The organism is Frischella japonica (genome assembly GCF_014489845.1).
GTDB lineage: Bacteria > Pseudomonadota > Gammaproteobacteria > Enterobacterales > Orbaceae > Frischella > Frischella japonica.
Genome location: NZ_JABURY010000006.1, coordinates 115,344 through 173,014 on the forward strand (window position 1 = coordinate 115,344; position 57,671 = coordinate 173,014).

The 57,671-nt window shown below is 34.4% G+C and carries 51 protein-coding genes (1 of these 51 only partly in view); 24 read left to right on the forward strand and 27 right to left on the reverse strand.

The genetic code is table 11. From position 1 onward, the window contains the following. Positions 1-326: 326 nt before the first annotated feature. The 4 genes from FcAc13_RS01960 to FcAc13_RS01975 all read left to right on the forward strand — a co-directional run bounded on the left by FcAc13_RS01960 (position 327) and on the right by FcAc13_RS01975 (position 4,589). Positions 327-746, forward strand: coding sequence for an OsmC family protein (locus FcAc13_RS01960; RefSeq protein ID WP_187754516.1), 420 nt, complete (start codon positions 327-329; stop codon positions 744-746). A 115-nt stretch (positions 747-861) separates the two neighbouring features. Then, positions 862-2,211: an APC family permease gene (locus FcAc13_RS01965; protein ID WP_187754517.1), complete on the forward strand. Its 1,350-nt coding sequence runs from the start codon at positions 862-864 to the stop codon at positions 2,209-2,211. 319 nt (positions 2,212-2,530) lie between these two features. Next, positions 2,531-3,790, forward strand: coding sequence for a putative DNA modification/repair radical SAM protein (locus tag FcAc13_RS01970; protein ID WP_187754518.1), 1,260 nt, complete (start codon positions 2,531-2,533; stop codon positions 3,788-3,790). Positions 3,791-3,797: 7 nt separating this feature from the next. After that, positions 3,798-4,589: a TIGR03915 family putative DNA repair protein gene (locus FcAc13_RS01975; RefSeq protein ID WP_187754519.1), complete on the forward strand. Its 792-nt coding sequence runs from the start codon at positions 3,798-3,800 to the stop codon at positions 4,587-4,589. A 42-nt stretch (positions 4,590-4,631) separates the two neighbouring features. On the opposite strand, the gene recG is transcribed toward FcAc13_RS01975, so the two are convergent. From recG to gmk, 4 genes are all read right to left on the reverse strand, one after another. Then, on the reverse strand, positions 4,632-6,722 hold the full coding sequence (recG, locus tag FcAc13_RS01980) for an ATP-dependent DNA helicase RecG (RefSeq protein WP_187754520.1): 2,091 nt from the start codon (positions 6,720-6,722) through the stop codon (positions 4,632-4,634). A gap of 2 nt (positions 6,723-6,724) precedes the next feature. Then, the gene (spoT, locus tag FcAc13_RS01985) at positions 6,725-8,833 is read right to left on the reverse strand and encodes a bifunctional GTP diphosphokinase/guanosine-3',5'-bis pyrophosphate 3'-pyrophosphohydrolase (protein ID WP_187754830.1); all 2,109 of its coding nucleotides are present in this window, start codon (positions 8,831-8,833) and stop codon (positions 6,725-6,727) included. A gap of 34 nt (positions 8,834-8,867) precedes the next feature. After that, positions 8,868-9,158 carry a DNA-directed RNA polymerase subunit omega gene (rpoZ, locus tag FcAc13_RS01990; protein ID WP_187754521.1) on the reverse strand — a complete coding sequence of 97 codons (291 nt, stop codon included), beginning with the start codon at positions 9,156-9,158 and terminating at the stop codon, positions 8,868-8,870. 142 nt (positions 9,159-9,300) lie between these two features. After that, on the reverse strand, positions 9,301-9,921 hold the full coding sequence (gmk, locus tag FcAc13_RS01995) for a guanylate kinase (RefSeq protein WP_187754522.1): 621 nt from the start codon (positions 9,919-9,921) through the stop codon (positions 9,301-9,303). A gap of 269 nt (positions 9,922-10,190) precedes the next feature. Between gmk and FcAc13_RS02000 the strand changes: the two genes are divergently transcribed. Further along, positions 10,191-12,377, forward strand: a complete 2,187-nt coding sequence (locus tag FcAc13_RS02000) for an extracellular solute-binding protein (protein ID WP_187754523.1) — start codon at positions 10,191-10,193, stop codon at positions 12,375-12,377. 230 nt (positions 12,378-12,607) lie between these two features. On the opposite strand, the gene FcAc13_RS02005 is transcribed toward FcAc13_RS02000, so the two are convergent. The 4 genes from FcAc13_RS02005 to yeiP form a co-directional block, all read right to left on the reverse strand. Continuing rightward, on the reverse strand, positions 12,608-13,828 hold the full coding sequence (locus tag FcAc13_RS02005) for an MFS transporter (protein ID WP_187754524.1): 1,221 nt from the start codon (positions 13,826-13,828) through the stop codon (positions 12,608-12,610). Positions 13,829-13,844: 16 nt separating this feature from the next. Then, positions 13,845-14,672, reverse strand: coding sequence for an MBL fold metallo-hydrolase (locus FcAc13_RS02010; protein ID WP_187754525.1), 828 nt, complete (start codon positions 14,670-14,672; stop codon positions 13,845-13,847). 309 nt (positions 14,673-14,981) lie between these two features. Continuing rightward, a complete protein-coding gene (gene ttcA, locus FcAc13_RS02015; protein WP_187754526.1) occupies positions 14,982-15,872 on the reverse strand; it encodes a tRNA 2-thiocytidine(32) synthetase TtcA in 891 nt (296 codons plus the stop codon). A gap of 284 nt (positions 15,873-16,156) precedes the next feature. After that, a complete protein-coding gene (gene yeiP, locus FcAc13_RS02020; RefSeq protein WP_187754527.1) occupies positions 16,157-16,729 on the reverse strand; it encodes an elongation factor P-like protein YeiP in 573 nt (190 codons plus the stop codon). 789 nt (positions 16,730-17,518) lie between these two features. On the opposite strand from yeiP, the gene FcAc13_RS02025 reads away from it, so the two are divergent. Beyond that, the gene (locus FcAc13_RS02025; RefSeq protein WP_187754528.1) at positions 17,519-18,973 is read left to right on the forward strand and encodes an amino acid permease; all 1,455 of its coding nucleotides are present in this window, start codon (positions 17,519-17,521) and stop codon (positions 18,971-18,973) included. A gap of 348 nt (positions 18,974-19,321) precedes the next feature. Here FcAc13_RS02025 and infA read toward each other — a convergent pair whose 3' ends face one another. The 7 genes from infA to FcAc13_RS02060 all read right to left on the reverse strand — a co-directional run bounded on the left by infA (position 19,322) and on the right by FcAc13_RS02060 (position 27,228). Next, positions 19,322-19,540 (reverse strand): translation initiation factor IF-1, encoded by a 219-nt coding sequence (gene infA / locus FcAc13_RS02030; RefSeq protein WP_024495300.1) that lies wholly within the window; start codon positions 19,538-19,540, stop codon positions 19,322-19,324. Between the two features lie 151 nt (positions 19,541-19,691). Next, entirely contained in the window at positions 19,692-20,348 is a 657-nt protein-coding gene (gene nadD / locus FcAc13_RS02035) for a nicotinate-nucleotide adenylyltransferase (protein WP_187754529.1), read from the reverse strand. 1 nt (position 20,349) lies between these two features. Continuing rightward, positions 20,350-21,357, reverse strand: a complete 1,008-nt coding sequence (gene holA / locus FcAc13_RS02040) for a DNA polymerase III subunit delta (RefSeq protein WP_187754530.1) — start codon at positions 21,355-21,357, stop codon at positions 20,350-20,352. Further along, positions 21,354-21,866, reverse strand: a complete 513-nt coding sequence (lptE, locus tag FcAc13_RS02045) for an LPS assembly lipoprotein LptE (protein WP_187754531.1) — start codon at positions 21,864-21,866, stop codon at positions 21,354-21,356. Before lptE ends, holA begins: the two co-directional genes overlap by 4 nt. An 80-nt stretch (positions 21,867-21,946) precedes the next feature. Beyond that, the gene (leuS, locus tag FcAc13_RS02050; RefSeq protein WP_187754831.1) at positions 21,947-24,544 is read right to left on the reverse strand and encodes a leucine--tRNA ligase; all 2,598 of its coding nucleotides are present in this window, start codon (positions 24,542-24,544) and stop codon (positions 21,947-21,949) included. A 274-nt stretch (positions 24,545-24,818) separates the two neighbouring features. Then, positions 24,819-25,538: a two-component system response regulator BtsR gene (btsR, locus tag FcAc13_RS02055; protein WP_187754532.1), complete on the reverse strand. Its 720-nt coding sequence runs from the start codon at positions 25,536-25,538 to the stop codon at positions 24,819-24,821. Beyond that, complete coding sequence (locus FcAc13_RS02060; RefSeq protein WP_187754533.1) at positions 25,516-27,228, reverse strand: sensor histidine kinase; 1,713 nt, start codon at positions 27,226-27,228, stop codon at positions 25,516-25,518. The genes btsR and FcAc13_RS02060 overlap by 23 nt, the downstream gene beginning before the upstream one ends. A gap of 92 nt (positions 27,229-27,320) precedes the next feature. Between FcAc13_RS02060 and trmB the strand changes: the two genes are divergently transcribed. From trmB to galU, 17 genes are all read left to right on the forward strand, one after another. After that, entirely contained in the window at positions 27,321-28,067 is a 747-nt protein-coding gene (trmB, locus tag FcAc13_RS02065; RefSeq protein WP_187754534.1) for a tRNA (guanosine(46)-N7)-methyltransferase TrmB, read from the forward strand. A 163-nt stretch (positions 28,068-28,230) separates the two neighbouring features. Then, entirely contained in the window at positions 28,231-29,103 is an 873-nt protein-coding gene (locus FcAc13_RS02070; protein WP_187754535.1) for an MBL fold metallo-hydrolase, read from the forward strand. Between the two features lie 162 nt (positions 29,104-29,265). Then, complete coding sequence (locus FcAc13_RS02075) at positions 29,266-30,447, forward strand: histidine-type phosphatase (protein ID WP_187754536.1); 1,182 nt, start codon at positions 29,266-29,268, stop codon at positions 30,445-30,447. A 94-nt stretch (positions 30,448-30,541) separates the two neighbouring features. Next, positions 30,542-31,453: an SPFH domain-containing protein gene (locus FcAc13_RS02080; protein WP_187754537.1), complete on the forward strand. Its 912-nt coding sequence runs from the start codon at positions 30,542-30,544 to the stop codon at positions 31,451-31,453. A gap of 28 nt (positions 31,454-31,481) precedes the next feature. Continuing rightward, complete coding sequence (locus FcAc13_RS02085; protein ID WP_187754538.1) at positions 31,482-31,799, forward strand: NfeD family protein; 318 nt, start codon at positions 31,482-31,484, stop codon at positions 31,797-31,799. A gap of 48 nt (positions 31,800-31,847) precedes the next feature. Continuing rightward, positions 31,848-32,309 carry an NfeD family protein gene (locus FcAc13_RS02090; protein WP_187754539.1) on the forward strand — a complete coding sequence of 154 codons (462 nt, stop codon included), beginning with the start codon at positions 31,848-31,850 and terminating at the stop codon, positions 32,307-32,309. 87 nt (positions 32,310-32,396) lie between these two features. Beyond that, the gene (locus tag FcAc13_RS02095; protein ID WP_187754540.1) at positions 32,397-34,010 is read left to right on the forward strand and encodes an ABC transporter substrate-binding protein; all 1,614 of its coding nucleotides are present in this window, start codon (positions 32,397-32,399) and stop codon (positions 34,008-34,010) included. 478 nt (positions 34,011-34,488) lie between these two features. Continuing rightward, positions 34,489-35,508: a dipeptide ABC transporter permease DppB gene (gene dppB / locus FcAc13_RS02100; protein ID WP_187754541.1), complete on the forward strand. Its 1,020-nt coding sequence runs from the start codon at positions 34,489-34,491 to the stop codon at positions 35,506-35,508. A gap of 55 nt (positions 35,509-35,563) precedes the next feature. Beyond that, complete coding sequence (dppC, locus tag FcAc13_RS02105) at positions 35,564-36,445, forward strand: dipeptide ABC transporter permease DppC (protein ID WP_187754832.1); 882 nt, start codon at positions 35,564-35,566, stop codon at positions 36,443-36,445. An 11-nt stretch (positions 36,446-36,456) separates the two neighbouring features. Then, entirely contained in the window at positions 36,457-37,431 is a 975-nt protein-coding gene (gene dppD / locus FcAc13_RS02110; protein WP_187754542.1) for a dipeptide ABC transporter ATP-binding protein, read from the forward strand. Then, positions 37,424-38,422: a peptide ABC transporter ATP-binding protein gene (locus FcAc13_RS02115; RefSeq protein WP_187754543.1), complete on the forward strand. Its 999-nt coding sequence runs from the start codon at positions 37,424-37,426 to the stop codon at positions 38,420-38,422. The genes dppD and FcAc13_RS02115 overlap by 8 nt, the downstream gene beginning before the upstream one ends. Before the next feature lie 430 nt (positions 38,423-38,852). Further along, positions 38,853-39,242, forward strand: a complete 390-nt coding sequence (locus tag FcAc13_RS02120; protein ID WP_187754544.1) for a RidA family protein — start codon at positions 38,853-38,855, stop codon at positions 39,240-39,242. 104 nt (positions 39,243-39,346) lie between these two features. Further along, positions 39,347-39,988: a thiol:disulfide interchange protein DsbA/DsbL gene (locus tag FcAc13_RS02125; protein ID WP_187754545.1), complete on the forward strand. Its 642-nt coding sequence runs from the start codon at positions 39,347-39,349 to the stop codon at positions 39,986-39,988. 156 nt (positions 39,989-40,144) lie between these two features. Then, entirely contained in the window at positions 40,145-41,338 is a 1,194-nt protein-coding gene (locus FcAc13_RS02130; RefSeq protein ID WP_187754546.1) for an amino acid aminotransferase, read from the forward strand. A 16-nt stretch (positions 41,339-41,354) separates the two neighbouring features. Then, entirely contained in the window at positions 41,355-41,486 is a 132-nt protein-coding gene (locus FcAc13_RS02135) for an entericidin A/B family lipoprotein (protein WP_187754547.1), read from the forward strand. 70 nt (positions 41,487-41,556) lie between these two features. After that, positions 41,557-42,072: a hypothetical protein gene (locus FcAc13_RS02140; RefSeq protein WP_187754548.1), complete on the forward strand. Its 516-nt coding sequence runs from the start codon at positions 41,557-41,559 to the stop codon at positions 42,070-42,072. Positions 42,073-42,542: 470 nt separating this feature from the next. Further along, a complete protein-coding gene (gene galU, locus FcAc13_RS02145) occupies positions 42,543-43,463 on the forward strand; it encodes a UTP--glucose-1-phosphate uridylyltransferase GalU (RefSeq protein WP_187754549.1) in 921 nt (306 codons plus the stop codon). A gap of 380 nt (positions 43,464-43,843) precedes the next feature. Here galU and suhB read toward each other — a convergent pair whose 3' ends face one another. Continuing rightward, a complete protein-coding gene (gene suhB, locus FcAc13_RS02150) occupies positions 43,844-44,650 on the reverse strand; it encodes an inositol-1-monophosphatase (protein WP_187754550.1) in 807 nt (268 codons plus the stop codon). A gap of 150 nt (positions 44,651-44,800) precedes the next feature. On the opposite strand from suhB, the gene trmJ reads away from it, so the two are divergent. Further along, complete coding sequence (gene trmJ / locus FcAc13_RS02155; protein ID WP_187754551.1) at positions 44,801-45,535, forward strand: tRNA (cytosine(32)/uridine(32)-2'-O)-methyltransferase TrmJ; 735 nt, start codon at positions 44,801-44,803, stop codon at positions 45,533-45,535. A gap of 956 nt (positions 45,536-46,491) precedes the next feature. Here trmJ and cysS read toward each other — a convergent pair. The 11 genes from cysS to FcAc13_RS02210 form a co-directional block, all read right to left on the reverse strand. Next, positions 46,492-47,886 (reverse strand): cysteine--tRNA ligase, encoded by a 1,395-nt coding sequence (gene cysS, locus FcAc13_RS02160; protein ID WP_187754552.1) that lies wholly within the window; start codon positions 47,884-47,886, stop codon positions 46,492-46,494. Between the two features lie 157 nt (positions 47,887-48,043). After that, complete coding sequence (locus tag FcAc13_RS02165; protein ID WP_187754553.1) at positions 48,044-48,289, reverse strand: GlsB/YeaQ/YmgE family stress response membrane protein; 246 nt, start codon at positions 48,287-48,289, stop codon at positions 48,044-48,046. A 345-nt stretch (positions 48,290-48,634) separates the two neighbouring features. Further along, the gene (lysC, locus tag FcAc13_RS02170; RefSeq protein WP_187754554.1) at positions 48,635-50,005 is read right to left on the reverse strand and encodes a lysine-sensitive aspartokinase 3; all 1,371 of its coding nucleotides are present in this window, start codon (positions 50,003-50,005) and stop codon (positions 48,635-48,637) included. A gap of 267 nt (positions 50,006-50,272) precedes the next feature. Beyond that, the gene (gene ycaO, locus FcAc13_RS02175; protein ID WP_187754555.1) at positions 50,273-52,018 is read right to left on the reverse strand and encodes a 30S ribosomal protein S12 methylthiotransferase accessory factor YcaO; all 1,746 of its coding nucleotides are present in this window, start codon (positions 52,016-52,018) and stop codon (positions 50,273-50,275) included. 593 nt (positions 52,019-52,611) lie between these two features. Then, entirely contained in the window at positions 52,612-53,628 is a 1,017-nt protein-coding gene (tsaD, locus tag FcAc13_RS02180; protein ID WP_187754556.1) for a tRNA (adenosine(37)-N6)-threonylcarbamoyltransferase complex transferase subunit TsaD, read from the reverse strand. Between the two features lie 154 nt (positions 53,629-53,782). Beyond that, a complete protein-coding gene (yacG, locus tag FcAc13_RS02185; RefSeq protein WP_187754557.1) occupies positions 53,783-54,007 on the reverse strand; it encodes a DNA gyrase inhibitor YacG in 225 nt (74 codons plus the stop codon). Between the two features lie 60 nt (positions 54,008-54,067). Next, complete coding sequence (zapD, locus tag FcAc13_RS02190) at positions 54,068-54,823, reverse strand: cell division protein ZapD (RefSeq protein ID WP_187754558.1); 756 nt, start codon at positions 54,821-54,823, stop codon at positions 54,068-54,070. Positions 54,824-54,842: 19 nt separating this feature from the next. Continuing rightward, positions 54,843-55,448 (reverse strand): dephospho-CoA kinase, encoded by a 606-nt coding sequence (coaE, locus tag FcAc13_RS02195; protein ID WP_187754559.1) that lies wholly within the window; start codon positions 55,446-55,448, stop codon positions 54,843-54,845. A 192-nt stretch (positions 55,449-55,640) separates the two neighbouring features. Further along, a complete protein-coding gene (locus FcAc13_RS02200; RefSeq protein ID WP_187754560.1) occupies positions 55,641-56,417 on the reverse strand; it encodes a prepilin peptidase in 777 nt (258 codons plus the stop codon). After that, a complete protein-coding gene (hofC, locus tag FcAc13_RS02205) occupies positions 56,417-57,592 on the reverse strand; it encodes a protein transport protein HofC (protein WP_187754561.1) in 1,176 nt (391 codons plus the stop codon). Before hofC ends, FcAc13_RS02200 begins: the two co-directional genes overlap by 1 nt. Positions 57,593-57,607: 15 nt before the next feature. Then, positions 57,608-57,671, reverse strand: partial view of a GspE/PulE family protein gene (locus tag FcAc13_RS02210; RefSeq protein ID WP_187754562.1) — the final stretch only. The gene runs 1,103 nt beyond the window's last position; 64 of the gene's 1,167 nt are visible here — the last part of the coding sequence; its start codon lies off the right edge, out of view — the gene reads right to left on this strand; its stop codon occupies positions 57,608-57,610.

The following is a 57,671-nucleotide window of genomic DNA, read 5'->3' on the forward strand; positions in this document are numbered from 1 at the left end:
TCCTGTGATTAAATATTCATTTTATTCTTTAAAGATTGATTGTTATTTGTTTTGCTATCATTATTAGACATATATAAATTCTTATCGATTAAAAACGCTAAATCAGTTGGTTTGTAATCATGTAATTTTCGAATTATCAGACTTGTTTATGAATTTTATATTATCATCGATTGGATTTTTGGTATCCATTTGTTTATAAAGAAATTATTATCAATAGGCATTGAATTGGATATAGATAACTGGTTCGATAGTTACAGCAAGTGATTTTATAAGTTAAACATAATAGAATAAAATGATTTAATTCACAGTTAATTTAGGAGTCGAGTATGAAAGATCGTTTAAAATGGATTGATGAATTTGGTTTTATGGGTGAAACCGCAAGCGGTCACGCTTTAGTCATGGATGGTGGCTTAGAACATGGTGGCCGTAATCGTGGTGCACGTCCTATGGAACTTTTACTGCATGGTGCTGCAGGTTGTATGGCATATGATATCATTGCTATTTTAAAAAATGCTAAAGAAGATGTGCGAGATTTATGGATTGATATTGATAAAACTCAAGCTGAATCTTCACCCAAGGTATATACCGCGATTAATTTTCATATAGTTGTAACAGGCGAAAATGTTAAAAACGAATCAGTAGAACGTGCGATCAAACTTGCGTCTGAAAAATATTGCAGTGCTTCTATTATGCTAGGTAAAACAGCTAAAATGAGTTATACCTACGAAATCAGAGAACAAGAATAAATTAATCATGTTAGATTAAATTGTTATATATAAATGATAAATTGATCTTAGATGGTTTATCATTTTTTTTCTAGAATACTCTCTTACTTGTTTATACTCGTTAAGTGAGAATAATATGCAACAATTAACGAAAAGTATGCAGTTGCGGGATTTAGTAATTCTTGGACTATTGTTTATCGGTCCTACCGCACCAGTTGGTTTATTTGGTGTTCTTGATGCGATCAGTGATGGAGCAATTGCTTCAGTCTATATTGTATCGACAATGGTCATGGCTTTTACTGCTTTATCGTATGCCAGAATGGCTAACCAGTTACCACATTCAGGATCTGTGTATGCATACTGCTCAGCGGGTATTCATCCTCATGCTGGTTTTTTAGTCGGATGGTTATTGTTGCTCGATTACCTTTTTATTCCAGCTGTTGCTTATTTGTTTAGTGGAATTTCACTTAATGCATTGCTTCCAGATATACCCGTTTGGATCTGGACTTGTTTCGCTGTAATTATTACAACGCTATTAAATTTAATCGGCTTTAAAAAATCAGCAATTATCACTCTGATCATATTAGTGATTGAAATTATAGTGTTAGCTGCTGTAATTATGACCGGAATAGCGATTATTTTCATACATGGAATACAACGTGATTGGTTGCATCCATTTATGGGAGGAGAACTATTTAATTGGAATAATTTATTTAGTGCTGTTTCAATCGCGGTACTGTCCTATTTAGGATTTGATGCGATAGCTACCTTCGCAGAAGAAAATGCAGGGCAGCGTAATTTGGTTAGTAAAGCTATTATTAGTTGTTTAATTTTAGCCGGTATTTTATTTGTGGTTCAAACGTATATAGGAGCATTATTAAGTCCTTATTCACCGGAATATTTACGCGCTAATCCAAATGTACAGGGAAAAATATATTATACTATTGTCAATGAGCAGTTAGGATTATGGTTAGGCTGGTCATTGGGTTTAATGAAAGCTATTGGCGCTGCGTTTGCGGCTATGGTAGGACAAGCAGCAGCAAGTCGTTTATTATTTAGTATGGGACGTGATAAACGATTACCAGCTTTATTAGCAAAAGTTGGCAAACAAAGTGGTGTTCCAACGATTGCCATTTTGATCGCAGCGGGTTTTAATTTATGTCTTGCTGCTTTGGCCGCTAACCATGCTAAAGGTTTACCAACATTGGTATCATTTGTTGATATTGGTGCAATTTGTGCATTTATTATGTTACACGTGTCAGTAATTGGCTATTTCAAAATTAAGCAAAAAACCACCGGACTGCGAGCATTATTATTTGATATTGCACTACCGACAATCGGCATTTTAGTGTTGTTGCCAGTATTATTACACATTGATAATGATGCTAAAATTGTCGGCATTGTCTGGCTGGTGTTAGGTAGCTTGGTATTATTTTTTAATCGTCGTCAGGCTAATCTATCTTGGCTTGAATCAACTAACAATTAGCAATAATTTTTTTGCAGCTTTTCTAAGTAATTAAGTGGTCAATTTGTCATATCAAAGCGCCACTTAAATTCTCGTCAAAATATAGTCTAATTGTTTTCTCTTACAAGCAATCAGCCGTTTAGAATCCTAAATGAGTTATATTCAGCTGAGGTTGTTATAATGATTCACTAAAAAATAGCGATCCTATAATAATCGGTTTATTAATTTAGAAAAAATAATTTTTCAATTTAAGATGTTAATCAGTAATTTTTGATGACATATGTTACTTATTAAATTATACTGTTTAAATATACAGTTTATTTTTAATTGAAAAATATTCATGAAAGATTCGACGATAAAAAAACTTGAAATCCTGGCGGAATCAGCAAAATATGATGTATCTTGTGCATCGAGTGGTACTTCACGTAGCAATATCAAGGGTGGTATTGGAAGTGCACATGGTTGGGGAATTTGTCATAGTTTCACTGGTGATGGGCGCTGTGTTGCATTGTTAAAAATTATGCTGACAAATTTTTGTTTATTTGATTGTGCTTATTGTATTAACCGTAAGAGTAATGATATTCCACGCGCAGCTTTTTCACCCAAAGAATTAACGGAATTAACGATTGAATTTTATCGGCGTAACTATATTGAAGGGTTATTTTTGAGTTCTGGGATTATAAAAAATCCTGATCATACTATGGAAAGAATGTTACGGGTGATTAAGGATTTACGAACTGTTCACCATTTTAATGGTTATATTCATATGAAAACGATACCTGGTGCCAGTCGTGAATTAGTTTATCAAGCCGGATTATATGCTGACCGTTTAAGTGTCAATTTAGAAATCCCGACCGAAGCTAATCTTAAACGTTTAGCACCAGATAAAGATCATCAAAGTATTTATTCACCAATGAGACATATTCAACAACATTTATTGGAAAATAAAGAAGAGCGTAAAAAATATCGTCATGCGCCAAAATTTGCTGCCGCTGGACAAAGCACGCAAATTATAGTTGGTGCTACGGATGAGTCTGATAAGCAGATTTTAGAGCTTAGTTCAAAACTTTATAAACGACCTAGTATGAAGCGCGTCTACTATTCTGGTTTTATACCGGTCAATAGCTATGATAAACGTTTACCCGTTGTACAAGATGTGCCACGTAAGCGAGAAAATCGTCTCTATCAAGCTGATTGGTTATTGCGTTTTTATCAATTTGAAGTCAATGAAATCGTTAATGATGATTATCAGGAGCTTGATTTAGATATGGACCCAAAATTAGCTTGGGCAATTAGGAATCCGCAATTTTTTCCGGTAGATATAAACCGCGCCAGCTATGAGAAGATATTACGGGTTCCAGGAATTGGCCTAAAATCGGCAAAATTAATCGTTACTGCCCGCCAACATGGGCGGTTGAATATTGATGCTTTGAAAAGGATCGGAGTGGTACTAAAACGAGCTCAATTTTTTATTATTTGTGCAGGAATGCGAACATTTAAGATGCAAGAAGCATCAGCTGATTATATTCGATTATCATTACAAGAGCCGATACCATTAATTGAAACGGCTCAACCGCAACAGTTAACGATGCTTTTATAGGAATAGTATGCTGGTTTTTCGTTATGATGAAACTTTTGAAGGGTTATTGACCGCAGTATTTGATGCATTTGCATTGAAAAAATGGCCAGAGCAGGTATTAAGTCGGCATGACGTGGTACCTTTATTTACTAGTGAAGAGTATATCGTTTTTACGGATGATAAAAAAGCTGAACGTGTTAGTACTGCAATGAAAAAACGTCTACCAAATATAGCCTTAAATCAATTAACTTATGTGTGGTTTTCTGAATTACCTGAACGCAGTTCGCTCATTTTCCGCTATTTAATAAAACTCTTTAAAACAAAAAAAGATATTTCAACTAACTTTGCTGATCCAGATGTCTTAGCTGTGAAGCAATTAGCGAAAAAAGTATCAAATGAACGTCATTATTTAATGATGTTTGTCCGTTTTAATGCAATTGAAAATCAAGGTGAAAAAGTTTATTTTGCTACGGTAGAACCTAGGTATAATGTTTTACCATTAGTTGTTGCTTTTTTTAAAGATCGATTTGCTGATCAGAAATGGGCTATTTTTGATACTAAACGCCAGTTCGGTTATTATTTTGACCTTAAGCAGTTAGATCTTGTTACGTTGGATGAGCAAGCTGATTTGTTATTCGACGGTGCCATTAATCAAAATTATCTATCAGCTGAAGAAAGACAGTTTCAGAAATTGTGGTATCATTATTGCCAAGCTTTAACGATTAAGGAACGAATTAATCCTAAACTACAACGGCAATTTATGCCTAAACGCTTTTGGAAACATCTACCCGAAACTTGGCATAAAACATTTGATAACTAATATCAAAAAGTTTTATAGCAATATAACTGACATTTTCTATGTTTATGCATTGATATATTTGGTACGTTCAGGTAACCAACTATTAATGAATTTTAGTGCAATGTCAGGTTGAAATTTTAAAATATATTGCGCTACTTTTTGGATATGGTGAATTAACATTTGGTCGCGGATTAAGTCAACGACCCTAAAATCGGCTAGACCAACTTGTCGGGTACCTAAGATTTCGCCTCCACCACGAATTTCAAGATCTTTTTGTGCAATAACAAAACCATCATTACTGTCACGCATCACGTTCAGCCGTTGTTTAGTTACTTGACTTAGGGGAGCTTGGTACATTAATACACAGTGTGAGGTAGCTTGTCCACGCCCGACTCGACCTCGTAATTGATGTAATTGAGATAATCCGAGCCGTTCAGCATTTTCAATAATCATCAAACTAGCATTAGGTACATCTACACCAACTTCAATAACCGTGGTTGCAATTAATAACTGAATTTCACCCTGTTTAAATGCTTGCATAATCTGTTGTTTTTGCTGTGGTTTCATTTTGCCATGTACTAAGCCGACAGTTATGTTAGGTAATAATTGTTGTAGTTCTCTATAAGTCACTTCAGCTGCTTGGGCAGATAATATTTCTGATTCTTCCACTAAAGTACAAACCCAATAGATTTGCTTACCGGTTAAACAAGCTTGTTCAATGCGTTCAATAACTTGATCACGTCGTGTATTTGGTAATACTACTGTTGTGACAGGCGTACGTCCAGGTGGTAATTCATCAATAATCGATATATCTAAATCTGCATAAATTGTCATAGTAAGGGTACGTGGAATTGGTGTAGCCGTCATAATTAACTGATGTGGATAACGGTTATCTTTAATCCCTTTTTGCCATAAGGTTAAGCGTTGATCAACACCAAAACGGTGTTGTTCATCAATAATTACCAAACCAAGCTGGGCGAATTTAACTTGCTCAACAAATACCGCATGGGTACCGATTAGGATATTCGTTTCACCTGATTCCAACTTGGCATAACATTCACGTTTTTGTTTAGCAGTTAACTTTCCTGCCAATAGATTGATCGTCAAACCTAATCGCGTAAACCACTGTGTAAAATTGTGATAATGCTGCTCAGCTAGAATCTCTGTAGGGGCCATTAATACGACTTGTTTATCATTTTCGACTGCATTAAGTGCTGCTAATGCAGCAACTAACGTTTTACCACTACCGACATCTCCTTGTACTAAACGCATCATTGGTTTATCTAGTGCCATATCGTGCCATATTTCTTGCACGACACGTGTTTGGGCTCGAGTTGGCGAAAAAGGCAAAGCCTCCAAAAAAGGGGTAATAAAACGATTTTTAACAATCATTGGGATTGCTAAATGGCTCTGATTCCGCGATTTCAATAACTGCATGCTCAATTGATATGCAAGAAGTTCCTCAAAGATCAGCCGTTTTTTGGCAGGATGACTACTGTCTTCGAACGATGCTATATCAATATCCAGAGGGGGTTCATGTAAAATGGTTAATGCTTGCTCTATACTGGGAAAATCCGCGATAAACTGTTTAGGAATAATCTCTTCTGTTGGATTGCGTGTTAGAAGTATTAAACTCAAATGTATAAATTTACGAATAATTGTTTGGGTTAAACCATATGTTGCGCCGTAAATCGGAGTATATTTCTCAGTTTCAAGATTCGTGAATGCTTGGGGGGTATCGCGAACTTGTATTTGGGGATGAATCATTTCTGGATAAAGTTTGCCTTTTTTAACTTCACCATATGCTTTTACCCATTTTCCAGTTGCAAGATTTTGTTGCATGTTTGGATAAAAATTCATAAAACGTAATGTAATGATTCCGCTTTCGTCTCGTATCGTGCAAATTAACATTCTTTTTTTAGTAAAAAGGATTTCGGATTTAATGATTTGACCTTGAACAGTGGTATGTTCACCGATGATGATTTGTGCGATAGGACTATAAGTTGAACGATCTTCATAGCGTAGGGGTAAGTGTAGTAACAGATCACGAATGGTGTAAATACCTAGATGATTAAACTTTTTAGCTAATGCATCACCTAATCCAGGTAAATGACTAATCGGTAAGTGTTGCAATAATCGTTTAGAGACCGTCATAATTAATTGATATTACGTACTACACTGACTACATCCTGCTGGAGACCGATTTTTCTAATAATTTCATTTAGCTGCGTAAGATTTTTTACTTCAATATGTAGGATAATCGTATAGATTCGCGAATCTTTCTCTTCAGTATTTAGCCATTTCACGTTGGCTGATTCTGCTTTTATCGTCGAAATGATGTATTCTAAGGCATTAGCAGTATTATCAGCGATATCAATTAGTACTTCTGCCACTAATAATTGATTTATTGACGGTGACCATTCTAAGGCAATATATTTATCAGGTTGATTTTGATAACCGGTAATATTTCGACAAGATTCATGATGAACGGTTAGCCCTTTTTCTGGATTAACACGACCAATAATAGGATCACTTGGAATAGGATGGCAACATTTTGCAAAGGTGACTAAGAGTCCTTCAGTTCCGGTAATCGCCAATTTTTTAGGGATTTTACTATCGTCAATAATCTCACTATGGTCAATTCCTTTGGCAACTAATTGACTCATTATATTACCGAGACCGATTTCAGCTAATAGATCATCAAAACTATTGAGCTTAGCAAAACTAACAATCCGATCAATGATTTTGGCTGGCACATTTTCAACACCACCTTTATCTGCCAAAGCATAACCTAAAAGTCGTTTACCTAACATGATAGCATCATCACGTTTTAAGTTTTTAAGAACTTGTTTAATACGTGAACGAGCTTTAGAGCTAACCACAAAATTTAACCATCCAGGATTAGGTCGACTATAAGCGGAAGTAATAATTTCAACCGTTTGACCATTAGATAAAGATTGTGACAATGGATATGGTTTACGATCTACCAATGCACCTACACATTGATTACCAATATCAGTATGTACGGCATAGGCAAGATCAACTGGTGTAGCTCCTTCTGGAAGCTCAACGATTCTTCCTTTTGGCGTGAAAACATAGATCTCTTTAGGAAAGAGTTCTGATTTTACATTTTCAATAAATTCAAAAGAATTTCCTGCACTTTGTTGTAATTCCAATAATGTTTGCAACCAACGTTGTGCTTTAATCTGTGCAGTTGTATGTTTAAATTTATCTTTCTTGTTGTACATCCAATGTGCTGCTACACCCATTTCAGCGATTTGGTTCATATCCTCGGTACGAATTTGAATTTCAACTGGGGTACCGTGGGGACCGATCAATGAAGTGTGGAGTGATTGATATCCATTGGCTTTTGGTATTGCTATATAATCTTTAAAACGATTATGGCGTGGTTTGTATAAGTTATGAATTAGACCGAGTACACGATAACAATTATTCACATTATTGACAATAATGCGAAAAATATAGATATCCATGATGGTTTGGAAGCGTTGTTCTCGGTGTTGCATTTTCTGATAAATGGCATAAATATTTCTTTCAATGCCTTGTACCGACGCTTTAATTTTCGCTTTCGATAAACGTACTTCAATTTCTGACAAAATTTGTTGGATTAATTCTTTACGGGTTTGTCTGGCTGATATGACAACCTTATTTAAAACTTGCGCTCGATTGGGATACATAGCCGTAAAACTTAAAACTTCTAATTCTGTTTTAATGTGATGAATTCCTAAACGATGAGCTAAAGGTGCGTAGATTTCCAACGTCTCTTTTGCAATTCGCCTTCGTTTGTCTGGTCTTAGTGAATCAAGCGTTTGCATATTGTGAGTACGGTCAGCAAGCTTAATCAAGATAACTCGTACATCTTCCACCATGGCCAAAACCATTTTACGAAAATTTTCCGCTTGTGCTTCCTGACGATTACGAAATTTCAATTTATCTAGCTTAGAAACACCTTCTACTAATAAACCGACAGGTGCACCAAATTTTTGAACTACATCTTGATAGGTTACAGGCGTATCCTCAATGGTGTCATGCAATAAAGCGGCAATGATCGCCTCATAGTCTAATCGCATGTTTGCCAGAATACAGGCAACAGCAACTGGATGAATTATATAAGGTTCGCCGCTGGCGCGAAATTGTCCATCATGAGCGCTATATGCAAATACATAAGCTTCCCAGATTCGCTTAATTTGCTTACCGGGAAGATACGTTGTGATCAATTTTTCCAAAGGGGAAAAATATTGCATATCCGCAGACATTGTTTTGATACTTTAATGCTGATTATTCGTAAGAAGATTCATCTTCAAAAAGAATAGTATCATGTAAAATAGAGCGGGTTTCAGTTTCTTTTTCTTGGCGAGCCTGATACTCAGATGCATCAAGAATATTTTTGTTAATAAAACCTTCTTCAATTTCACGTAATGCAATAACGGTTTCTTTATCGTTTTCTTCAGAAACCAACGCGGCTTTACCTTCAGCCTGTAGTTGATGTGCGCGTCTTGCGGCGATTAAAACCAGATCAAATCGATTACCAATGATATCAACCGCATCTTGAACCGTTACACGTGCCATGTTTACCCCTATATTTTTCCGAAATGTTAAAGATTTTCTTAACCTAATCTTTAATTTTACTGAATTTTAAAATAGATTGCTATGCTTATTTAATTGTTATCATTATTATATTTAACTTTTTAAAGAAAAATTTTCGTAAATTTTATTTAAGTAATTGATTTATAGTGTTTTTGTTGTTTATTTGTTGTTTCGTTGTTTTCAAACTTTCAGCAATGATAATTGACGATAGTTGTTCCAAAGCAGTACTAAAATTTTCGTTAATAATTGTATAGTCATATTCAGCGTAATGTGACATTTCTCTATGTGCCTTTTGCATACGTTTTTCGATCACTTCTAGCGAATCCTGACCACGTTTAAATAACCTTTTTTCTAGTTCGGTTATGGAAGGAGGCAGAATAAAAATACTTTTAGCTTGAGGCATTTTTTCTCGAACTTGTCTAGCTCCTTGCCAATCAATATCCAGAAAAATATTAAATCCTTGCGCTAATTTTTGACTAATAGCGGATTTAGACGTACCGTAGTAATTACCAAATACGGTAGCATGTTCAATAAAAGCATCTTGTTTTATTAATTTCTCAAACTCATCATTTTGAATGAAATAATAGTGTTCCCCATTATTTTCACCAGGTCTTGGTGTACGTGTTGTATGTGAGATAGATACCATTGCTGGATGAGGATTAGATTGCATTAAATAAGCGTTAATTAAACTTGATTTTCCCGCACCACTTGGCGCTGAAATAATAAAAAGTGTTCCTGTAAACATTATATTTTCAATATCAATGAATTTGCATCTATTATTCATAAAAATGAGTAAAAAGAAAATAGAATAATGTAAAAAACAATCAATCGGTTGTGATAATTATTATTATTTTTACAACTACCTTGAGTGCTCACCAATTATTGTGATTGTTCTAAGCTTAAGATTGAATATAAAAACAAATGTAAAGTGATATTTACTGTAAGGTCCAACTGCAAAATCCATTAACTTTATGATATCATTACAAATATTGTTATTCTTCTTATTTTTCAACTATGACCACAATTAAAGATATCGCTAAATTAGCTGGTGTTTCGCATGGTACTGTTTCCAATGTGTTAAATGGGAGGGGAAATGTTAGTGTCAAGAAAATCAAATTAGTTGAAGAAGTCGCACAAAAGTTGGGATACCAATTAAATGTCCAAGCTAAAATATTAAAAGAAGGCTTTGCTAAAACGATATCGATAATTTTACCCAATGTAATAGCACAGCAATTTAGTTATCTTTATAACAAATTATTTATATCTTTAAATGAATTGGGATATGAAACAACTATTTATCTAACCTATAATACCCAAGAACTTGAATTACAATTTATTCAAAAAATTGCCACGAAACGTGATTTAGCCATTATTACGGTTTCGTGCCTTGATAATGCCCAAGTCTATTATCAAAATTTAGCGATTCCTCGCGATAAGATTATCTTTGTTTATAATCGTCCAAAGTTAGCAGAAAAATTCATTTCGCTCGATTTTAAACAAGCGGGAGAATTTATGGCAAAAGCTATTATGGCTAGAAACTATCATAATATTGGTCTATTAGTTGATGCTGAAAATAATACTTATGCTCATGTATTTAAGCAAAGCATGTTAGGCAAATTTAAACAGTCAAAATATCTAATTAATGTACATAATCAATTAAGCTCAAATTGTACAGAGTATAATAAGGCTTTTGATTTTTTCAGGGATCCTGATATAAGATTTGATGCTATTGTTACTAGCGGAATTGAAAAGGCACATTATATTAAAAATGCATGCTATTTTGGTTCTCAGCAACATTGTCCGCCTATTTTTACACTGAGTGATAACTGTTATGCATATCGAGATGATTTTTACCAATATCAAATGCATTATGGGTTATTAAGCCAATCGATTGTCAATGTGATCGAAAATAAAAAATTATCACCTCCAATTGATAATAGTTATCGACTTTTAACCTCATTTAAGAGTATCAATAATATTGAAAAAGATACTATTAACGTATTAGTATTGCCAAGTCCAACTACCGAAATCGTAAAAAAATTATTACCTCATTTATATAAAAAAACCGGTGTTACCGTAAATTTGATTATTAAATCGTTTGATGAGGTACATAAAATTCTGCATAATTTAGATAAATATCCCGAAATTGATGTTGTCCGGGTAGATATTGCTTGTTTTCCATGGTTCGCTCATTCGGCTTTTAAACCGTTAACCAATCTCGATGTTAATCTTGAGCAGTGCTTATCTCAATACTCAACTTATATTGTTGAGCGTTTTAGTTATATCAGCGGTGTCCCCTATGCAATACCCTTTGATCCAAGTATTCAAATGTTATTTTACCGGAAAGATATTTTTAATGATCCATTGGTTAAACGTTATTATTTTGAAAAATATCGGCAACAGTTAATGGTCCCAACAACGTTTAGTCAATTTAATCAGCTGACTGAGTTTTTTAATCAATATTTCAACCCCGAATCACCGATAAAATTTGGTAGTTGTGTAACATTAGGTAATCCAAAAATTTTAGCTTCGGAATTTTTGTTAAGATACTATGCTCATGGCGGTTCATTAGTCCAAAATGATCATATTGAATTAAATAAAATTACTGCATTGATCACCTTACGTGAATTTGAAGAATTTATACACACCGCTAAGAATTTAGATGCTGATTGGTGGCTTGAATCGGTTAAACAATTTGAACGTGGCAATATTGCTATGTTAATTGTCTATATGAATTTATTTTATGGTGTATTTAATCATCGTATTTTACCTCTTACTGGCTATGCAGCCGTACCCGATAATAAACCTTTATTAGGTGGTGGATCTTTATGCATGTCAAAATTTAGTGGAAAAGATAAAGCAGTTTCTGCATTTTTTAATTGGCTTTTCTCGTCAGAAATTAACGAACAGATCGCTTTGCTTAGCGGTTCAAGTTTTACGGATAATATTTCTATGAGTCAACAGGTCATGAATAATTATCCATGGTTAAATATTGCTAAAACAAACTATCTTAATGGAATTCGAGAAAACTCGATTAATAATAAATTTTATTTAGATTTACCTCAAATAGAAAAAATTATTGGCCATCATCTTTTGTTATGGTCAAAACAACAATACGGTATTGAAGAAACAATAAATAATTTGAATATTGAGTTAGCTAAAAAAACCGGAGAATTATTAAACTCGGGGCTAACAGTTTAGATAGATTTCTAAATTAAAAAATAATTATTTGTTATTTTGAATGTTGTGATTGAATTTTATTGGCTAGAATATTTAAGATAAAAAAATTGCTAATAACCCATGAAATTATTAGCAATTTGAGTCACATTCCCTGTAATTAGAAAATTATTATTATTATTTTGATATTATTTTATTATTATTGTTGTTTTATTATTGTTGTATTCCCTCTCCCTTCATCATTATATTAAAGCTTATTGATTTGTTTTTTTCGCTAATACATCTTTGTCATTAAAGAAAATCCAGAAACCTACTGCTACTACTGCGGCAACGACTGCTGGATAGATCCAAAATTCCTGCCATTGAACGGCGGCTTGTGGCATTGTTTCTTCTGTAACAATACGGTTATTAATAAACCCACATACAGAGGCAGCCATAAAAACACCGAATCCATTTGAAACAATAAAGCGTAATCCTTGAGCTTGGGCTTTTATATCTGTGCTAGCTTTTCTATCGATATAGATGTCACCTGCGGTGAAAAAGAAATCCCAGCAAAGACCTTGTAGTAATAGTGCCCCAATAACATAATATAAATAATTTTCCGATACAGCTGCTTCAGAGAGCATTAGACAGCGGATAATCCAACTAATGGCGCCAAATAAAATGACTTTTTTAAACCCAAATTTGCTCAAAATAAATGCTAAGAAGACCATAAAAATAACTTCTGTAGCAGTCGCAATTTGCATCATTGATGCTGGATCAATTTGTAAAACTGGAAAATAGACAGGAAGATAAGCACTATAAGCGGTTTTAGATATCATTAATATAAATGTTGAAAACATAAAAACTGAGAAGTATTTATCTTTAAATAAAGATAATGCATCTAAGCATAGGATTTCTCGCATTGAAATCGTTTTGTTTTTAGCCGCTGGGGGTGTATTAGGTAAAGTAAAACAATAAATGCCATAAATGATTGAGGCACCAGCAGCCAAAATAAAGGTGTTAGTTGTTTTTGTGATATTAAGGACTTTGTCACCCATTAAAAAGCCTACCGTCATAAAACCAATAGTTCCAAACACACGCACAATCGGGAACCATTTTACACCATCAATATGCCTAAAACTTACACTGTTTGCCAGCGCGGTAGTCGGATAGAATAATAGACCGACTAAAAAAATCATAATTAAAAAACCAACTTCATTATGTTCATGAATAAACATAGGAATTGAAAAAAGTATTCCGGCGTTTAATAAATGTAAGATACCCATTACTTTTTGCGAAGCAAAAAATCTATCAGCAATCATTCCTACAAAAAGAGGAGAAATAATAGTAGCTACACCCAACATTGAATAGGTTGAACCCACTATTTCTTTTAAACTGTAAGCGGCAAGGACTGCCCCAATTACCATATTCCATGCACCTTGCACAAAATATTGCAAAAACATCATGACTAATAAGCGGGGTAATTTAAACATTATTTATATTTCCTTTTTAGACCATTTTTATTAAGCCATCATAGGCAACTTCAATTTTATATGGTTTAAATATTTCAACTAATTCATCATGCATAAACCCACAGCTATGAGAATGATGAGATGTTATCAATTGTGTTTGTTCATGGAAAATATTCTCACTAAGCATTCTTTTTTGTGCAGCTAACACAGTTTCAATACTCATATGATTATCTGTTCTATCATTTTGTCGGTAGCCATAGGTGCATTCAAATACAGCTAAATCTGGCTGTATACCACTATCTTTTAACCACTGCCATGTTAGCTCAGGAAAATATCCTGAATCGTGTCCATATAATATGGTTTTTCCACATTTTTCAATTAAATAAATATAACAAAACTCCCACTTAGCATGGTTAGCTAATAAAGGTGTAATTCGGTATCCACTTGATGTTGTTACTGTTTGAAATGGTACGATTAAATTAAATACAAAACGTTCACTACTATATTCAGGTAATACATGTAAGCAACCATTAATCGCAACATCGTTTCCATAAATATATAATGGATGGGTAATGTTAAACCCAAAATTAATCATACGACTATATAAATCACCAACATTAAAATGATCGGGGTGTGTATGCGTAAAGATTAAATCTTTTATTTTTGTTACATCAATGTTTTCGCGCATTACTTGATAACTAAATTCAGGGGCAAAATCAATCTGCATAAGATCATCAATAATAACAGAACTTCGTGTTCTTACATCCTTACCTTTTTGGACACGTGTTTTTTCACATATTTCACATTTACAAAAAGGATTAGGAATACCTTCTGATGCAGCGGTTCCAAGAAATTGGATCTTCATTTTTATCTGAACACCTAAATTTATTCGATTAACTATTTGTTATTCTATACTATTTTTTTTTATATTGGAACGTTTCAATTTAAAAAAAATTAATTTCCTAAATCATAAATTTCGACGATGTTTTTTTAAATTGTATTATTCAAAAAAATTATTGAAATAAAAATGGACATTGTTCTATTACCATGTGATTTGAATAAAATGGCGAAGTTTTTACTTTTTATAATTGGGAAGGATTTTGAGGTAGATGAAACGAAAATATTAAGCTATTAAATATTTTCGTTTTTTAATCGGTACTAATTTAAAATTAGGTTAGACTTCTTTCCATAAAATCATTGCTTCGGATGAAATTTCGCTCGCATCAAAACTATTAATGGGGAGCGTTTCTTCATCAAAGGCAATATCACCACCATCGATAATTTTGTCACCTTTTTTAATTTCTTTGAAATCAAATACTTTAGTGTCACATAAATGAGAAAGGGTAATATTTTGAGTTGCTCTAAACATGGTTTCAATGCGACCAGGGAATTTTTTATCCCATTGCGTTAGCATATCTTTAATCACTTTGCGTTGTAAATTAGGTTGAGAACCACATAAATTGCATGGAATGATTGGGAAGTTTTTTAACTCTGCGTATTTGGCAATATCTTTTTCTTTACAATAAGCCAAAGGACGGATCACAATATGTTCACCAGTGTCATTCATTAGTTTTGGTGGCATTGCTTTCATTTTTCCACCATAAAACATATTAAGAAATAATGTTTCTAAAATATCATCGCGGTGATGACCGAGGGCAATTTTAGTCGCCCCAATTTCGCTTGCAGTACGGTATAAAATACCCCGTCGCAATCGTGAGCAAAGCGAACAAGTGGTTTTACCTTCTGGGATCTTTTCTTTTACAATACCATAAGTATTTTCACTTACAATTTTATATTCGATACCTAAAGAAGAAAGGTATTGTGGTAAAACATGTTCAGGGAAGCCTGGTTGTTTTTGATCAAGATTTACTGCTACTAGCTCAAATTCGATGGGGGCGCTGATCTTAAGGTTGATAAGAATATCAAGCAAGGTATAACTGTCTTTACCTCCTGATAGGCAAACCATGATACGGTCACCATCTTCGATCATATTAAAATCGGTAATTGCTTCACCAACTTGACGTCTTAAGCGTTTATGTAATTTATTTTGATTGTAGGTTTTCATTAAAATAGACTTTATTAATAAATAATGAATTTGGATAAAAAAGATAATTGGTTAATATCTGTACTAAATTTTGCTGACATCCGTTGAAACTCTAATAGTTAATTTTAAAAAGTATCGTTAAAGGAAAACTATGATTTATATCAAGTTAAATTGATTGCTTAGTGATGTAAATAGTTACTCTATCTTAAAGCAAAATTTATTAGGAATATGATCACAAGAGCTAACCTATAATATGATTCAAAAGTAAATTAAACAGTAAAAAGTAATACAACGGATATCTCTTATTAATCAGCTCGACTCATGAAACGACGTTCGACAACATGAATCTTTATTTTTTCACCATTGTTGATATATTCAGGAACTTGCACGGTTAGGCCAGTTGTGAGTTTAGCTGGCTTGGTTCGAGCACTAGCTGAAGCACCTTTAATACCGGGATTGGTTTCGATGATTTGTAACTCAACGGTTTGTGGCAATTCTAGAGCAATAATTTGACCATCTACTGTTAATACTTGAATACCTGGAATGCCACCTTCAGGAATAAACAATAATTCATCTTCTATTTGATCTTGTTTAAATGAATAAGGTGTAAAGTCTTCATCATCCATAAAAACATATTCATCACCATCAATATAAGAAAAAGTAACTGGTCGACGACTTAATTCGATTGTGTCTAAAATATCATCACCTTTGAAGCGTTCTTCAACTTTTAAACCTGTTTTTACGTCAGAGAAACGCATTTTATATAGTGTACTCGCGCCACGAGCGCTAGGACTTTGCACTTCAATATCTTTAACTAAAAGTAATTTTCCATTATAGCTGATCGCATCGCCGCGTTTTACTTCATTTGCTTTTGCCATGATTCAGTTTTTCCCGTTTTGTAATAAACTTCTATTAATCTAAAGACGGCTATTTTAGCGCTAACTTGCTATGATAACCAATCATTTTCTTAAATAGGATTGTTAATGAAGCCGCCTCTTTTAATGTCTCACAATCATTGTGGTACTGGTTTGATTGTGCCAGCAATTAACCCTAACAATAGCGAGTAAACAAGTGGGAATGGCGATAATTATTTGGGTTGAGCAGAATTGTTGACGCTAATTTGTTCAATTCTCTGTTATCTATTTTAGCGAATAATCTAATTTAATCGATAAACACGTTTATTCTACTAAGGCGTTGGAAATTATTCTAACTTATAACTATCTAAAAAATAGCCATTCAATTGTTTTTAACGACGGTAAAGAGGCAAAAGTGTTAAAAGTTAAATGGTTATATCAGTTTTTTTATTAATATACCCAGCTTATTTAAGCTAGCTATTATTTTATAAGTTATTCCAGTGCTATAGGAACAATAATGAATTATCCTAATATTATCAAAAAGCTACTATCCAAATTTCGGCTTAATATTTAAGTCAATAAAATTGGTAAAACGAAAGACCATTTTTTACTCAAATTAGGTGATTTAAAGCCAATGCCAAATTTACTGTAATGACAAGCAGGAACTATCAAGCAAATTATCAAATGTTAAGCAAATTACTTGTTAATGAGTATTGGTTCTATTTAATAGAATTAGTTAATTATTAGAATTATTTATCTCGTAATAGTAAATTTTTGCTACACTTTGTTAAATTTTTTTATATTTTATCGGTTATGCAAAATAAACTTAAACGTGATCTTAAAGCTCGTCATTTATCCATGATTGCGATTGGTGGTTCAATCGGAACTGGATTGTTCGTGGCATCAGGTGCGACTATTGCGCAAGCAGGTCCTGCTGGTGCTTTACTTTCTTATGCCATTATCGGATTAATGGTTTATTTTTTAATGACAAGTTTAGGTGAACTGGCCGCTTATTTACCAGTATCAGGAACTTTTGCCACGTATGGCGCTAAATATGTTGATGAATCTTTTGGGTTCGCAATTGGTTGGAATTATTGGTATAACTGGGCGATAACGGTTGCGGTAGATTTGGTCGCTGCCCAATTAGTGATTTCATATTGGTTTGACTTGGGTAGTTATAGTTGGTTATGGAGTTTACTCTTTTTAATGATCATCTTTTTCCTTAATGCTATTTCAGTTAAAGGTTTTGGTGAAGCAGAATTCTGGTTTTCATTGATAAAAGTTGTCACTATTGTGATTTTTATTGCTGTTGGTTTATTAATGATTATTAGCATTTTGAAAGGGAATATGGGTGCTGCGATTGTTTGGCGTAATTGGATAATAGATGATGCGCCATTTGTAGGTGGATTTTCATCGATGATTGGAGTGGCAATGATAGTCGGTTTTTCATTTCAGGGCACTGAATTGATTGGTATTGCTGCCGGTGAATCAAAAGACCCTGAAAAGAATATTCCAAAATCAATGCGGCAAGTTTTTTGGCGTATTTTACTGTTTTATATTCTGTCTATTTTGGTGATCAGTTTTATTATTCCTTATACTGATCCGCGCTTGTTACGTAATGGTGAAACCGATATTAGTGTGAGTCCGTTTACATTAGTATTCCAAAATGCTGGATTGTTGTCTGCTGCCGCATTAATGAATGCGGTAATTTTAACCTCAGTGTTATCGGCAGGTAATTCGGGGTTATATGCATCAACACGTATGCTTTATGCGTTGGCTAAAGAGGGGAAAGCTCCTAAAATTTTTAGTCGCTTATCTAAGGGGGGAGTTCCAAGAGTGGCATTAATTGCAACAACGATTGTAGCAATGTTATGTTTTTTAACCTCTATGTTTAAGGACCAACAAGTCTATTTATGGTTACTAAACTTATCCGGTATGACAGGTTTTATCGCATGGTTAGGTATCGCGATTAGTCATTATCGTTTCCGAAAAGGATATATTAGACAAGGGTATAATATTTATGATTTACCTTATCGTTCAACCCTCTTTCCATTTGGACCAATATTTGCCTTTGTGTTATGTTTATTTATAACGTTAGGGCAAAACTATGAAGCGTTTTTACAAGATAAGATAGATTGGTATGGTGTACTGGCTACTTATATTGGTTTACCGCTATTTTTCCTTATCATGTTTACTTATAAGTATGTGAAAAAGACTAAGTGGGTAAGCTATGAAAAAATGGATTTTTCTCGTATCAAAGAAAATTAAACCCAACCAAATTTAACAATTTTAATTTGTAATTTTAGCCGGTATATTTCCGGCTAAATTTTTTTATTTAGCTCAATATGAGGACAACAGTTCCGTATAAATTTTTACTAACTAATTGTTAAAAAATATTTTTTCATTAACTATTTTGTAATGACATGGCATTTTGAAATAGATGATAAAATTTATTGTATTTAAGCTGCGGATATAAATTAAAATTAAGCGGATGAAAAATTTGCTAATTTTAAGTAATTCTACGGTCTAAGATTTATTAAAATAAAAGCGATAAAACCCATATCGCGCAAAATGCGCGATACAACAATAGCTACTGTAGTGAGATTATTATTAGGTTTAACGACTACGAAAGATAATGCGAGCTTTTGATAAGTCGTAAGGCGTCATTTCAACAGTAACTTTATCACCTGTTAAAATTCGGATATAGTTTTTACGCATCTTACCAGAAATATGTGCTGTTACTACGTGACCATTTTCTAACTCTACACGAAACATAGTATTAGGCAATGTTTCAAGTATAGTGCCTTGCATTTCAATGTTATCTTCTTTTGCCATTGGTTCCTCGAAATATTAATTTGTACTCAAATTGCTAATGATTAACAAATAACTATCCATTTTAAGGGGTAGTTATTAAATATAATTTAGCCGGCGAAATGATGCCGAAAAAAGTTACAGAAGTAAAGTGATTTCTGTTATTTTTCATTAATTAAGCGCCATATAAATGTTGTGTTTGAATATATTGCCAAACTTTTGGTGGTAATAACGACTGATAATCCTGACGATTTTCAATATGCTGTCTAATTTCCGTTGCGGAGATGGCTTTTAAGGGCGTATTAGCAAAGTATATTGATCCACAAGGGTTTTGTTGAAGATCGGTGATATTCTTTGTGCTATGCTGTAATAGCCATTTTTGTAACTGAAGATTGTCAGTTGTATTGGTAAAACCGGGACGGGGACAGATTAATAAATGACAATAATCTAACAATGATTGCCAATGATACCACTTAGGTAAATTACATAATGAGTCCTGACCAATAATAAATGCTAAGCTCTTATGTTCACCATATTCAGACCGCCAGTTTTGTAAGGTATCAATAGTATATGAGGGTCTATTAGGTTTGGCGTGAGTGATTTCACGAACGTCAATTGAAAAAAGGGGGTAGTCTTCAATTGCTAATTTAATCATTGCGAGGCGTTGAGCAGTTGTTGCTTTGGGTTGTGCTTTATGTGGCGGAATGTAATTGGGTAATAGACTGATGTGAGTTAAGTTAATTTCTTTAGCCAATGCCATGCTCGGTAGTAAATGACCATAATGAATCGGATCAAAGGTACCGCCAAAGAGTGCTGTCAAATGGCCGGACATATTAATCTCCCACTATTTTTAAACATAAGGCTGTTAATAATTCCCAAATTGCCGCTTGATAATCGGATTTTAAAGCGATTTCCAGTTCGGTTAATTGTTTTAAAATTAGGTATAACTGTTCAAGGGAAGTTCTATTTAAATAAGGCGTAATGACATTTCGGCGATTTTGCCAAACTTTATTTATATCATAAGCGGATTTAAGATCATGCTTTGCAGAATATTTTTTTAGATTGATTAGTTGAATTAATTCACGTTGAATCGTTCGAACTAAGATCAGCGGTTCCGTGCCATTCATTTTGAATTGTTGCAAAATATGAATAACACGCTTTGTTTTAGTCATTAGCATGGCATCGATAAGATGATAAGGGGTAAAAATAGCACAATCATCTAAATTATTCTCCAACTGACTAAAGCTGATTTTACCCTTAGGATAAAGTAATTTTAACTGTTCAAGCGTCTGAGTGAGTGCTAATAAATTACCCTCATAGTAATAACATAAAAGTTCAATACCTTGTTTTTCTATTGTTAGATCAAACAATTGTAATTGCTGATTTAGCCAGATGGGTAATTGATTTGCATCAGGTGTATTACAGTTAATAATTAAAAGCTGATCAGACAATGTTTTTAGCCAACTTGCGTTTTCTTGTGCCTTTGTCATTTGTGATAATGTGACTAATAAACTGACATCGGGCGATAACGTTTGGCAAAGTTCATCTAATTTTTTAGCTATGCTAGCATTCAGCAAATTATCACCGAATTGCAATATCAATAGTGTTTGGCTTGAAAATAGACTCATCGCGCGACTATTTTCATAAATACTATCCCAGTTGGTTTGATTATCGATACTGAAAACAGTTTGTTCGGTAAAACCTTGTTGATGCATTTTCTTGATTATTTTGTTTTGAGTGACATCCCGAAGGTAGGGATCATTTCCTATCGTCAGAAAGTAACACCATGCACCATCCTGTTCTAGTTTTGCATCAAGCTGATTAGCAAAAATTTTTATCATGGTGTGTTAAGTTTATTATCAATAGTGTTGATTGATTTTAATTTACTAATTAATTGTTTAGCTACTTGGGTATACATTTCTTTTTCGATTAAATTTTGCTCGGCGCTTTTAGCCAATGCGGTAGCAGGATTGTCAAAAAATGTTCTAAATACTTTTGTCGTAATAGGGTAGATGTCATTACCGGCAATGATAACTTGAGCATTGACTGTTAAAATTAATTGATATTCAGCAGATTTACCATTTTGATAAATCGAAATGGTCTCTTTACTAATATCGTTACTTAAGATACGTAGGGAAGGATGATTTTGATTGGCATTTTCATTAACTAATTTGACTTTGTTCTTAACTAGTAAATCTTTGATAGTACGAGATAATGAACCATACGGATTGTCACTATAAAACGTCATGGTCTGAAATTGTTGTGGAATTTCTGTTTCATGTTGTAAATGAAATCCACAACCGGTTAACCACAACACTGCAAAAAATACTAAACAAAACAATTTTTTCATTTGGACTACCTAATTTTTCAGGGGTAATGATTATCACCCCAAATAGTTATAGCTAAATCAACTGTTGTATCAGGAAGTTATTAACTAACCACAAGGTTAAGTAATTTACCTGGAACATAGATGATTTTACGAATGGTAACACCGTCTAAATGTTTTTGGATATTGACTTCTGTTTTTGCCATATCCGTAACCAATGCTTCACTAGCATCAGCTGGTACTGTTAATTTAGCGCGTACTTTACCATTGATTTGGACAATAATGAGTTTTTCATCTTCAACCATGGCTGACTCATCGGCCAATGGCCATTGAGCATTATCAATAGTAGTTTTATGGCCTAATGCTTGCCACATAACGAAACATGCATGAGGTATCATTGGATAAAGTAAACGCACGATTGCGTTCAATGCTTCATCCATTAACGCTCGGTCTTGTTCAGTTTCTTGTGATGCTTTTTGTAAACGATTCATAAATTCCATCACAGCAGCGATCGCAGTATTAAATGTTTGGCGACGACCAATATCATCGCTCACTTTAGCAATGGTTTTATGTAATTCACGACGCAAGGTTTTTTGATCGCCGGTTAACTGATCAAGAATTAATGGCTTTACCACACCTTGCTGGGTGTGTTCATACACCAAGCGCCATACGCGTTTAATAAAACGATTGGCTCCTTCAACGCCAGATTCTTGCCATTCAAGTGTCATTTCAGCAGGTGAAGCGAACATCATAAATAAGCGTACAGTATCAGCACCATATTTTTCGACCATTTCTTGTGGGTCGATACCATTATTTTTTGATTTCGACATTTTGGTCATGCCAGCATGAATTAGCTCACGTCCGGTCTTATCAAACGCTTTGGCAATTCGCCCCTTTTCATCTCGCTCAACGGTGACTTCGGTTGGGGAAATCCAAATACGTTCACCTATTTCGGTGGTGTAATAGAACGCATCGGCTAATACCATACCTTGGCAAAGTAATCGTTTAGCCGGTTCATCAGAGTTGACCATGCCAAAATCACGCATTAATTTGTGGAAGAAGCGGAAATAAAGTAGATGCATGATAGCATGTTCAATTCCACCAACATATTGATCCACCGGTAACCAATAATTGGCCGCTTTTTCATCTAACATACCACTGTTATAGTGTGGGCAGGTATAACGTGCGTAATACCATGATGATTCCATAAAAGTATCAAAGGTATCGGTTTCGCGTAGTGCTGTTTCGCCATTAACGGTTGTTTTTGCCCAATTCGGATCGGCTTTAATAGGACTAGTTATGCCATCCATTTCAACATTTTCTGGTAAAATGACTGGTAATTGATCTTCCGGGGTCGGGATTGTTGAGCCATCAGCTAATGTGACCATCGGGATTGGCGCACCCCAATAACGCTGACGAGAGACCCCCCAATCGCGTAAACGATAATTGACTTTACGTTCACCAACACCTTTAGCAATTAATTTATCGGCAATGGCATTGAAGGCTTGTTCAAAGTTAAGTCCATCAAATTCCCCAGAATTAAATAAATTACCGTATTCTGTATAAGGTTGTTGACTCACATCTGGTGCATGACCTTGTTGATCTAGGATGACAGCTTTAATTGGTAAATGATATTTACAAGCAAACTCATGATCGCGCGCATCATGCCCCGGTACAGCCATAACTGCACCGGTTCCATATTCCATTAATACAAAGTTGGCGATCCAAACCGGAACTTTTTCATTCGTTAATGGATGGATGGCGTAAAAACCTGTAGCAATACCTTTTTTCTCCATCGTTGCCATATCAGCTTCTGCGGTTTTGGTGTTTTTACACTCAGCAATAAAGGCGGTAATTTCGGCATTATCTTTACTGGCTAATTGCGCTAAAGGATGCTCAGCCGCGACCGAAACAAAACTCACTCCCATAAAGGTATCTGGGCGGGTAGTATAGACTGTTAATTTTTCGTTGTAATTTTCAACGTTAAAGTCAATTTCAACTCCTTCCGAACGGCCAATCCAATTTTTCTGCATGGTTTTAACTTGCTCAGGCCAACTTTCTAAACTATCTAAGTCTTTTAATAGTTCATCGGCATAGGCAGTGATTTTGATAAACCATTGTGGAATCTCTTTACGTTCAACTGGCGTATTACACCGCCAACAACAACCTTCAACCACCTGCTCATTAGCTAATACAGTTTGATCAGTCGGGCACCAGTTGACTGCTGAGGTTTTTTTATACACCAACCCTTTCTCATAAAGTTTTGTAAAAAACCACTGTTCCCATTTATAATATTCTGGTTTGCAGGTGGTCACTTCTCTGTCCCAGTCATAACCAAAACCAAGTAGTTTTAATTGCTTTTTCATATAAGCAATATTTTCATAGGTCCATTTAGCTGGCGCAGTATTATTTTTAACCGCTGCGCCTTCTGCAGGTAAGCCGAAAGCATCCCAACCAATAGGTTGTAATACATTTTTACCCTGCATGCGTTGATAACGTGAAATAGTATCGCCGATGGTATAATTACGAACATGACCTAAATGCAGTCGCCCAGACGGATAAGGTAACATAGATAAGCAATAATATTTTTCTTTGCTTGGATCTTCAGTGACATGAAATGTGTTATTATCTTGCCAGTGTTGTTGCACATGCGCTTCAACTAGTTCTGGGCAATATTGTTCAGTAAAATGATTTTCTTTCATATTATTTGACATAGTCTGCTAAGGTCCTGTTAACGATATTCTTTGTATTTGTCATACAACCGTCTAAAAAAATGATCTGTTAATTGTATTGTTTATTGTCCCAAATTGAAATATCTTATCGAAATTTTGTGTCATTTTTGTTGCGTTTATCGGGGCTTTTATTTATTAAGATAAAATAGTTAATACTCTTTGTAATGAATTAAATTGTTTTTTTTAGTTTTCACAATTATTGGCTAATTTGTTTAGTTATCTTTATAAATAATAATTTGATTAATCAAACTAATCCTAACTGTTCCTTTAATAGTTTTAAATATCGGCGACTAGCAGGTACTGAAATATCATTATTGAGTATAATATCTGTGTGACTGGTATGGGAAAAACGAATTTCTTTTAGTTTTTGTATATTAATTAAATATTGGCGATGACAATAGATTAACTGCGTTTTTTCCTCTAATGTTTTTAAGGTGAGTTCTGTATAATACTCTACATTATCATGGTTAAAAACATAAACACCGCTGGTTCGGCAATTAGCATAATAAATATCATTAGGATCAATTAAATAAATCCGATTATGCCCCATACACGGGATATATTTTAAATATTTATCAGTTTTTAGTTGTTCTAGATTTTGTTTTTCATTAATGATTAATAGTCGTTGAATCGTCTTATTAAGGCGAAGGGGATCGATTGGTTTAAGTAAATAATCAAATGCTTGTTCTTCAAATGCTTTAATAGCATATTCTTCATATGCTGTTAGAAAGACAATATATGGCATGTGTAATGGTGAAATCATACTTAGCATTTCGATACCACTAATTTTAGGCATTTGAATATCTAGAAATACCACATCAGGTGATTGATTATGTATAGCTTTAATAGCTTCAAAAGCATTGCTACATTCGGCAGTAATATTAATTTCTGTAAATTCCTTAAGTAAACAACGTAAATTCTCACGTGCCAGCGGTTCATCATCAACAATTATGATATTTAGCATTTCTATGCTCCTTGTCTAATGGCAATTTTAAGATTGCTTTTGTATAGATATCTGACTCACATTGGATCGTTAAACCATATTGTTTACCATAACGTATTTGTATTCTTTCATGCACTAGGGTCATACCTAGCCCGTTATTACTTTTATGTTCTTTGCGATAATTACCCGCATTATCTTCAACTTCCAGAACTAAGATTTGTTGATATTTGTGAGCACGAATGGTAATAGTACCTAAACCAATCATTTGTGATATTCCATGTTTGATAGCGTTTTCTACAATTGGTTGTAAAGAGAATGCGGGAAGATAGGCTTGTTCTAATAATTTTGGTACATGGATTTGAATATCAAGTTTGTCAATAAACCGCATTTTTTCAATTTCTAGATAAGCTGTTATGTGATCAAGTTCATCTTTTAACGTCACGATTTCTTCTGGGCGTTTTAAATTTTTTCTAAAAAAAGTTGAGAGATGCTGGACTAATTTTGAAGCTTGTTCTTGATCACGGCGAATAACAGCAAGTAATGTATTAAGCGAGTTAAATAAAAAATGCGGATTGACTTGTGCATGAAGCAACTTAATTCGTGTTTGAGAAAGTAATTGTTGATAACTTTCGTTTTGACCAGTGAGAATTTGTGCAGATAATAAACTCGCTATCCCTTCACCTAGAGTCCGATTAATCGAACTAAACAATGTGTTTTTTGCTTCATAGATTTTTATGGTACCAACAACCTCTTTTTTTTCACCTCTTAAAGGAATGACCAGTGCGGATCCTAAGCGACATTGTTTATTAATCGAACATTGATAAAGTTCATGTAAACCATCGAGATATTTCACCTCGTTATCTTCAATCGATTCTAATGTAGCTTTTGAGGTTATTGGGGTACCTGGTAGGTGATGATCACTACCGATACCAATAAATGCTAGTATTTTTTCGCGATCGGTTATTGAAACGGCACCAACGCCAAGTTCTTGATAAATGATATGTGCAACTTTAGTACTGTTTTCTTGATTGAATTTATCACGCAATAGTCCTTCAGTACGTGCAGCAATACTTAAGGCTTTAGCTGAAAAAGTCGAAGTATATTTATCAAAGATAATTTTTCTATCTAATAAAATTTGCATAAACATAGCAGAACCAATGCTGTTAGCAACAATCATGGGGGCGGCAATGCTATGAACCGCATGTGAAACAACGTCATAGGGTTTAGAAAATACCAGAATCATGATCATTTCTAACGACTCAGATAGCATAGCTAAAATTGCGATGATAAAGGGGTTGTATATTAGATCTACCCTTCCTTTTTTTAACAAAATATAGTGAACTATCCCGCTAATAAATCCAGTTAATATTGTAGAAGTCATACAAATTTCGGCGGTAATTCCGCCTAAACTATAACGGTGCAAACCACCTGTAACACCAACTAGTAAACCGACATAAGGACCGCCAAGTATACCACCTAATATCGCACCAATTGCTCGAGTATTGGCAAGTGTATCTTCAATTCGAAAACTGAAATAAGTTCCCATTATGCAAAAAAAAGAAAAAATAACATAGCAGATTAATTTATGGGGCAGACTGACGGTGACTTGCATGATAGGTATAAATATAGGTGTTTTACTGAGTAGATAAGCAATAACTAAATAAACACACATCTGCTGTAACAATTGTAAAATCAGATTAAATTCAATCATAATTCTCTTAGATTAATTAGATTATGAACTAGCGACAGTGATGAACTTCAGCTAAACTATATTATTAAATTATTGTGTTTAAAGATAGTAATATGAATCAAAAATCCTTTATAAATGATAATTCCAATATCATGACATCCGAAATTTTGGCAGATGGTCGGCCACGTCGCCAAATTCGTAGTTTTGTATTAAGACAAGGTCGATTAACTAAAGGGCAAGAACAAGCTTTAGAAAAATTGTGGTCCAGTTGTGGTATTGATTATAATGATCAACATCAAATAGATTTCAATCAATTATATGCTCATCAACAACCAATTGTTTTAGAGATTGGTTTTGGGATGGGTGCTTCATTGATTGAAATGGCTGATAAGAATAAGAACGAGAATTTTTTAGGTATTGAAGTTCATCGTCCAGGTGTTGGGGCGTGCTTAATGGCGATTGAACAACATCAATTAAATAATATTCGGTTAATGTGTCATGATGCGGTAGAAGTACTGGAAAATATGGTTGCCGATGCATCGCTTAGTAAAGTTCAGATTTTTTTCCCTGACCCATGGCATAAAGCAAAACATAATAAACGCAGAATTATTCAACCTGAATTTGTACAGTTGTTGCGCAAAAAATTAAAAATGGATGGGATATTACATTTGGCCACCGATTGGCAACATTATGCGGAGCATATGTTAGAAGTATTAAATTCTGCTTTTGGTTTCCAAAACGTGTCGCTAAATAACGGATATATACCAAGGCCAGATTATCGCCCAATGACAAAGTTTGAAAAGCGTGGTTTAAATTTAGGTCATGGTGTTTGGGATTTACAGTTCAAGCGCATTAAATAATATAATTTATGTCGCATATTTTATTCCGGTTATGTTAAAGTAAGCAAAAAGTTTTATAAAAATTATATTAAGATTAATAAATCATAAAATCTTGAAATAAGAAAAAATCAAAACGATTAAATCTGGTGCTATTGCATTAGATTATCTATTAGTAGGAGAAAATATGTTTTTCTTGAAACGCAGTTTGATCGCATTTTGGTTAATGATTGCATTAATGACTTGTGTGGTAGCCAAATCTCACAAAGTTATATCGGGAGCCGTACATAACGCAGGTGCTGATGCAGTTTTTCCTGTAACGTCCACTATTTTATACACTCAAGATCAAGCAATGTTAATTGACACACAATTAACTAAAAAAGATGCGCAAAAAATGGTTGATGAAATCAAAAAAAGTGGTAAACCGTTGACGCTGATTTATATTAGTCACAGTGATCCTGATTTTTATTTTGGTTTAGAAACCATTCTTAAGGCTTATCCAAGTGCTCAAGTCATTGCTACGCCAGCAACCGTTGAGGTGATCAAAAATACTGGCCGGGAAAAATTAAAATATTGGCAAAAATTTATTGGTGAGCAAGCGCCAAGTCGTATTGTTATACCAACTGCAATAGTTGGTAATTCATTCTATTTTGGTAAAGAAGAATTCCAAATTAAAGGGAAGGATCCGCAACGAACTTATCTTTGGATGCCTCAGCAAAAAATGATCATTGGTGGCTCTTTGTTATCGAATAATATGTTTATTTGGACAGCTGATGCGCCAACTTCAGAACAACGCAAGCAATGGGATAGTATCGTGCTTGATATGAAAAAATTAGCTCCTAGAATCACCATACCAGGACATTTTTTAGGCGCTGATCCTATTGCAAATGAAGCAATCGAATTTACTCATCAATATATTCAAACTTATGATGATGTTTTAAAAAACTATCATTCATTTAATGAAATTATAAAGCAGATGAAAATACATTATCCTAACCTTGGCGGTGATCTAAATTTACAAATAAGCACAAAACTTATTTTAGATAAAACTAAACCTTAATGCATATTAATCATTAAGATGAGCAGCGATCAAAGGCTGGTTATATTTAATGTATAGCCGACAAAAAAAGCCCTATTTTGGTAAGCCATTATTATCAGATTAATTTGATCTGAATTTATGAGTATCTTGGTTTTACACAGAATATACATAGGTTAACAGACGATGGAGCAATATCAGTTAGAGCAAATTATTATTATAAGCCGACACGGAATAAGAACGGCGTTACCCGAAACGTTACGCTTTTTGCAAACCGTCACACCTAAATCATGGCCACAGTGGGATTGTAAGCCTGGTTATCTGACAACACGAGGTGGTACCCTAGAAAGTTTCTTTGGCGCATATTTTAGGAAATGGTTGCTACAACAGAAATTTGATATTTCACCTGATAAAGTTTTTGTCTATGCCAATAGCTTACAGCGTACAGTCGCTACAGCACAGTATTTTACGTTAGGCGCTTTTCCTGGTTGCGATATCACAATTCATCACAAATATCCGATTGAACGTATGGATCCGATATTTAATCCTTGTGTTCGTAATGCATCATCACTATTTAAGCAACAAGTTATCCATGATCTAAAGCATTATACTGGTTCAAGTGACTTGATCGAACAGTTAGATAAAAAGCTAACCCCCGCTTATGAGTTATTAGCGGAAATTTTGGATTATCGTCATTCAAAATGCTACCAAAAATACCAATGTGAATTTACTAAGTTACCTACGACTTTTGATTTAATTATCAATGAAGAACCAAAAATTAGAGGAGCATTGGCGTTTGGAACAGCTGTGGTCGATGCATTAACTCTACAATACTATTCCGGCTTTAAGCATCAAGATAATGCTTGGGGGATGATAAATTCGTTTCAACACCGAGCGATGCTTGCTAATATAAAAAATCAGTATATTAATTTATTATTTAAATCACCAATATTAGCTAATCATATTGCCAAACCACTTATCACGTTTATTAATCAAATGATGCAACAAAAACAACATCCATTAGTACTGCTAGTAGGGCATGATTGTAATATTGCGTCTATTATGGGAGCATTGGGATTCAAAGATTATCAATTACCGGAACAAATCGAAGAGACACCGATTGGTGGTAAATTAGTATTACAGCGTTGGCGTAATCTACAAGATCAGCAATCATACTTTAAAGCCGAATATTTCTATCAAACCATTGAACAATTGCACTTGGCGAGTGAATTGAGTTTAAATCATCCGGCCAGGCATATTACACTTGAACTTAATGGTTTACAAACAAATGGACAGGGTTTATATCCTTGGTCGGAGTTCAAAGAACGTATAATGAAATATTTGACAGGTGTAACATTTGAATTATAGTAAATAGAAAAAATGAAATAATAAAATAATTGCCAATTATATTATTAGAGCATATCAACATCAATCATATTAATACGAAAGAGAGAAATCCAAAATGTCTACATTTTATATTGCCATAAGTGTATTAGTTTTATTAGCCTTAGTTACTGTTTATAAAGGGATCACGATTGTTCCCCAAGGTTTTCAATATACCATTGAACGCTTTGGTAAATATACCCACACATTAGAACCTGGTTTAAATGTTATTATTCCTTTCATGGATGGTGTCGGGCGGAAAATTAATATGATGGAACAGGTATTAGATATTCCATCCCAAGAAGTCATATCTAAAGATAATGCTAATGTGCAAATCGACGCAGTTTGCTTTATTCAGGTTCAGGATGCTGCAAGAGCAGCTTATCAAGTCAATCAACTTGAAAGAGCGGTTATTAATTTGATGATGACCAATATTCGTACAGTATTAGGGGCAATGGAATTGGATGAAATGTTGTCACAACGTGATCATATCAATACGCGTTTATTAGGGATTGTTGATGAAGCAACCAGTCCTTGGGGTGTTAAAATTACCCGTATTGAAATTCGTGATGTCCGTCCACCATCAGAATTGATTGCAGCGATGAATGCCCAAATGAAAGCTGAGCGTAATAAACGAGCTGAAGTCTTAGAAGCAGAGGGGATTCGTCAAGCGGCTATTTTACGTTCTGAAGGTGAAAAGCAATCTGAGATTCTAAAAGCTGAAGGGGAAAGACAAGCTGCCTTTTTACAAGCGGAAGCTCGTGAACGTGCGGCAGAGGCTGAAGCAAAAGCTACTCAAATGGTATCTCAAGCAATTGCAGCAGGTAATATCAATGCGATTAATTACTTTGTTGCACAAAAATATACCGATGCCCTACAAAAAATAGGTTCATCTGAAAACAGTAAAGTGATTATGATGCCGCTTGATGCAGCTAATTTAATGGGAAGCATTGGTGGTATTGCTGAGTTAATAAATAGCAGTAAAAAATAATTAATACAACCAAATGAGGATACAGATCATGGCTGAATTTCTAACCGCGTTGTATAGCAATCCATCTTGGGTATTCATTGCTCTGGGGGGAGTATTGTTAATTATTGAATTACTCGGTACCGGTGGTTATTCTTTATGGAGTGGTATTTCTGCTTTTATAGTGGGGAGCCTTGCTTGGATCGTACCGTTTTCTTGGTCAATGTTATGGATTTTATTTGCGATTTTTACGTTGCTAACGGATTATGTGTGGTACTTATGGTTGAAACGTAAAGATAAGTCTAAAAGAGGTGTCTCAAATCAACCTCAACGTAATTTATGGGATACCTTGGTGGAATTGCTGAGTTAATAAATAGCACTAAAAAATAATTAATACTATTAAATGAGGATACAGATTATGAATGAATTTCTAACCGCGTTGTATAGCAATCCATCTTGGGTATTCATTGCTCTGGGGGGAGTATTGTTAATTATTGAATTACTCGGTACCGGAGGTTATTCTTTATGGAGTGGTATTTCTGCTTTTATAGTGGGGAGCCTTGCTTGGATCGTACCGTTTTCTTGGTCAATGTTATGGATTTTATTTGCGATTTTTACGTTGCTAACGGCTTATGTGTGGTACTTATGGTTGAAACGTAATGGTAAAGATAAGTCTGAAAGAGGAGTCTTAAATCAACCTCAACGTGATTTAATTGGGTTAAAAACAGTTGTAGTTGAAGCAATCATAAATGGACATGGTAGAATAAAAGTCAATGATAGTACATGGATGGCAAAAAGTGAACAAAATTTTAATATCGGAGAATACGTAACAGTTGTAGATTTTGACGGCAATATCTTAAAAGTTGTTAAAACTCAATAGTAAAAAATAATTAACTTGATAGCAAATGTCATAGATGTTTTAAAATTATTTTCAGTTTGAATGTTAAGAATATAAAGAGGAAATGCAATGGATAGTCTTAGAAGTTTTAAACGTAAACTTATGCTAGGGGCCGGTTTGTTTGCGATGGTCGCCACTAGTAATCTTTATGCAGCAGGGACGTTAGTCTATTGCACTGAAGCTTCACCCGAAAATTTTAATCCACAAGTTGTAACCAGTGGCGTTTCAATGGATGCGGGTGCGGTGCCTGTTTTTAATCGTTTGGTCGAATTTAAATTAGGTACTACTGAAATCATGCCATCTATTGCTAAGTCTTGGGATGTTAATGAAGATGGTACTGCTTACACATTCCATTTACGTGACGATATTAAATGGCATAGTAGTAAAAACTTCAAACCAACTCGTAATCTTAATGCTGATGATGTTATTTTTAGTTTTATGCGTCAAAAGGATGCCAATCATCCTTATCATAATATATCAGGCGGCCAATATGAATATTTCACCAGTATGGGAATGGATTCGCTTATCACTAATATTGAAAAGGTTGATGATTATACGGTGATTTTCCATCTTGCACATCCAGAAGCCCCGTTTTTAGCCGATATGGCAATGTCATTTGCTTCTGTTATGTCAGCAGAATATGCCGATAAAATGATGAAAGCGGGTACGCCAGAAAAATTTGATCTCAATCCAATCGGTACAGGACCATTTACGTTTATACAATACGAAAAAGATTCTCGTATTTTATACAAAGCAAATTCGGATTACTTTGGCGAAAAAGCCAAGCTCGATCGTTTAGTGTTTTCAATTACCCCCGATGCTGCAATGCGTTATGCCAAAGTACAAAAAGGTGAATGTCATGCAATGCCATATCCAAATTTGGCAGATATCGAACGTATGAAGCAAGATAAAAATATCGTTGTTGATGAAATGGCCGGATTAAATATTGGTTTTCTATCTTATAATATGGATAAAGCGCCATTAGGTGAATTAAAAGTTCGGCAGGCACTAAACTTAGCAATCAACAAACAAGCTATTATTGATGCAATATTCCAAGGTGCAGCTGAGCCAGCGAAAAATTTTATTCCACCAACCATGTGGAGTTATAATAATGAAGTTAAAGAAGATCCTTATGATCCAGAGCAAGCAAAACAGCTATTAAAAGAAGCTGGACAAGAAAACGGGTTTACCATTAATTTATGGGCGATGCCAGTACAACGTCCGTATAATCCAAATGCTCGCCGTATGGCCGAGATGATCCAAGCTGATTGGGCCAAAATCGGCGTAACGGCTAATATAATTAGCTACGAATGGGGAGAATACCTTACTCGAGTTCGAAGGGGTGAACATGATGCGGTATTAATGGGTTGGTCCGGCGATAATGGTGATCCAGATAATTTCTTCTCAGTAATGATGAGTTGTGATGCGGTTAAAGCCGGCTCTAACTATTCTCATTGGTGCTATAAACCTTTCGATGATCTATTACAACAAGCGCGTGTTGAATCCAATCATGAAAAGCGTGTTGAACTTTATAAACAAGCACAAGTGATTATGCATGAACAAGCTCCAGCCTTCTTGATTGCTCACTCAAGAGTGTATATGCCGGTGCGCAAAGAAGTTAAAGGTTACATTATGGATCCGTTAGCGTTACATAATTTTAACCAAGTTAGCATTGAAAAATAAGTGTGTTCATATAAACCTACATAAAGTTCTGTTTTTATCGGCAGAACTTTATTTTTATCCTTCTTTAATTTATTGATGGCTTTGATTTTAATCAATAAATATTTAGTTATCACCTTTTTAAACAAAATCATTACTTATGATCCAATAGTGTGCCTTATATTAACACAAGATAAGTATAAGCTACGCATATATGAACATAAGACAATTTATGGTTGATTGGTATAGACAAATAATTAGAATTCACTATACTTTAATGCCTTATTTTTATAATAGTACAAACGTAATAAGAATGGTTGAAGTAAATGTTAGCTGCTTGTAAAGCTGTTAACGTTAGGATGATATTCGTAAAACAATCCCGCCCATTATTTAATATAAATATTGAATAAATTACCTTTAATCTTTCGCGTAAATATTATCTTACTATATAAATTTAATAAAAATAATATTCATTCTTAATATAAGCAAAGAGCAATATAATATGTTCCAATTCCTTTTAAAACGATTTGGTGTATTAATACCGACATTTTTAGGTGTTACGATCTTAACCTTCGTTTTTGTGCATTTAATTCCCGGTGATCCTGTCCTAATTATGGCTGGAGAGCGTGGTTTATCGCCGGAAAGGCACGCTGAATTAATGGCACAACTTGGTCTTGATAAGCCCTTATATCAACAATATTTTAATTACTTAATCGGCATTTTTCATGGTGATTTAGGTGTTTCTTTTAAAAGCCAAATTCCGGTTTGGGAAGAATTTGTACCACGTTTCAAAGCAACCTTTGAATTGGGTATGTCTGCTATGGTGTTTGCGGTATTTTTTGGTATTCCTATTGGTGTACTTGCTGCCGTTAAGCGCGGTTCGATATTTGATCATACCGCAATTAGTTTGTCATTAACCGGTTATTCTATGCCAATCTTTTGGTGGGGGATGATGCTAGTTATGTTAGTGTCAGTCCATTTAAATCTAACCCCTGTTTCAGGTCGGGTGAGTGATATGCTATTTTTAGATGATAGTAATCCTTTAACCGGTTTTATGCTGATTGATACCTTATTTTGGGGTGAAGAAGGTGATTTTATTGATGCAGTGCAACACCTAATTTTACCATCCATCGTATTAGGTACCATTCCTTTGGCTGTCATTGTTCGTATGACGCGTTCAGCAATGCTTGAAGTATTAAATGAAGATTATATTCGAACTGCTCGAGCTAAAGGGGTTAGTCGTTGGCGAATTATTATGGTGCATGCATTACGTAATGCGATGATTCCAGTTGTGACAATAATTGGTTTACAAGTCGGATCAATGCTTGCCGGTGCAATATTAACTGAAACTGTTTTTTCATGGCCGGGAATTGGGCGCTGGCTGATCGATTCATTACAGCGTAGAGATTACCCTGTCGTACAGAGTGGGGTATTGATTGTTGCAACGCTAATCATTTTGGTCAATCTGGTGATCGATATGTTATATGGCATTATTAATCCACGAATACGTCATAAAAAATAAGAGTCTTTTGCCCATGAATAGTAAAATTTTATCAGAAAATGTTATTGAGCAAGATATGGAAAATAGTGCACCACTACCAATGACACCATTACAAGAATTTTGGTGTTATTTTAAGAAAAATAAAGGTGCAGTTGTTGGTTTAATCTACATCATTATTGTCGTTTTTTTAGCAATTTTTGCCGATTTTGTGGCTCCGCATTTGCCGGCTGAACAATTCAGAGATTATTTACTTGCCCCACCTGTTTGGATGGAAGGAGGAAGTTGGCAGTTTATTCTTGGTACCGATGATGTTGGTAGAGATATTTTATCGCGTTTAATTTATGGCGCTCGGTTATCATTATTAATTGGTTGCTTAGTTGTTATTTTATCGCTAATTTTAGGTATTACCCTTGGTTTAATCGCCGGTTATGTTGGTGGGATTGTTGACAACCTCATTATGCGGATTGTCGACATCATGTTAGCTTTGCCAAGTTTAATATTGGCATTGGTTATGGTTGCCATACTCGGTCCATCTATTATCAATGCAGCAATAGCTTTGGCATTTATTGCACTACCTCACTATGTTCGTTTAACCCGTGCCGCAATGATAACCGAATTAAATAAGGATTATGTCATTGCATCAAAAGTGGCTGGTGCAGGTGCATTTAGACAAATGTTTATTAATATCTTACCCAATTGCTTGTCCCCTTTAATTGTGCAAGCATCATTAGGTTTTTCCAATGCCATATTAGATATGGCAGCACTTGGTTTTCTAGGTATGGGCGCTCAGCCACCAACACCAGAATGGGGAACGATGCTCTCAGATGTTTTACAATTTGTACAATCTGCATGGTGGGTTGTGACATTCCCAGGACTGGTCATTTTAATGACAGTACTTGCATTTAATTTAATGGGTGATGGTTTGCGTGATGCACTGGATCCAAAGTTGAAACAGTAAGGGGATGTAATATGGCGTTATTAGAAGTTAAAGAATTAGCTGTTCAATTTGGTGAATTTAAAGCGGTAGATCGTATTAGCTATCAAGTTGAACAAGGTCAGGTAGTCGGGATTGTTGGTGAATCTGGGTCGGGTAAATCGGTTAGTTCATTAGCAATTATGGGACTCATTGATTTCCCAGGTAAGGTAACTGCCAATGCGTTACATTTTGATGGGCATGATCTGAAAACCATTTCTGAAAAAGCACGACGTAGAATAGTCGGTGCTGATGTCGCCATGATTTTTCAGGATCCAATGACCAGTTTAAACCCCTGTTTTACTGTGGGTTATCAAATTATGGAAGCAATTAAAATTCACCATGGTGGCAGTAAAAAGCAACGTCGTGAACGAGCTATTAAATTATTAAACTGTGTTGGTATTCCTGATCCAGCTAATCGGTTAAATGTGTATCCACATCAACTTTCTGGTGGTATGAGTCAACGTGTGATGATAGCGATAGCGATTGCTTGTAATCCAAAATTATTGATAGCCGATGAACCAACTACTGCATTAGATGTGACCATCCAAGGGCAAATTATCGAGCTATTATTAGATCTGCAGAAAAAAGATAATATGGCGTTGGTATTAATCACCCATGATCTTGCGTTAGTTGCTGAAGCTGCCCATAAAATTATAGTCATGTATGCAGGGCAAATCGTCGAAATTGGTGATGCCGAAGTGATTTTTAAATCACCATTACATCCATATACTCAGGCATTACTTAACTCATTGCCGGAATTTACCCAAGATAAGCAACGTCTTGCGTCTTTATCAGGTGTGGTACCCGGCAAATATGATAGACCACATGGCTGTTTATTAAATCCTCGGTGTCCTTATGCTGATAAGCAGTGTAAAACCGTTGAACCAATATTACATGCGCGAAGCGAAAATCGACAAGTGAAATGTCATTATCCCTTATCGCCAGAGGGGAATCCAAGTTATGAATAACAATACCGATAATCCTGTGCTATTAGAAGCTAAAAATCTTAAACAATATTATCCAGTTAAAAGTGGTTTATTAAAAAAGCAGACCAAACAAGTTAAAGCGGTTGATGGGGTATCCTTTAGCCTTGAAAAAGGCAAAACATTAGCGGTTGTTGGTGAGTCTGGTTGTGGTAAATCATCGTTAGCCAGAATGTTGACGATGATCGAACGACCGACATCGGGTGAGCTCTTTTTCAAAGGACAAAGCTTATTAGAAGCTGATCCTAAAACCGATAAATTACGTCGTCAAAAGATCCAAATTGTTTTTCAAAATCCCTATGCTTCATTGAATCCACGAAAAAAAATTGGCACAATTTTAGAAGAGCCATTATTAATTAACACCGAATTATCAAAGAGTGATCGCAAAGCCAAAGTTTTGGCGATGATGAGCAAAGTTGGATTAAAAGAAGAATTTTATGATCGTTATCCGCATATGTTTTCCGGTGGACAACGACAACGCATTGCTATTGCTCGAGGTTTAATGCTTGATCCTGAAATAGTCGTCGCTGATGAGCCAGTATCTGCGTTAGATGTTTCGGTTCGCGCTCAAGTGTTAAATTTAATGATGGATTTACAAGATGAGCTTGGTTTATCTTATGTGTTTATTTCACATGATCTTTCCGTCGTTGAGCATATTGCCGATGATGTTATGGTAATGTATCTAGGACGATGTGTTGAACAAGGCAGTAAAAATACCGTCTACGATAACCCGCAACATCCCTATACTCAAGCTTTATTGTCAGCTACGCCGCGTTTAAATCCTGATTTAAGACGAGAACGTATCAAACTGACAGGTGAGTTACCTAGCCCATTAAATCCACCAAAAGGGTGTGCCTTCAATGCGCGCTGCCGATTAGCATTTGAGCAATGTACACAACAACAACCACAATTAATTGATTATGATCAGCATAAAATCTCATGCTTTTTTGTTGAAAATCAAACTTATCAGCCTTAATCAAATGATAAATATTAGATAAAACCGTCTTTTTAAATAGCTGCTGCATATGTAATATGCAGCACGACAATCCATGTTAAATTAATATTATCAAACCCAGTTTTATCCGATTTTCTTTGTGATAAAAGTTTGTCGTATTATCCAGCAATTTTTGAATTACAAATGAATATGACGCTTTAATTTTGGTGATTAATTATCTATTTATGCTATCCGAAATTAACTTTAGTCAATTTAAAATTCTAATTATATAAAGTATGACTGTGTATTTTTTAATACTCAGCTTAAAATAGATAATATTCTTTTGATTTTAAGCAATATATCAAATATATAGCAGTCTTTAAGTAAAATTTTGCAATTTGACGGTTTTTACTTATATACTGTTTAGAGTACGATAAATAATTTAAATTAAATAGCTATTGAGAAAATAAAAATGGTAAAAATTATAAATACAGAAAATGCTCCAGCTGCAATTGGTCCTTATGTTCAAGCGGTTGATTTAGGTCAACTATTATTTGTTTCAGGACAAATTCCTATTGACATAAAAACCGGTAGTATGCCAAGTGATATAAGTGATCAGACTCGCCAAAGTTTAGCCAATATTAAAGCTATTCTACTGGCGGCTGGTTGCGAACCCGCTAATATTATTAAGACGACGGTATTTTTAGCTGATTTAAATGATTTTACCGCCGTAAATGCGGTTTACGAACAATTTTTTAGAGAAAATAATGCATCTTTTCCCGCCCGTTCTTGTGTTGAGGTGGCGCGTATTCCCAGGGATGCTAAAGTTGAAATTGAAGTAATCGCAGTTAAGAACCCATAATGGGCAAATCATAACAGTTAAGCTTTTCGATTATTTTATCTTGTTAGATAACAAATTATATTAATGACTAATTTTTGAATATGTATCAATGATGAGGCGCCATAATGAGTAAATTTCTTTTGAGAGTGGTTCTAATTAGTTTTTCTTTATTCGTTTTCGGTAACGCAACCGCTGCTTTGACTGAAAATAAAGACTATATTCTTATAAAAAATCAACCAACTAACCATGAAAATAATCAGGGTAAGATAGAAGTGATAGAATTTTTTTCTTACGGTTGTTCTTATTGTTACAAATTGGAACCGGAAATTGTGTCATGGCTAGCTGAACAACCTAGTAATGTGACCTTCAAACGTGTTGCCATACCGCGAAAAGGGAAATGGTTTGCTTATGCCAAATTTTTCTATGCTTTAGGTATGATTTCACCGACTGAGCAAACACGGATAATGCCTTTAATTTATAAAGCGATTCATGAGCAAAAATTAAATCTTGAAGATGAAAATGAATTATTAGATTGGGCTGAAAGTGAAAATGTAGATCGCCATTTGCTTGAACAATTTTATCAATCTGATGATGTTGAACAGCAAGTCTCTCAAGCGCTCGATTTAGCTAAATCTTATGAGTTGCAATATGTACCGACGATTATTGTGAATAATAAATATCAAATAGTATTAGATAGTACAAATAATTATGCAGGTACAAAAGAGAAACTGAAAGAACTGATTGAGCTTGCCGCAGCTAATGATTAATGATAATAAATTATTGAAATTCAATATGTTAATTATCACGACCGGTTATTACAAAATCATAATAAAAAGAAATGATCTATATTGATTGGTTAAAAACTTAGTGTAATAATCGATACATATTCATTAACTCACTCTAAGAAAAAGAAGGCAGTTATTATGTTTGAGAAAGTCGCTCCCTATGCAGGCGATCCAATTTTATCTTTAGTATATGATTTTATTCAGGATAAAAGGGATGAAAAAGTTAATCTGAGTATCGGTTATTATTATGATGAAAATGGTAAGGTGCCACAATTGTCTTGTGTAAAAACAGCAATTGATGCCTTGTATCAAACGCGTGATAACGCGACGCTATATTTACCAATGAGTGGATTAGCAAGTTATTGTCAGGCAATTCAAAATTTGCTGTTTGGTAGTGATAGCCCGATAGTAAAGTCGGGTCGAGTTGTGACAATTCAAACGCTAGGGGGATCGGGGGCACTAAAAATTGGTGCAGATTTTCTGTATCGTTACTTTCCAGATTCCCAAGTTTGGGTCAGTGACCCGACTTGGGAAAATCATGTTACCATCTTTAAAGGTGCCGGTTTTACAGTTAATCATTATCCTTATTTTGATAGAGATACAGGTGGGGTAAATTTTGATGCAATGTTAACGACTTTAAGTCAATTACCCGCTAAAAGTATTGTTTTGTTACATCCTTGTTGCCATAATCCAACTGGCGCTGACCTGACAAATTTACAGTGGGACTTAGTGATCGAACAACTCAAACAACGTGATTTAATTCCTTTTATGGATATTGCTTATCAAGGATTTGCCAGCGGAATTGATGAAGATGTTTATGCTATCCAAACGCTTGCTGCATCAGGAATATCCGGTTTTATCAGTAATTCTTTTTCGAAAACTTTTTCATTATATGGTGAACGGGTAGGAGGGCTGTCAGTAATTTGTGATGATAAAAACATTGCGAAAAATGTTTTTGGTCAATTACAAGCAACGGTACGTTGTAATTATTCCAGTCCAGCCAATACCGGAGCTCAAATTGTTGCTCATGTTTTAAATAACCCTTCGTTAAAAGCATTGTGGATAGAAGAAGTGAATACAATGCGTAATCGCATCAAACAGATGCGTACCACAATGGTTGACACGTTAAAACAGATTGTACCTGATCGTAATTTTGATTATTTATTACAACAACAAGGGATGTTTAGTTATACCGGATTAACCAAAGATCAGGTTGAAAAATTGAAAACAGATTATGCTATTTATTTAGTTGGCAGTGGTCGTATGTGTGTTGCCGGACTAAATAATCGTAATGTCGTTAATGTCGCTTCAGCATTTGCTGAAGTTTTTTAAGTCAAGGAGAAATCTAATGCGTAAAATAGTATTGATGTTATCAAGTCTCTTAATCGTTCTTGCTGTTGCTGGTTGTCATACAGTAAAAGGGGTCGGTGAAGATATTCAATCGGGTGGTAAAGCACTGTCAAATGCATCAGGTGAATAGGCTATTTTAATGAAAGGGAGTGTTACTGTGCTAAATTAAAATCAGTTGGCACTTCCTTATTTTATGCATAATGAAAAAGTTGTACGTAATACTATTTTCCCTTTTTGGCTTAGTAGGTTGTCATGCTTTAAATTTTAAAGTTCAGCCTGACAGGCTACCACATTGTCAATACAATACATTAGCAGGTATTGAATTCCAATTTAATCAATTACCCCAAAACAAGCTTACTGAAGGCTTTAATCACATTTATGTTGCACAGAGTCGAGCTAGTGCAACCCTTTCATCAGCATATCAGGGCATGAGAGGTAAGTTAACGGGTGAGATTATTCAACGTGAATATCCTGATTCTCATATTTGGATACACCGATTTAATGCACTGTCTGTTTTGTTTGATGATGATGTAGATAATGATCTTTATTTAACAACGGAACAAAAAGTCCGAAGAGATCGAAATTCAAACTATATTTTTTATAAGGCAATTTTATCTAATTGCCAAATAGTTTATATTTCTGTCAATTCACTATCAAATAATTTTTATGATCCACAGTTAATTAGTGATCAAGGAATCACTGTTATAAATGATTAAGTTAAATTTAAAGAAAATTATTTCTTCTCTAAATTAATAATTACTCTTAAGCGTAATTGAGTTAGATTATTTTTCTACGCATGGTTAACAGGATATTAACTTTACTTTCAATAAATGTGGGGAATCATTCTCTTAAATGTAAAATACTATCAATTGACACGATAGTTAAACTGTATTAGGAATTTGTTATTACATCACATCTTATGAAATAAAGATTGGGTTCCGTCATAATTGCTGTATTATTTGGTATTTATGATTAATAAATTACCGATATAATTTGTTATTAGATACCAAATTATATAGCATTATCAATGCTAATAATTATTTTATAAAGAATAGATTGGATTTGGCTGTTTTTTCATTTATGTATGATTTAAGGACACCTTGTTGCAACAACGCGTTAAGCTTATGCTAAGATAGTTGATACCATCCGTTATACACTGAATTTTATTTATAGGATAAGGATTTTTATGTTTACCAATTTTCAATCTTCGGTAACAGGCAAGGTTACCAAAGCGGTGATACCGGTTGCCGGATTAGGGACTAGAATGTTACCTGCAACAAAAGCAATTCCGAAAGAAATGTTACCAGTTGTGGATAAACCGTTAATTCAATATGTAGTGAATGAGTGTATTGCGGCAGGTATTACAGAAATTATTTTTGTTACACATTCGTCTAAGAACTCTATTGAAAACCATTTTGATACCAGTTTCGAATTAGAAGCAATGCTAGAAGCACGTGTTAAGCGACAATTATTATCGGAAGTACAATCAATTTTACCAAAAAATGTGACGCTTTCCAGTGTGAGGCAAGGGCTTGCCAAAGGGCTAGGGCACGCTATTTTATGTGCTTATCCGTTAGTTGGTAATGAACCTTTTGCGGTGGTATTGCCGGATGTCATCATTGATGAATACACCAGTAATTTAAAGCAGGATAATTTAGCTGCGATGATTGCTAATTATCATCAAACTAAACATAGCCAAATAATGGTAGAGCCGGTACCTCATGAGATGGTATCTTCTTATGGTATCATTGATTGTCATGGTGAAGAACTTTCTGCTGGCAATACCATACAAATGTATGGAGTTGTTGAAAAACCATCGGAGAAAGAAGCGCCTTCTAATCAATCCATTGTCGGACGTTATGTTTTGTCAGAAAAAATTTGGCCATTATTAGCAAAAACTCCCCCAGGTGCCGGCGATGAGATTCAATTAACCGATGCAATAGCTATGTTGCTCGAACAAGATAGTGTTGATGCCTATTGTATTATTGGTCGTAGCCATGATTGCGGTAATAAACTGGGCTATATACAAACCTTTGTAGAATATGCTATGCGTCATCAATCATTAGGTGAAGATGTAACAAATTGGTTGAAAACATTGAAGTTTTGATTTTCATCACTTAAATTGATTTTGACTAAACTATTTTTTGTTTATTTCTGTTCAGTTTAAGTTCTTATGATAACAGCTTGCTTCATTTCTTTAACACTAATGGAGCAGGTGAAACAGATGAGATTACTGATTACGTAGGTTAAGTATAAAATTTGTTAAAAATAACCAACCAATTTAATCTTGTTTAGCTAAAAAAATCATCATGTTAAATAATGATAGTAAAATGAGACTGATTATTAGTTGGTTGGCGATGACTTAATAATAAATCATTATGTTGTTCTAGCTATTTTCAAGCGGATTTATTTTATAAAAAAGCGATAGTATTAGTTAATTAAATAACCGACAATTGTCGGTTATTAATCGAATATCGGATTATACAATTAACATTTTAAACGCTCAGGCCAATCATTTTGCGTTAATGACAAAAACTCTTTAACAATTTTCGGTGAACCAGCAACGACATTGCCGGAAACTAAATAATTATTACCGCCATTAAAATCAGTAATAATACCGCCAGCTTCTCTTAAGATAAGTTCACCTGCCGCAATATCCCATGGTTTTAATCCAATTTCGAAATATCCGTCTAACCGCCCACTGGCAATATAGCAAAAATCTAAAGCAGCTGAGCCATTACGCCGAAAATCGCTACATTTGGTAAACATCTTTTCTAAAACATTAAAATAGTATTCACTATATTGTTTCATTTTATGTGGGAAGGCAATGGCAAATACACTACCTTGTATCTCTTTTACACTCAGATTGGTACGAATACGATAACCATTTAGCTGCGCACCCTGACCTCTGGAGGCAGTAAATAACTCATTAAGCATCGGGTTATAAACGACACCAACTTCCGTTCGCCCTTTAATACGAACAGCAATGGAAACTGCACAATGAGGAATGCCTTTAATAAAGTTGGTGGTGCCATCAATTGGATCGATAATCCACTGAATATCAGTATCTTGACCTTTAATCAGCCCACTTTCTTCACTGATGATGGTATGATCTGGGTAAGCTTTTTTAATTGTTTCAATAATTAATGATTCAGCCGCGCGATCAACATTGGTGACAAAATCATTTTCACCTTTCGCATCGACCTTAACAGAAGATGGATTTTCATAAGATTTTATAATTACATTACCCGCTTTACGGGCAGCGCGAATAGCGATATTCAGCATCGGATGCATAACGATATTTCCAATTGGTGTTAAAGAACAAAATATTTTCCCCAAAAATAATGGGGTAATGAGACGATTTAGCCGTATAGTATAACAGTATTTTAGGCTTTTTCTAGTTTATGTTAAAATACGACATAAATTTTCTTGGATTTTCAGATAATGCTTTCATTGACAAATATAAAAATCGTTTTAATCGAAACTTCACATACTGGTAATATGGGCTCAGCTGCTCGAGCTATGAAAACCATGGGTTTAACGCAATTGTGTTTAGTTAATCCCATCATTAAACCGGATTCGCAATCCATTTCATTAGCCGCCGGTGCGAGTGATATTATTAAAAATGCACAAATTGTTAATTCTATGGAAGAAGCTATTGCTGAATGCGAAATGGTTATTGGGACTAGTGCACGCTCACGTCATTTACAATGGCCTCATCTAGAGTCTTATCAATGTGGTGAGAAAATTGTGGCAGAGCTGCAACAAGGCCATAAAGTTGCATTGGTTTTTGGGCGGGAGCGAGTTGGCTTAACCAATGAAGAATTGCAAAAATGTCATTATCATGTTTCAATTCCGGCTAACCCTGAATATAGTTCATTAAATTTAGCCATGTCAGTGCAGGTATTATGTTACGAGATTCGGCGCACAATTATTCAATTTAATCAGCAACCTCAACAAATAAATGAAGCAAATGATTATCCAAAAGATATGGACATAGAACGTTTTTACCAACATTTGCAACAGACATTAATTAATACTGGTTTTATTAATGTTAATCATCCTGGGCAAATTATGGGGCGTTTACGTCGACTATTTACCCGCGCTCGTATAGAACAGCAAGAGTTAAATATTTTACGTGGTATTTTAACCTCAGTTGATAAACAACAGAAAAATTAATCTAATCAGATTAGATGTAATGTTTTTTATATTTCTGTAAATTTTAGTTCCGATTTTAATCTATTTACAAACTTGTTTGATTATTCAGCAACTGGATTTTATTAAATATTTATGCGGAGAAACAGTCTTCCCATTAACGGATTCTGGTGGCAACAAGTTAGATTGTAATATTCCTCAATAGTGCGTGTAATTATGTCGGTTAATGTTATGATAATCCATAAAATTCATTGAGTTATAGTACAGGAAAATCCTGTAAAGCTATGACGGATAATTAATTAGATATTGATAAATAATTAATCGTTATAGTGCATCAGTGATTATTATTGATTGTGGTTTGTGAAAATAGGTACTATTTGTTAATTAAGATGACTTATGCGCCATGCGGATAATTTATTTCAATGTTTCTCTTTCAATGAACAGGGCCATTATTTTTACTAGATAGCTTGTAGATCGTTTGCGAGTTTCTAAAAAACAATTTACATAAATATCCAAAATCGTATTAATCATTATCAAATAAAAAATACAATTAGATTTAAAAAATCACTAAAGTTTAGCGATATTGTTCTTATTACTCAAACATACCAAAGATTATAAAGAGTATTTGTTATTATCCAAAGTACAGTGATTAGCAGCAAAAAAGTTATCATTTATCGGTAATGACTTATTATGAGATAAAATTGTTTTTTTCAACTAAATATACCATCGATTTTTATTGTCTGGGACTTTAATACTAAAAATATTAAGTATAGAGGGTGTTAAGATTTTTAATAAGTAAATAGAAAGTAAGAAAATTTGGTTTTTACCCTGATTTTAATGTTTATTTATAGCTGTCATAAATATTTAAGTAAAAAACGAATTCTATTTAAGAATTTTTGAAAAATACATTAATGAACTAATAAATCAGTTTGTAAGTTATGATACAAACTGATTTAAGCGATTAATATTAAATTGCAACACTAGACGCTTTTTTTACGCCAAGTGGTACCGTTTGCACCGTCTTCGAGCACAATATTCATTGCGTTTAATGCATCTCGAGCTTGATCGGCAAGTGCCCAATCTTTTGCTGCGCGAGCTTCATTACGTTGTTGAATTAATGCCTCAATTTTCGCAATATCCAAATTATCTTGGTTATCACTTTGTAAAAAGTGTAGCGGATCTTGTTCGAGCAGTCCAAGTACCTGTGCTAAATAACGCAATTCAGCCGCTAACTGATTAGCTAATTCAAGCTGAATATCAGCTTTGGTTTTATTGATTTCTCTCGCAAGGTCGAATAATACCGAGAAAGCTTCAGGAGTATTAAAATCATCATTCATAGCGAGGCAAAATCGTTGTAGATAATGGCTATTAGCCGGCACATATACCAATGATTTATCTGTATCACGTAAAGCAGTATATAATCGTTCGAGTGCAATGCGAGCTTGTTTTAGGTTTTCTTCACTATAATTAAGTTGACTACGATAATGTCCCGATAGTAAGAAATAGCGTACTGTTTCAGGATCATAATGTTTTAAAACATCACGAATCGTGAAAAAATTACCTAATGACTTAGACATTTTTTCTTGATCAACCATGACCATACCTGAATGCATCCAATAATTAACGTACTGACCATGATGTGCACAAGTGGATTGGGCAATTTCATTTTCATGATGTGGAAACATTAGATCAGAACCACCACCATGAATGTCAAAATGCTCACCTAATTTATCGCAATTCATAGCAGAACATTCAATGTGCCAACCTGGACGACCTTTACCCCAAGGTGAATCCCAGCTAGGTTCATTTGGCTTAGACATTTTCCATAAAACAAAATCCATCGGGTTACGTTTAACATCGACAATATCGACTCGCGCCCCGGCTTGCAATTGTTCTAAATTTTGTCTGGATAGAATACCGTAATTCGGATCACTATCGACAGCAAACAACACATCACCATTATCGGCAACGTATGCATGGTCATTGGCTAATAATTTTTCAACTAGTTTTATAATTTGTGGAATATGCCGCGTAGCCCGAGGTTCAATATCAGGACGCTGAATATTTAAAGCATCGAAATCAGCATACATTTCTTGTAGCATGCGTTCGGTAAGTTGATCACAGGTTTCGCCATTTTCTAGCGCTCGTTTGATTATTTTATCATCGACATCAGTAATATTGCGTACATAGGTTAAGTCATAACCTAAAAAGCGTAGATAGCGCGTGATAACATCGAATGCAACAAACGTTCTGCCATGACCAATATGACATAAATCATAGATCGTTACCCCACAAACATACATGCCAACTTTTTTTGCATGAATCGGTTGAAATAATTCTTTTTCGCGAGTTAACGTGTTGAAGATTTTTAACATGAAATTTCCAGTTGGATGTTATTAACATGTTCAACAATATAACAAACTTAGTCGTAGGCTCCAATAGAAAGGGTAAAAGAAAATTTTGCCGACTACTGAGAAAATAAAAAATGTATCGGGGAAGGCCCGACAAAAGTCGGGCTAAAAATCAATAAATTTAATTTTTGATAAGGCGATAAATCCAAATCAATAAAATTGCGCCTAATACAGAAATGATTAAACTTGGGAAATTAAAACCTGAAACGCTTCCCCAACCAAGGAAAGTACTGATATAGCCCCCAATTAGTGATCCAGCAATACCTAATAAAATCGTTTTAACCACACCAACGCTTCCAATTGGCATGAAAAATTTTGCTAACCAACCAGCAATAAGACCTAAAATAATCCAGCTTAAAATACCCATGATTCTTTCCTTTATTAATGACATTGATGAAAATCTTAGTTACTACACTGTTTTAAATTTTACTTTAAAACAAGACTGATTTAGGTTTTAACATTATTACTGATTGTTAAATCTTTTTTAGACTCGTTATTGATCAATAAATCAGAAATGCAATGAGCTTGTCAAAATCAATATTTAATAACTTTAAAAAGTAATTATATTCATTTTATAAAAATATTTATAAAAATCCAATAGTTATATTTATTTTATCTGATAGGGTGTGACAATTAATTTAGTTAAAAACGCCACTTTATGATTTGAGAGGGTCTTCGAATTGGTGGGCTGTGTTACCCACCGATTAGTCAATTATTCAAATAAAGATTGATGTAGAAGATTTACAATTGAGTCGGCATCATTACTCTTAACTAAAAAGCAGATATTGTGTGTACTGGCACCATAACAGGATAGTCGAATACTAAATTGTTCTAATGGATCAAAAACTTTTTTAGCCATACCTTTAATCGTAGTTAGATTATTTCCAATTATTGCAACTAAGGCTAAATCTTCTTGCACTTCAACATTGCATAATGAGGTCAGCTCATCAAGTAATTCTTTAGTGAGTAAGCTACAACCATCGGTACTTGTACCAGTAGTATCAATCGTTAATGCAATACTAACTTCAGAAGTGGTGACTAAATCGACAGAAATATTATGTTTAGCTAAAATAGCAAATACATTAGCCAAAAAACCTTGGGCATGTAGCATATTTAGGCTATGCAGGGTTAAAAGTGTTTGTTTACGACGTAACGCGACAGCTCTAAATAGTGGTAATTCAGATTTAATACTATTGGCGCTATAAACAATCGTTCCTCCTTCATCGGGTGCTTTACTTGAACCAACAAATACAGGTATATTGCTGCGAACTGCTGGCACTAGTGTTGCAGGATGAAGTACTTTAGCACCAAAAGTCGCCATTTCGGCAGCTTCTGCAAAGGTAATTTCATCAATACGTTTAGCATTCGATGCGATACGCGGATCGGTGGTAAAAATTCCTGCTACATCAGTCCAAATATCTATTTGTGTGGCATTTAATGCTTCGCCTAGCAAAGCTGCCGTATAATCACTGCCTCCACGACCTAATGTAGTCGTTTTACCTGAACTTTCGCTGCCAATAAAACCTTGTGTCACGATGATATGTTGTGTGTTTAACGATTTAAGATGAGCACAGCAAAGTTGTTTAATTTCTTCAATCTTTGGCACTGCTTTGCCAAATTTATTATCAGTTCGCATTACTTTACGCACATCAAACCAGATAGCCTGTTTATTTTTTTGTTTTAACACTTCAACAAATAAGCGTGAAGACATTAATTCACCGTAACTGACTAATTCATCGGTAAGAGCGGGAGAAGTGGCCAAACTGGCGGCTTCGGATAAAGAGGCGATGCTATTAATAGCGTGATCTATTTCTTCGCGAAGGTGTGGATTCTCAGGAAGTTGTTCTAAAATATTATATTGAATGTTTTGGATTTTAGCGATGTGCTGCTTACGAACTTCGGGTTCACGTCCTTCAGCTAAGGCTACTAATAAATTGGTTATTCCTGCCGACGCCGATAAAACAACGACTTTAACATTGGGATTATTCAAAACGATATTTGCACTGTTACTCATCGCCTGATAATCGGCAACACTGGTGCCACCAAATTTTGCAATAACACATTGTTGACTTTGATTGCTCATTCTTTCCTCGTTATTATTCTACGGATTGGTGTCTGTTAAGATGATTTATCTAGCATTTTACAGATTTTATCTGATTAAAGTAGTCACGATTAAAAAATATTATGTTGTTATATTTTTAAGAAAATATCATGATATCTCGTTCATTGTAGAAATGATAATCAAAGATTTGTTAATATTGTTCTAAAATTGCGAGATAAATGTGATGCTAAATTAAATCATTAGCCATTCTGTAGGACAACTGTCCCACAGATTTTTGGTGTTATTTGATTAATTCATTGTTTGTTTTAATTTTGTATAAACCGATAATAATTGTTGATGAGCAGTAAATTCTGAAAGATTGTTATCAACTGCAAATAACCCAAAGAAACGTTTTTCAGCAGTGACATATTGCCACATGGTCGTAACCGTTGTTTCACCATACATTTTATTAAATGCTGCTTGGTAATCTGAAAACTGTTGTTTATCGCGCGATAATGCAAAATCGACTAGCGTTTGCAAACAACGATAGGCATGGTTACGTTCCTTACTGAAAATCGAACTATTCATTTCGATAGTCCAATCGATCCAATCTTTTGCTTGTTCTAAATCTTGTCCTGCTAAGGCTAACATGGCTTTTAATTCTCCAACGCGTAGAGTAAACCAAGCATTATCACTACCGGTTGCCAGACCTAGTAACTCACGAATTCGGCCAGAATCATCGAAACTATTATTGTCAAGTTGGTTAATCAGGGCTAAATATTGATCAATGTTTAGTTCACTATTTGGTAATGACAATATGGTATTACGCCAATCTATCGCCATGTTATTGTTAGCAATTAACAAATCTTCAGGGGGGTAAATTTCTGACATACCGACGGCTAAAATACGACAAGCATATACGTCTAAATGTTGATAATCCATAATCAAAACTTCAATATCTTGTTGCTTCATGATGGACATAAGATTATGAAATTCTTGTTCAGTTGAACCTGAAAAATCCCAATCGACAAACGCATAATCAGCTTGTTGACTGAATAAGTCCCATGAAATTAATCCACTTGAGTCAATGAAATGGGTTTCTAAATTGCTAAGATCAGCTACATCATCATTATCAAATGAAGGCGGGGAAAAAACATCTAAGTCTTTTAAGCTCCGACCTTGTAATAACTCAGTAACAGTTCTTTCTAGTGCAACCCCAAAATCAGGATGTGCGCCAAATGAAGCATAACAGGTACCATTGTCTGGATTGAACAAAACTACGCAGATTACTGGAAACTGTCCACCTAATGATGCATCAAAACAGAAAATAGGAAAGCCTTCTTGTTCTAATGATGCTATCGATTTTACGGTATTAGGATAGCGGTTTAAAACGTCATTAGGAATAGTTGGCAAACTTATAGCTTGTGTAATAATAGAGTTTTTAACATAACGTTCAAAAATTTCTGATAATGCTTGAACCCGAGCCTCGTTTTGGCTATTGCCAGCAGACATACCATTTGAAGCATATAAATTAGCAATCAAATTAACGGGGACATACACGGTTTTTTGATTTGATTGGTGTATAAAAGGTAAGGCACATATACCACGTGCATTATTACTGGATTGTAAATCAATCAGATCACGTGCTGATAATTCATGATCAGGATCATAGAATGATAATAATTCTGGTGAAAGTATTCCCTCTGGTAAGCGATTATCATCAGTAATGGCAAACCATTTTTCTGTAGGGTAATGGACGAAGTCACTATTTGCTACTTTTTGTCCTAAATAAAAATCAGAAAAAAAGTAGTTAGTCGACAAGCGTTCAAAATATTCACCTAAAGCTGAGGCTAAGGCTGCTTTTTTGCTAGCACCTTTACCGTTAGCAAAACATAGCGGGCAGTTTTTATTTTGAATATGTACTGACCAGACATTGGGCACAGGATTAAGCCAAGATGTTTCGTTAACTTCTAAATCGAAATTAGCAAGGCGTTGCTGGAAATGGGTAATTGAATCTTCTAAGGCGGCATCTTTACCGGGTATATAAGTTTTCATTAAAAAGTCTCAAAATTTTATTATGTTAATATTATTGCATTCTTAATTATAATACCTTTAATTAATGTAGCAGTTAATTATTGCAGAGAAAATCGATTATCTCTAAAAATTTTTATAGGAAAATTAATAAAAAATTGTTAATCGACAAAGACTTTTAGTCATAGCTTTTTTAATTTATGATACATCGTCGACGACAAAATTCTTTAATTTTAATTAATTGAGTGGCATTAGCATGGAGGATATTTATCGGTTAAACCACAATAATTAACGCTTTGCTTTATCAAATTTTAGTTACGCATTTGCTATGTTAGGGGATATAAGGGGATCCTATCCATTATTTTAAGTTCAGTAAGTATTCGTAACAGATACGAATTGATGTCAGTGTAATTTAATTTGAGTCATAATATTGGAAAATTAGTTTACGTTTTACCAACCACTAAAAATGAAAAAAGCTTATCATCAAATGATTATGCAGATCATTATATTTATAAAATCGATAATGAGTAGCCGCTTTGCTTCTGTTTTATATGTATAATTTAAAAATATGTTATTAAATATCCTGTTTTAACGAGTAACATATTTTTCAATATTATTCAGCAGTTGGTCAATTCGTTTAATGGCCATCGTGGTTTAACATTTATAGCTAAATCAGTAGCTTGTTGAGCTTTTAAACGCACCATGCCTGCGTAAGCTATCATTGCGCCATTATCGGTACAAAATTCTACCCGTGGATAATGTATTTGCCCATGAATTTTATGTATCATTTCACCTAGCTTTTGGCGTAACACGGTGTTAGCACTAACCCCACCAGCAATAACTAAACGTTTATATCCCGTTTGTTCTAAAGCTCGTTTAGATTTGATTACTAAAGTGTCAACTAATGCGTCTTCAAAAGCTCGAGCAATATCAGCTTTAGTTTGCTCATTTAATGGTAAATGTTGATGAATAGTATTCGCAGCAAAAGTTTTTAGACCAGAAAAGCTAAAGTCGAGTCCTGGTCTATCGGTCATAGGACGTGGGAAACGGAAACGATTTGGGTCCCCGAAACGTGCTAAACGAGATAATTTTGCTCCCCCAGGGTAATCTAATCCTAATAATTTAGCCGTTTTGTCAAAAGCTTCACCGGCAGCATCATCAATCGATTCCCCTAATAATTCGTAGTGTCCAATTTCTGTTACTTTAATGAGTTGAGTATGTCCACCGGATACAAGTAAGGCAACAAACGGAAATTTCGGTGGATTTTCTTCCAACATAGGGGCTAATAGGTGTCCTTCCATATGGTGTACTTCGATAGCTGGTACCTGCCAAGCATAGGCTAAAGAGCGTCCAATAGAGGCTCCGACAAGTAAAGCACCAATTAATCCCGGACCGGCAGTATAAGCAACTGCATCGATGTTCTGTGAGGATAATCCTGCTTCCTGCAATGCTGCCTTGATTAAAGGGACCGTTTTACGGATATGATCACGTGAGGCCAGTTCTGGAACAACTCCACCGTAATCAGCATGCAGATCAATTTGTGAATAAAGTTGATTAGCCAGCAAACCTTGTTGGTCATCATATATTGCAATACCTGTTTCGTCACAGGAGGTTTCAATTGCCAAAATTTTCATTAGTTATACTCATTACTTTTGCATAGGTCTATTCATTCGTTTCAACGTAGTGCATCATTGATCAAGTTTGATGTACTCATTCAAGAATGTCACATGTCTGATTACTAATTGGTCATATTGTCTAGTGGGTGGATTGAAAATTGCCTATTGTTCATTATGACATTTCATCGTCATGTTGGAACGTTGCCATATTGCCTTCGCTCCATAAATCTTCTTCAATGGGATCATCAGCAGCAATACGATGTGATTCATTGGCCCATTCGCCTAAATCAATTAATTGGCAACGTTTGCTACAAAAAGGTCGATAAGAATTCTCGTTACTCCATTCAACCAATTTTTGACAAGTTGGACATTTTACAATGTTTTTTTCTGCTTTCATATTTATTATGCCATTAATAACATTTTAATTAGTATAGCATAGTCTTGCCTTTACTTTAATTTAACAACACGCTAATTCAAACTCGACCAACATTTCTTGGTCATTATTATTCATAATCGGTTCCAATGGTAAAAAACGAATAGCATACCGGTTATTATTGCCAGAAACTTGTGGATATAGTTTTTTATCTAACGGGACTTTAATTCTCAATAAGCTAATGTCATCCTGACTATTTTGATAAAAATGATTAGTACAAGAGAGCTGTTCAAAGTGACTCGATTGACGAATGAGTTGCATACATAGCGATATCGTTTGAAATAAAGTCGACAAACTTTGTAACCATTGATCGATTTGCTCTTCTCTAATCGTTTGTGGTTGTTGTAACCATAGGTGAAAAAAAGGTAAATCAAAACTACAGCATCCACCAGGGATTGTGATTCGTTTACGAATTGAAGATATGAAACGATCTTCCTTTAAATCCTGACCTAGTTTAGGATTGAAATTCAGTTCGTGTATAAAAGTATTTAATTTAATTAATAGATCATCAAGTAAAGGCTTATCTACACCTGGTACATCAAGCCAAATTGATAATTTCTGTTTCTGTTCTTCAATATTTTTGAGTAAGTCACTCCGAATATCATTGCGCTCGATGATTTCCAAAAGTTCGTCTAATAAATGAAAGAAAAACAAAGCATTGTTGGCTTCAAAATTTTTATTATGTAGCAGTTGCTTAATTAAAAATTCGAGACGTAACCAAATTCGCATTTTTTCATTGAGTGGATGTTCAAAAATCACCATAGTTTTTGCATTATCCATGTGTATATATAATTAATTGCTAAATAATTTTTTGTGATAATTTAAGGTATTGTTTATGTAATTGTGTAACTTGTTGAGAAAGGTCAGCTGTTTGATCATCATTGATAATAATATCATCGGCATAACGACGTCTATCTTCACTAGTTATCTGCGATGATATCATATTTTTTGCTAAGTTTTTATCAATTTTATCGCGTTTTTGTAGTCTTTCTAATTGAACTTGCTGCGATGTTTCAATTATTAATATGCGATCAGCATATTTATGCCATTGATTTTCAATTAATAATGGTACAACCCAAATGACATATGGGGTATGGAATTGCATTATTTGTTGTTGGGTTTCAGATTGAATGATAGGGTGTAAATATTGATTTAACCATAACCTTTGTTCTGGACAATTAAAAATTATGTTACGTAATTTGGCTCGGTTTAATTCTCGGGATGGTAAAACGATATGTTGACCAAAATGGGCCACAATATGTTGATAAGCTGGTGTATCAGGTTTAACGACTTGTCTAGCAATCATATCGGCATCAATAATCGGTACTCCCAATTGCGCGAAAAGATTGGCAATAGTTGTTTTACCACTTGCTATTCCACCGGTTAAAGCAACAATATAAGGCATAATAATTAAATTAAATTCTCGATCATGTTATTAGCTTATCATACCGAGTTATAACTGCAAAGGTTTGTAATATTATTGGTTATAGCTGATTTTTATTCTCAAAAAAGCGTAAATAATCCCATTAAAAGTGAGCTATTTAGATAAAAAACGAAATAGTGATTTCAATAAAATGCTCATTTTATAATGATAAATTCAACAAATTAATAATCCATAACCTGCAATAAGTAAATATGGACCAAATGGAATAGCTGTCATTTGATTAATGGTGTGTTTCTTAAACGATTTTATCCAAGATTTTTTAATAATAAAAAAATGAATCAGACCCAATGAGCTGGCGATAATTAGCAAAATTGATAATTGAGGATATTCAAGCCAAGAGCCTAATGCGGCGAGCAATTTGATATCGCCACTACCTAAACCGATACGTTTGGTTAATAAATAATAAAAAAGGGATGGCAACCCCAGTAAAAGTAACCCAAATATACTTCCACATAATGCCTCCATTAAATTTAAACGACCGAGTTCAAAAACCGCACAGATCATTCCTAACAATAAGATTGAATAATTAAAACTATCTGGTAGTAGCAAATAAACGTAATCAATAATGATTAAAATAGTGAAAATAATACTTAATAAAATTAATATTATTGACCACAGGCAAATGCCATAATAACTGACAATTAACATGCAAATAATGGCAAAAAATATTTCAGCAAGTAAATAATGAATCGCAATTGGTGCAGCGCATGAATGGCATTTACCTTGTTGCATTAACCAAGAGATAACCGGGATAAGTGAGAACCATGTTAATTGGGATTCGCATTTGGGACAATGAGAACGTTGCAATATAATTGCATTAAAAAATTGGTGACTAGTTTGGGTTGGGGAATAACGACTTACCACTAAATGGGTAAAACTACCCAAACATAATCCCAACCAGCCAGTTACGATGATAACAATGGTACTCATTAATGGATAATGCTCCCTAATTGAAAAATTGGTAAATACATTGCTATGACTAAGCTACCGATAATTAGTGCCATGATTGAAATCATAACTGGTTCAATTTTGCTTGTTAAGCTGTCAGTTAGTTGATCATTGTGTTGTTGATAATAATTAGCTAGTCGTTCTAACATAATATCAAGAGTACCTGATTGTTCGCCAATCATGATAAGCTGAAAACAGAGTTTTGGAAAAATTATAGATTCATTAATAGCAAAACTGAAGGATTTACCTTGTTCTATGGTCATTTTGATATTATTTAGAACCTCTTGAAATATATGATGGTAAGTCGTTTTTTGGGCTGTCATTATGCCAGTGACTAATGGAATACCGGATTGTTGAGTAACTGTTAAAGTTTCGAAGATCTGCGTTAAGTTGGCTGTTGTCATTAATTGGCCGATAATTGGTAGTTTAAATAATTGATTTTCAATTATTTTTTGATAACGTTGTTTGAGGTATTTTTGATAAATAATACCAGACAGCAAACCAATGCCAAAAATAGACAGGGCATGATCGCGCAAGAAGTCAGAAAACACTATTATTGTTAAGGTAAAGGGGGGAAGTTCAGCATCAAAATTTTGATAAATATCTTTAAAATTAGGTAATACAACTAATAACATAATCAGGCTGACAGTTATAGTCATTAAAACTAAAAAAATTGGGTAGCGTAACGCTTTTTTTATTCTACTATTGAGTTGTTGACTCTTTTCTAATTGTTCAGCCAGGCGCTCAAAACAGTTTTCTAATTGTCCTGTTAGTTCTCCAGTGGCAATAATTTCTTGATAAATTATTGGAAAAATATCCGGATAAAAACGCAGGGTTTGAGTAATTGTTTTACCTTCTATTAGGTGTTGTTTAATTTCATTAAGTAACCATTGCCATTGAAGAATGGGGTGTTCATTTGATATTAGTGTTAACGTTTCTATAATTGGTAGCCCGGCTTTTAACATGGTTGCTAACTGTTTGGTTATCACAATCAATTGCTGACAAGAAAAGCTTCTTTTGGTGATATATCCTTTTGCTGTCAACTTAAAAAATATTTTTTGCTGGCCCAACAATAATTGCCGGGCTTGTATGCCTGAGTTTGCTACTATTACGTGCTGCTTGCCGTGAAGGTCGTACCAAAGATAGAGTTTTTTCATAAACATAACCACCGATTAATAATTTTCTCCCATTGCGCGTTGAACTTCTGCAAATGAAGTAATGCCTTGTTTGACTAGA

Coding starts and splice junctions, on each gene's coding strand:
- FcAc13_RS01960 (WP_187754516.1), top strand. CDS start 327: ATGAAAGATCGTTTAAAATGGATTGATGAATTTGGTTTTATGGGTGAA.
- FcAc13_RS01965 (WP_187754517.1), top strand. CDS start 862: ATGCAACAATTAACGAAAAGTATGCAGTTGCGGGATTTAGTAATTCTT.
- FcAc13_RS01970 (WP_187754518.1), top strand. CDS start 2,531: ATGAAAGATTCGACGATAAAAAAACTTGAAATCCTGGCGGAATCAGCA.
- FcAc13_RS01975 (WP_187754519.1), top strand. CDS start 3,798: ATGCTGGTTTTTCGTTATGATGAAACTTTTGAAGGGTTATTGACCGCA.
- recG (WP_187754520.1), bottom strand. CDS start 6,722: ATGACGGTCTCTAAACGATTATTGCAACACTTACCGATTAGTCATTTA.
- spoT (WP_187754830.1), bottom strand. CDS start 8,833: ATGCAATATTTTTCCCCTTTGGAAAAATTGATCACAACGTATCTTCCC.
- rpoZ (WP_187754521.1), bottom strand. CDS start 9,158: ATGGCACGTGTAACGGTTCAAGATGCGGTTGATATCATTGGTAATCGA.
- gmk (WP_187754522.1), bottom strand. CDS start 9,921: ATGTTTACAGGAACACTTTTTATTATTTCAGCGCCAAGTGGTGCGGGA.
- FcAc13_RS02000 (WP_187754523.1), top strand. CDS start 10,191: ATGACCACAATTAAAGATATCGCTAAATTAGCTGGTGTTTCGCATGGT.
- FcAc13_RS02005 (WP_187754524.1), bottom strand. CDS start 13,828: ATGTTTAAATTACCCCGCTTATTAGTCATGATGTTTTTGCAATATTTT.
- FcAc13_RS02010 (WP_187754525.1), bottom strand. CDS start 14,672: ATGAAGATCCAATTTCTTGGAACCGCTGCATCAGAAGGTATTCCTAAT.
- ttcA (WP_187754526.1), bottom strand. CDS start 15,872: ATGAAAACCTACAATCAAAATAAATTACATAAACGCTTAAGACGTCAA.
- yeiP (WP_187754527.1), bottom strand. CDS start 16,729: ATGGCAAAAGCAAATGAAGTAAAACGCGGCGATGCGATCAGCTATAAT.
- FcAc13_RS02025 (WP_187754528.1), top strand. CDS start 17,519: ATGCAAAATAAACTTAAACGTGATCTTAAAGCTCGTCATTTATCCATG.
- infA (WP_024495300.1), bottom strand. CDS start 19,540: ATGGCAAAAGAAGATAACATTGAAATGCAAGGCACTATACTTGAAACA.
- nadD (WP_187754529.1), bottom strand. CDS start 20,348: ATGTCCGGCCATTTGACAGCACTCTTTGGCGGTACCTTTGATCCGATT.
- holA (WP_187754530.1), bottom strand. CDS start 21,357: ATGATAAAAATTTTTGCTAATCAGCTTGATGCAAAACTAGAACAGGAT.
- lptE (WP_187754531.1), bottom strand. CDS start 21,866: ATGAAAAAATTGTTTTGTTTAGTATTTTTTGCAGTGTTGTGGTTAACC.
- leuS (WP_187754831.1), bottom strand. CDS start 24,544: ATGAAAGAAAATCATTTTACTGAACAATATTGCCCAGAACTAGTTGAA.
- btsR (WP_187754532.1), bottom strand. CDS start 25,538: ATGCTAAATATCATAATTGTTGATGATGAACCGCTGGCACGTGAGAAT.
- FcAc13_RS02060 (WP_187754533.1), bottom strand. CDS start 27,228: ATGATTGAATTTAATCTGATTTTACAATTGTTACAGCAGATGTGTGTT.
- trmB (WP_187754534.1), top strand. CDS start 27,321: ATGAATCAAAAATCCTTTATAAATGATAATTCCAATATCATGACATCC.
- FcAc13_RS02070 (WP_187754535.1), top strand. CDS start 28,231: ATGTTTTTCTTGAAACGCAGTTTGATCGCATTTTGGTTAATGATTGCA.
- FcAc13_RS02075 (WP_187754536.1), top strand. CDS start 29,266: ATGGAGCAATATCAGTTAGAGCAAATTATTATTATAAGCCGACACGGA.
- FcAc13_RS02080 (WP_187754537.1), top strand. CDS start 30,542: ATGTCTACATTTTATATTGCCATAAGTGTATTAGTTTTATTAGCCTTA.
- FcAc13_RS02085 (WP_187754538.1), top strand. CDS start 31,482: ATGGCTGAATTTCTAACCGCGTTGTATAGCAATCCATCTTGGGTATTC.
- FcAc13_RS02090 (WP_187754539.1), top strand. CDS start 31,848: ATGAATGAATTTCTAACCGCGTTGTATAGCAATCCATCTTGGGTATTC.
- FcAc13_RS02095 (WP_187754540.1), top strand. CDS start 32,397: ATGGATAGTCTTAGAAGTTTTAAACGTAAACTTATGCTAGGGGCCGGT.
- dppB (WP_187754541.1), top strand. CDS start 34,489: ATGTTCCAATTCCTTTTAAAACGATTTGGTGTATTAATACCGACATTT.
- dppC (WP_187754832.1), top strand. CDS start 35,564: ATGGAAAATAGTGCACCACTACCAATGACACCATTACAAGAATTTTGG.
- dppD (WP_187754542.1), top strand. CDS start 36,457: ATGGCGTTATTAGAAGTTAAAGAATTAGCTGTTCAATTTGGTGAATTT.
- FcAc13_RS02115 (WP_187754543.1), top strand. CDS start 37,424: ATGAATAACAATACCGATAATCCTGTGCTATTAGAAGCTAAAAATCTT.
- FcAc13_RS02120 (WP_187754544.1), top strand. CDS start 38,853: ATGGTAAAAATTATAAATACAGAAAATGCTCCAGCTGCAATTGGTCCT.
- FcAc13_RS02125 (WP_187754545.1), top strand. CDS start 39,347: ATGAGTAAATTTCTTTTGAGAGTGGTTCTAATTAGTTTTTCTTTATTC.
- FcAc13_RS02130 (WP_187754546.1), top strand. CDS start 40,145: ATGTTTGAGAAAGTCGCTCCCTATGCAGGCGATCCAATTTTATCTTTA.
- FcAc13_RS02135 (WP_187754547.1), top strand. CDS start 41,355: ATGCGTAAAATAGTATTGATGTTATCAAGTCTCTTAATCGTTCTTGCT.
- FcAc13_RS02140 (WP_187754548.1), top strand. CDS start 41,557: ATGAAAAAGTTGTACGTAATACTATTTTCCCTTTTTGGCTTAGTAGGT.
- galU (WP_187754549.1), top strand. CDS start 42,543: ATGTTTACCAATTTTCAATCTTCGGTAACAGGCAAGGTTACCAAAGCG.
- suhB (WP_187754550.1), bottom strand. CDS start 44,650: ATGCATCCGATGCTGAATATCGCTATTCGCGCTGCCCGTAAAGCGGGT.
- trmJ (WP_187754551.1), top strand. CDS start 44,801: ATGCTTTCATTGACAAATATAAAAATCGTTTTAATCGAAACTTCACAT.
- cysS (WP_187754552.1), bottom strand. CDS start 47,886: ATGTTAAAAATCTTCAACACGTTAACTCGCGAAAAAGAATTATTTCAA.
- FcAc13_RS02165 (WP_187754553.1), bottom strand. CDS start 48,289: ATGGGTATTTTAAGCTGGATTATTTTAGGTCTTATTGCTGGTTGGTTA.
- lysC (WP_187754554.1), bottom strand. CDS start 50,005: ATGAGCAATCAAAGTCAACAATGTGTTATTGCAAAATTTGGTGGCACC.
- ycaO (WP_187754555.1), bottom strand. CDS start 52,018: ATGAAAACTTATATACCCGGTAAAGATGCCGCCTTAGAAGATTCAATT.
- tsaD (WP_187754556.1), bottom strand. CDS start 53,628: ATGAAAATTTTGGCAATTGAAACCTCCTGTGACGAAACAGGTATTGCA.
- yacG (WP_187754557.1), bottom strand. CDS start 54,007: ATGAAAGCAGAAAAAAACATTGTAAAATGTCCAACTTGTCAAAAATTG.
- zapD (WP_187754558.1), bottom strand. CDS start 54,823: ATGGATAATGCAAAAACTATGGTGATTTTTGAACATCCACTCAATGAA.
- coaE (WP_187754559.1), bottom strand. CDS start 55,448: ATGCCTTATATTGTTGCTTTAACCGGTGGAATAGCAAGTGGTAAAACA.
- FcAc13_RS02200 (WP_187754560.1), bottom strand. CDS start 56,417: ATGAGTACCATTGTTATCATCGTAACTGGCTGGTTGGGATTATGTTTG.
- hofC (WP_187754561.1), bottom strand. CDS start 57,592: ATGAAAAAACTCTATCTTTGGTACGACCTTCACGGCAAGCAGCACGTA.